Source organism: Belnapia arida (assembly GCF_016773205.1).
GTDB lineage: Bacteria > Pseudomonadota > Alphaproteobacteria > Acetobacterales > Acetobacteraceae > Belnapia > Belnapia arida.
In genome coordinates, this window is sequence record NZ_JAETWB010000010.1 from 55558 (window position 1) to 112947 (window position 57390).

Consider the following 57390-nt stretch of genomic DNA (forward strand, 5'->3'; position numbering starts at 1 on the left):
CCGGATGATGACAGCGCCGCGTCCGGTCCTGGACGATAGTGCGGAGCGGAGGATCCTTGTCGGATGCCGGCGCTGAGGGTTGCGCGCGGCGGGCTGGTGGCGATCGCGCTGGCCGCTCCATCGGCTGCGGCCCTCGCCGCCGGTGCGGATCATCAGGCTTGCGAGGCGGCGATCCGGGCGGCCGAACAGCGGTATGGAATTCCGACAGGCCTGCTGACCGCAATCGGCAAGGTGGAGAGCGGCGTCCTGGATGACGCAGGGCAGCGCCGGCCTTGGCCCTGGTCCGTCAATGCGCAAGGGGCGGGCCGCATCTTCGCCAGTCGGGATGAGGCCGTGGGCTGGGTGTCGGCCCTGCGTGCCAGCGGCGTCACCTCGATCGATGTAGGCTGCCTCCAGGTCAATCTTCGCCACCACCCCGCAGCCTTTGCCACGACGGAACAGGCTTTCGATCCGGCGGCCAATGCCGACTACGCCGCGCGCTTCCTCTCCTCGCTCCGTTCGGGCGGCACCGCCTTGTTGGACGAGGGTTGGCTGCGGGCCGCGGGGCACTACCACTCGAGCACCGGGGCCCTGTCGCTGCCCTACCGGCGCCTTGTCGAGCAAGCCTATGGGATGCCGGTGGCGAATGGCCCCGTCGTTTTGCTGCGCGTCGTCGCAGCCCCCTCGCCTACGCTCGCGGCAAGGCCGGCGCGGGTTGCCGTGAACCGCGACGAGGCGAGGCGCAGGCTCAAGGCCGCATTGCTCGTGGCCGGAGTGGGGCGGCACGCCTCGGGTGCGGATCGCCTCGCCACTCTCCTCGGTCTCGGCAGCCATTCCGTTGGGCCTGTCATGGCCGGCCGGCGCTAACCTGCCGTCAGCCATGGCGGAGGCGGCCAGGGCATGCTGCGCCGGACAGGTTCAGCGGGTAGACGTCGTTCCCGTCAATGAGCGTCCCGGACATCGGCCATCCCCGCATGAGGGGGAGACATGCCGTCGGTCAGTTACCTGGCGCCACGGAAATTAAGGGAATTCCAGGTCGCCGGATCGAATGAAACCGGTGAGGGAATGAAGGCCTGCCCGAGCAACGACGCCACGTTCATTGCAGCGTGTGCATGGGTGGCGCGGCGACCGAAGGCAGCGTCGGACGCAATATGGGTGGTCCAACGCGATCCGCCACATCCGGGGCGAGCGCGCCCATCTTCTCGCGCAAAGCTTCCACAAGATCCCGCATGCCCGCTCCGTCCTCGACGATTCGGGGCGTCAGCAGCACCAGCAACTCGGTCCGCTCCTCCACCTCCTGCCGCGTACCGAATAGCGGGCCCAGCAGCGGCAGGGAGGAGAGAACCGGGATGCCTGTCCTGTCCCGGGTCGAACGGTCGCGCATCAGCCCGCCCAGTGCGATGGTATCGCCGTTCCTGACCTGAATCGAACTCTGCAGCCGGCGCAGCTGGATAGTCGGCGAGTTGATCGTGGAGCTGCTCGTCGTCACCGCGTCGCTCACCTCTTGGAACAGGTCGAGCGACACGCCCCCGCCCGGGCTGACGCGTGCACGCACGGCCAGGATCACGCCGGTATCCCGCAAGTCCACCGAAGAGACGATTGGCGCGCCGCTCGCCTGCGTGCTCTGGGACGTTTGGGTCAGGACGGGGATCTGATTTCCCACCTGAAGCGTCGCAGTCTCATTGTCGAGCACCAGCACGCGGGGGGCGGAAACCACCTTCACCTGGGTGATCGCGCTCAGGGCCTGCAGCGTGAGCCCGATGTTGCGGGCCGACAGCACGTAGGAGAACCCGCCGGCCAGGGGGGCGAGTGGCGTTGCCACGTCGAGCAGGCTGCTGCCCGAGCGAAGCGAATAGTCTAGCCCGTAGCGCAGGGTCTCGTTGAGCGACACCTCGGCAATGACGGCCTCGATGAAGACCTGTCGCGGCCGGATGTCCAGGCGCCGGATCGCTCGCTCAACGATGGCGGAATCCGTCGGCGTCGCGAGGACGATGAGCGAATTCCGGCCGCTATCCGCCTGGATGCGCACCGGCCCCGACAGCCCCAGCTCCGCCGCGACCTGCGCCGCCGTGGGCGGCGCGCCGATCGCAACCGTGGGGTTTGGCCCCGGGGCAGCGTCGGGCGGCAGGCTGGCCGGCATCGCGGACATGCCGCCCGGTACGCGGCTGCCGAGGCTGCTGCCCGTCGGCCCGGACGGTCCGACCGCGAGGGCACCGAAATTCCCGGCCGGATTCGTCGGGCCGGTCGCAACGCCGGGGCCTCCGAAGGTGCGGGACAAGACATCAGCCAGCTCTCCCGCGCGCCGGTACTGCAACGGGTAGACTGTGACGCTGGCCGAGGCTCCCGCACCAGTGTCGAGCTGCGTGATGGTCCGCCGTACCCGCGCCAGCAGCGCCGGCTGGTCGGTCACCACCAGGATGGCATTCAGCCGCTCCACCGCCGTCAGCTGCAGGCCGCCACGGCGCCCGTTGAAGATCACCTCAAGCTCCCGCAGCACGGCCGCCGGTGCGGCATTGGTGAGTGGGTAGAGGCCGAAGGAGCGGTTCTGCATGGTGTCGACGTCGAAAAGCCGCACCAGCTCCTCCATGCTCGCGCTCCGGTCGGCCGGACCGGAGATGAGCACGCCCCGTCCACCGGGATCCGCGGCGACGCTGACACCTGGCGGAAGGTTCCGTTGCAGCACTTCCAACACATCCGCCGTCTGCGCATAGCGCAGCGGAATCACCTGGGTCCCGGTGCGCCCGGGACCGTTGGGGCCATCCAGCAACGCCAGCCGCGCCACGCGCACCCGGCCATCGGGCGTGGCGGCAAGTCCCGCGCCCGCCGCGGCGAGGGCACGGTCCAGCAATGCCGGTATGCCGGGCACGGGAACCGCGCCATCGGTCTGCAAGGTGATGCGGCCGGTCACGTCCTGATCGACCTCGGCCGTTAGACCAAGGATACTCGCGAGCACGTCGCGCGCGACCTGGGCCGCAGGCATGTTGACGTAGTCGAGCTGGACGCGGCGGTCGCCGGTGACGGCTGGCAGGACCCGCGCGGCTGGCCGCGTCACCATGCTGGCCGCAGGCGTGGTGCCGATGCTCTCGAAACCGCCGGTTCGCGCGCGCGCCGGTGACGGTGTGAGGGCTGCGCCGGCACCGGGATCGGCGACGAAGGAGGTTGTGCCGTTCGACGTCAGGGTTCCACGTTCGACAACACCTTCAGATTGGATGCAGCCAGCGGAGCCCAGGGCCAGCAGTCCGGCAAGGATCCTTGTTACGCTACGCAAGGCGCCTCCGAACCATCTCGTTACAGCAGTGTCCTCCAGTAACCGGCCGGAAGGAAGCAGGCCCTACGGTGAAGTGACCGCATCAGCGCATTCCCCGGGCGGACATGGCTCCGCAGTCCGGCCGGGTCAGGCTGGATGGGCGTTACTGCCCGAGCTTGTCGATCACGTCGCTCGTACCCTTGTCGGTCTTTTGCAGCGTGTTGGAGATCATGTCATAGGCCTGGCTGCGCTTGTCCATCAGCCCCTGAAGCCGCACCATGTCCATCTGTGACGTGCTGTTCGCCGTGTCCACGGCCGACTTCATCGATTGCAGGCTTTGGTCGACCTGGGCTTGCGTCTGGTCGCTCCAGGCCTGGCCGCTGGACACGCCATTATCATAGGCCCACTGACCCACGCTCTCCTGCTGCCCGTCGGAGTTGGTGAACTCGACATTGTACGGGTTGACCTTGCTCGTCGTATCGTTCGGGCGTGCGTTGCGAAGTGCGTTCATGGCGGCGTTCGCGTCCTGCAGCCACTTGTTGCGCTTCTCCACATCCTTCATCTGGTCGCTGATCTGCTGATCGAGAATGTCGCCGCGCTCGAACTGCACGGCCATGATCAGATCCTCGATGTTCGAGCTTCCGCCGAACTGGTTCGAGGCGCCCATCGCGGCATTGTAGATGTTGGAATAGGCAGGGGTGGGGTCGCTGGCCTCCTGCTGCGCCGAGGGAGGAATGTTGACCGGACCGTGCATGATCTTGAAGTCGTTGGGCATCGTTCTTCTCCGTTCGTTTGCCAGCCTCAGGCCGACAGGATCTGCCGCTTGCTCTCCGCATCCGCCTGCTGCATCGCTGCAATCTTGTCCTGGATCGACTTCACATTGTCCGTGTAAGCATGGATGAAGTCGGTGTTGTCGTCCGCCTTGGACCGTGCTGAACCAGCGGCCGATTGCTGCGCCGCCTTGTCGGCCGCGTACTGCGCCCCTTCCATCTTGAGCGCCCCTCCGGCGATCTTGCCGCTCTCGGTCAGGATATCGGAGACATAATGCGCCCGCATCTCGCGCGCCTTCGCCAGCGGCTCCTGCTTCGCCTTCCACTGCTCGCGCTGGAGGGCCTTCGTGGCCTCCTTCTCCTTCCAGGCCGCAAGCTTCTCCGCCTTGCCCTGGTCGCCTTCGGGCGCCTCGTCATGCGCTGCGCTCGCGCCTTCCTCGGTGCGGGAGGAAGCGGCTTTGCCAACCCGCTTGCTGTCCATTTCCTTCATCTCGAAGCCACCCTCGTCGGACTCGACGGCAGGACGCGACTCGCCGACTGCCGGCTCCTCCTCCAGCTCGGGAGGCATCTCTTCTGGCTGCAACTCCTCCGGCACGTCCTCGCGGATCGCTGCCGCGTCCATGCCGCCCTTCAGCCCTGCCAGTGCACCCATGATGGAGATCGCCGAGCTGACGCAAGTGGCAGCCAGCTCGAAGCCCGCCTCGGAGCGGATATCGTCGGCCGCCTTCTGGTCGGCCGACGCCGCCATGGCCCGCTGCGTCGCCCTGTCCTGACGCGCCGCGTCGCGCGCCTCTAGGTTCGCCTTCTGCAGCAGCGCGGCGATTTCCTCGATGCTTCCAGCATTGGCCTGCAATCCATCGAGCGCCGACAGGGTCACGCCGAGGTCGTGCCCGGAACCGGGGCGAGGCGCCGGCAGCGCCACCAGCGGCGCCCCAGCAGCGGAAGAGGAGTGCGGCGGTGGCGGCGGCACCTCCCGAGCATCTGGCACCGGCCCGCCTAGGCGGGGAGCAACCGCAACGTCCCGCGTCAGCGCCGTCCAGATCGGCGTTCGCGCGGTGGTCCCGCTGACAGTCCCGGACATGTTCTCCTCCCTGCTCAGGCCGAAGGTACGGCCATATTGTGCAGCAGGGTTTCCGCCGTCTCAGCCTGCCCCTTGATCATGTTCATCACCTTGGTGGTCGTATCCTGCATCTGCAGGACCATTTGCTGCAGCCGGTCCGTCTCGTCGCCCATGGCTTCCTGCAGCTTCGCGATCATCTTCTTGACCTCCGCCGCATCGGCCTCGTCTTGGGCCGCGTTATAGGAATCGACGCCGGCGGCAATGCCGACCCCTGCCTGGGTGATCGTCACCGCAGCGTTCGCCGCCACCGCGATCTTGCCGGCCACCGTTGCGATCTTGACCGCGAGTGTCGTAGCTTCTTCCGTCGTTTCGGCCACCGCACTCGCCAGTCCGCCGCCGCCGGCCACGAGAGTCATGAGGGACGCTGCGATGGTAATGCCCATGGTCAGACCCTGGGCCCACTTCTTCGCAGCCTCCTCGCTCATGCCGTTCTTGACCAGGCTCTGCTGGATGGCATCCTGCAATTTTGCCATGACGCCTGTCTGGTCCAGTGTCGTCATCGTCACTGCCACGGCTACTGTCAGTGCCGCCGCGGCAGCGGCCAGCGCACCGCCGGAGATCACCGCCATGGCTGTCGCGATGATGGCCGTCAACGCCACCGCGATCCAGGCGAACACCTTCATGATGGCCGACTTCGCCTCGGACTCCTGCTGCTTCTCGATGGCGTCGCCCATCTTCTTCGCCATGTCGAGATCGTGACCCTTACGGGCGAGTCCGTCCGCCTGGATGTCCTTCTCCGTGTCCCGCTGCTGCGCGTCCCCCATCTTGACCTTGATCGCCAGGAAAGCGGTCATCATGGACGTCGTGTCCATGCCGAAGGGTTCGGCGAGCACGGGGATGTGGTCGCCTCCCATGCTTGCCGGCGGCGGGGGCGGGGCGCCGGCGCTCGTGGTTGGCGGCGCCTGCCGCTTGTCGGTGCCACCCAGCCGTTCGGTGCGGTCCACCAGCCCCGGCGCCGGACCGCCGACAGGACCGAGGCCGCTCACGCCCTGCCGCTCCCGGTCAGATGGGCGCGCAGCACCTTCGCACGGTCCCCCCAGCGGGCATGCCCGGGCTTGCCATGCGAGAGCGCCTCGGCCGCCTCCAGGGCGGTTCCGGCGCTCGTCGCATCTCCCATGGCGATGAAGCATTCCGCGGCGCGGACGGAGACCTGTGGGTCTTCCGGTTCCAGCATGGCGCAAACACCGTAGGCCTGCACGGCGACGGCGTGGAAGCCAAGCATCTGCGCCGATGCCGCGAGGCCTAGCCAGAAGCGCGGGTCCGTGTGACGGTGCAAGCAGAGGAAGCGGAATACATCCGCGGCATCCTGGTGCTGCCCGGCCGAATAGAAGCCGTAGCCCATGCTGTAGACCGCCTCCAGCTCGTCGCCGGTGATGCCGTTCAACGCGGCGATGTCCGTCTGTCCCTTCAGGATGGCTTCGGCCATCTGCTCAAGACGAGACTGGTCCATCGCCTCCGGCGCGGATGTGTCGCTCATCATGCCTCCGGGTCAGACCATCTGGCGTGCTGGACGCGGGCGCGAATGCCGGGCGGGAGCGGACTGCTGCGGCAGATCGCGCTCGATCTCCTCCTTCAGCTGCTGCTCTGCATACTCCAGCAGACCTTTCGCACTGGGCAGCTTCTCGAGAAGGCGAGTCCGCAGCTCACCAGGCTGCGCGCCAGCTTCACGCAGCGCGGCCTCTCCCTTGCTAAGCATCGACTTCGCTTGCTCCAGCACGGCCGCCGTCTGCTCGATCGTCCTGCTGGCGTCCTGGCTCGTCCGCTCGATCTCATCCATCATCTTGCTCCAATTCGGTGAAACGGATGGGCGCTGCACGCCGTCATCTTCCGGAGGCGGGCACGGCAGCTCGGTCCGTCGCCCCGAACATGTCTTTCAGCGCAGGCAGCATCGGGCCGCAGGCAAGGCAGGACAGTGCGAGGAAGCTTCGCCATCACAAGCGCGCTTGTCACGGAGCCTTAACGCAGCGTACCGTTTGCGAAATCGTCTGCACCGGACATGCTGCGGTCGCACGGAAGACCATGGCCCTCACACTTTCGTGACAGCCGCGTCCAATCCGGCGGCCTGCGTCGTAGTGATGCGGAGGCCGGCAGCGAAAGGCTCGGGAAATTGCTGGAACGACACGGGAATTCCAACTCGCAGTCCCGCCTTCAAGCCAAGTGCTTGTTACGCCTTCCCTGCGCCAGGCAGCTGTGAGGACTTATGGTTGATTTACTCGTTCGGGGCTTTCCGGAAAAGCTGCGCCTGACGGCTGCGGTGCTCGGCTGCACCAGCCAGAAGGACCTTTGCGCCGCCTTCCGCCGCGTCAACCCGAACACGGATTTCGATCTCGAGCGATCCTACAAATGGATGCAGGGCCGCTCCCTGCCACGGTCCGCTCGCGTCTACGAGGACTGGCTGGCGCTGCTCGGCATGGGAGAGGCCTCCGTGTCCTGGCTGATGTCGTCGCCCATCGACCAGTTCGTTGAGGCCCTCGCGCTGTTCCATAAGGTGGAAGCTTCGGCACTGCTACGGCAAGCGGGGGTCAGCAGCACGGCCGGGGCGGCGGAGGTGATGCCCCATACGGGGCCCAACAGCTATCTCTGCGGCGTCTACGCCTGCTACTCGCACGCACAGTCTCCTTATTTCTATGACCATCTTGTCAGGGCGACGCTTGTCATCGAGCCCGCGCCGCGGCGCTCCGAAGGGCTTGTCGCCACCTACTCGCAGCGGCTTCCCATGGGCCGGGTCCATGCGAGCGGAACCGTGGGGCTCTACGGCGCGGCATTGAGCCTCGAGTTGCGGGCACCGGGCCCGAATGTCGCTCCGGTCTTCTGCAGCCTGTTCCGTCCCTCTCCGCCGGGAAGCGTGCTGGTCGGCGTCATGTGCGGTACGGCGGCCATCAATCCGGCCGGACAGCCGCCTTATACAACGCGGATCATTATGGTGCGGATCGACGAAGCGCTGTCGGAGCGAGTCGAAGCATCGAACCGCTACCTCGACCGGGACGAGCGGCCCATCTCCTCCGACCTCGAGGGGCTTGGGATTGTCCTGCCGGATCCCGTGGGCCTCGAGGCGCTCGCCCATCGCGTCCTGAATCCGAGCCGGCAGCGGAGCGGCTTCGATCAGGTCGCGGTGACCGACTATACCGCGCTGGCGATGGCCTGCGACCAGATCTGGCTCAATGGCCTTGGCACCTGGCCGCCCAACCCGCAGGCAAAATAGGCAGGCTCCGACCGGAGCCCGCGCGAGGCGCAGCGCCGTGTGTCTGACCGTGTGTCGCCGGCCTTCGATCGCGTGACGCTAGACCTGTCATGGATCCCTGTGCTTGTTTGGAAGAAGCGTTCGGTGCCCACGGCATCGACTCCCTCCTCACCACGATGGAGCCGCCGGAAGCACCGGCGTTCCGATCGTCGTGGCGAGGGCAGCAAACCGCTGTAGGGAACAGGGGCGCATCCGATGACAATGAAACTGCCCGGGGTGGTCATGGCGCCCTTGTCGGCCGCGCTCGTGCTGACTGTCCTGCACGGCGCCGCAGCCGATGATCGTGTCTCCGCCGCCTGCCGCCAGTCATCATCGGGGCAAAGCGCCGAGCGGCGCGACGCTCCTGCGGCGCCTCCGGCCCTGACGCCGGCGGTTTGGTCGGTGGTGCAAGGGCCGATCGTGCCCGTGCTTGGCTCCGACGGACGTCATCATCTTGCCTATGCCATCCGCTTCCTCAACCTGGCCGGATCGCGCGTCACCATCGAGGCCGTCACGCCCGTCGATCCGGCGCGGGAGAATATACCAGTCGGTTCGGACAAGGTGCAGGACGGAGGCGGCCGGCAAGTCACCGGCATGATCCGTCCCTACCCGGTGGAGCAGGAGGCAGGCGGACAACGCTACTCGTCCCAGCTCGAACCCGGTCAGGGCGGCCTCGTCTTCCTCGATGTCACATTCGAGCGGGCCGAGGACATTCCAACGGCCATCGCGCATCGGGTGACGCAAAGCCAAGCCGGCGGCACTGTGGTGTCCGCCGTGGCCGGACGCGCCGAGATCTGTCGTGACGACGCCGTCGCCCTCGCGCCGCCGCTTCGCGGCGGTGGCTGGATGGTTGCCCTCGGCTGCTGTGAAATGCTGAGCGACCACCGAACTGCCGTGCTTCCCATCAACGGCGCCCTCCGCCCGGCCCAGACATTCGCGATCGACTTCATCCGCCTGGATGAGTCCACTGGCCGGGCCTGGGCCGGAAACCCAGGCGACCCGCGCAGCTGGCTTGGTTACGGGCAGCCCGTGCTTGCGGCGGCGCCCGGTCGGGTGGTCAGCATCCGTGACGGCTTGCCCAACCAACCCATAGGGGCTTTACCGTCCGACCTGCCCATTGCTGATATCCTGGGCAACCACGTCATCACCGATATCGGCGCCGGACGTTACGCATTCTATGCGCATATGGTTCCAGGCAGCGTCCGCGTGCAGTCAGGCGATGTGGTCGAGCAGGGTGCGGAGCTTGGCCTGCTTGGCAATTCCGGAAATACCAGTGCGCCTCATCTGCACTTCCAGGTGATGGACGGCCCCTCGGCCCTGGATGCGAATGGCCTGCCCTTCGTCTTCGAGCAATGGGACCTCAGCCGCCGCGTGGCCGGAACCGTCAACGAGCTCGAGCGCAAGGTCCAGGCCGGCGAACCTGTCGAGACCAGCGCCGCCGGCACGACGGAGCGGCGCCGGGTGCTGCCGCTGAACCTCGACATCGTCGCCTTCCCCTGACCCAGCCTTGGGTACCCGGCATCGGTAGTCCTTTCTGACAGGCCGCGGGCACGCATCATCCGGCAAAGCCGTACGTCAGCCCGACATGCTCCGCTGCCTGCGTCTTCTTCGGCAGCCCGCCAGCCAAGCCATGCGGTTCCTGCCGTCATACAATCCTCCACAGCGATGCCGCCGTGCTGGAATTCCCTAAATTTCCGTGGTGCTGGCCTGTGCTGCCAAGGAATGTCGCCTTACGGATGAGGGGCAAGCCATGCCGGGGCCGATGGGCGTCAGCGAGTTCACTGGCTTGGTGAATTCGAACAGGTTTTCCGACAAGGACCAGGTTCTTACTCGGCAAAGTGCCATGGGAACGGCCTTTGCTACGGTGCGCAATTTTCCCAACCGTGTACGGCAGTTCTTCGGAACAGCGAGCGCACGGGCGGACAACAGGGCCGCGGTCGAAAGCCTGTTCAGCGCCCTGAAGGAAACCTACGGACAGGCGCTCAGCGAGCGGGCGATCCTGTCCAGCCGTCCCGACATACGGCGCAGCCCCGATGGCACACTTGTCATGAACAGCGGAAAGCCGCTCTCGATACGCCGGACGAGGGCCATCCTCGCGGCCGCTGCGCTGGATGTGCAGACGCAGGTTGCAGGAGTCGCATCTCGCTTCATCCCGTCGCCGCCCGGGCAGAACCCGAACCTGCGGAACCGGATGCAATTCGTGTCCGACCGCTTGTTTCCGGGTGTCGCCGAGCATGCCGGTGTCAGCCCGTCGCTGTCTCCTGCCCAGCATCGCGCTTACGCGGCGATGTTGACGGAACGCGTGGCAGCCCAGGTTCGGAATGCCCGGGCTGCGGACAGGGACCCGAGCATCGAGGAAGCACGGCAGGCGGCCGTGGAGATCCTGAGAGAGATCAGCACGATGAGCAGCCGCGAACTCGAGGCGAACTCCATTCAGCGTCCTGGAGGAGCACCGTAGATGGCACAAGGTGGCAGGAAGCAAGCCGAGACATTGCTCGGCGAACTTGCAGCACTCCTCGACACGCCTGAGCTCGCCTTCGACAGCCTGGGCATCGCACGCATGGCCGTCGATGATGTGCTCGTGGAGATAGAGTATGCGGAGGATGGGGAGCGCTTGCTGCTGCTCTCGCCGCTCGGCAAGTTCGAGACGCCGGCCGCCGAGGACTATGGGCGGCTGCTGGACGCGAATTTCTACGGCCTCGGTACCGCGGACGCCACCATCGCGCGCGAGCCGGCGACGGGGCTCGTCGTGCTGCAGCGTCAGCTCGCGCTTGCCGGCCTGGATCTGCCGGCATTCGAAGCCACGGTCGGAAGCTTCGTCAGCACTGCCGAGATGCTCACCGACAGGTTTGCCACCGAAGGCTCTCGGGTTGGCACTCCTTTGCCGTCGGCTCCGCAGTCGGACGGCCGTCATCAGATTCGTGGCTGACGGCGCATCTCAAAGCCTGCTTCCGTACTTTTCGACAACTCGTGAGCTCGGACCAACCGTGGCGAAGCATCCATGATGGCAGGTGCGAAGCGGCCTTCCTGGCGCGTGGTATTGGCCATCGCCTTGTCCTCGCTGGCAATGACCGGTTGCGCGGCCGTGGACGCGATGGAGCGGTTTGATCAGGCACACTATCGACGTCAGTGCACCGGCTTCGGCTTCCGCCCGGGAACCGAAGCGTTTGCGGACTGCATGATGCAGCAGAGCGCACAGGACGAGGAGCAGAGCCAACGCAGCTTGGACCATGCCCAGCGACAGGAACGTTGGAATGAGAGGCGACATCGACGCTAGCCACCAGCCCCGTTCGCCGACGATAGCTGGCCGAGCTCAGGCTCATCTGATTGAGGCATGCGGCGGACCCTGGCACCACCCTCGGCAAGCCCTGGCTGGCCTACGGCTGAAGGCACATCCTGCCATCAGCCGACGTCGGTCCGAAGTCGGGAGGCGCATGAGTTGAAAGCCATGATAGCGCCGATCATGAGTTTGGCGCTGCGCTTGCCGCTCTTGGCCGCTGCCGGCACCAGCAATTTTCTATTCATGCAGCATCCGGCGTTTGCGCAGCCCTTACCCAACACCACAGTAAGCGTGAATTACTCCTATGCCGCCTTGTTGGGGTTCGGCGGTTATTCGGTCGGAGGGCTGAGGGCGTCTGCGTACACGCTACCGCTGTCGCTGCGGTTGTACGAGCGTGGGCGCGACGGCTGGAAAGTGAACTTGTTGCTGCCCCTCCAGCTCGGCTTGTACGATTTTGAAGCAAACCCGGACGGGAGACGATTGAAGGTAAGTCAGTGGTCACTTGCCGCACTGCCGGGAGCGGAGTTGCATATCCCTGTCACCGACAGCCTTGTAGTCAAGCCCTTCGCCCAGGGCGGCGTAGGTCATGCCTTCGGCAACGGAATCAGTAATGCCGATTCCTGGATCTATCTGGCCGGAGTGCGTACGCGGTATGAACGGCAGATAGGCAATTACCGGCTGGCCATCGGCAATGGCATGGTGCTGACAGGCAGCAGGGATATGGGTCCCGGCCAGCGTGAGGATTACTGGTCGCTGCAGGCAGCAGTTGAGATTCGCCGTCCGCTGCAACGCAGGATTGGCGATCTCGTGCCAGATGTCGGTCTCTACGTCGCCGAGTACTATTATCCGAAGGCTCTGCGGTTCGACCGGTACCTTCGGTCTCCGCTCCGCGTCACCAATCAAACGGAAATAGGGTTTTCCATAGGCTCTTCAGAGCCAGCGAGGATTTTCGGCATCGCCAACCCACGTATCGGCGCAAGCGTCATCTTCGGCGACGGTTTGACGGTTTATCACGTCAACTTCGGCTTTCCCTTTTGATCTGCCGTGATGGGACGTAGCGCAGCCCTCCGGGCTCAAGCTTGCGGTTCGGCGCTTTGTGGCGGAGGCTATCTCGGTCACCTTCGGCCGGCCTGTTTGCGGACGTGGTCCTTGACCGGTGACGTCCTTCCAGCTCGAGACATCAGCCCTCACCCGGGCACGGCCGTCAGGCGCCTTGAATTGCGAGCTTGTCAGCCCCGCTGGGAGGCGCCGAAGGTGGCGATGCGAACGAAGCGTTCCTCCCATGGCTCACGGTCGACTGAGCATCGCAGGCTTGAGGCCATCAGGCTCACTCGGAAAGCATTATGTTATGTTATAACATTGCCTCAGTCTTATATGGCTGCTAAGGGACCGCATCATCGAACGGATGGCCGCATGCTTCGCCCGAACTTCCCGGCCGTTACCCTCACCTTGGCCGTGATCCTTGCCCTGCAGTCGGTAGCGCAGACTACGGCGGAAGAGCAAGCCGCGGGCGAGGCAGTCCTGCTTCCCGAGCTGGCGGTCACCGCGGCGGGTGAGCGTGCTGATGGCCCGGTCGATGGCTACCGGGCTACCCGGTCGGTCAGCGCAACCCGGACCGACACGTCGATCCGGGAGATCCCGCAGTCGATCAGTGTGGTGCCACGAGCGGTGCTCGACGACACCGCTGCTGTCCGCGTGGATGCGGCGCTCGACTATGTCGGCGGCGTCGCGCGCGGCAACAATTTCGGTGGCCAGACCCTCTACGAGTACAATGTCCGCGGCTTCGCCACAGGCGAGTACTACCGGAACGGCTTCCCGCTCAACCGCGGCTACCAGGGCTCGCCCGACACGGCGGCGGTCGAGCGGCTGGAGGTTCTGCGCGGCCCGGCTTCGCTGCTCTACGGGCGTGGCGACCCGGGCGGCACGCTGAACATCGTCACCAAGCAGCCCATGGCCGAGACCTCGGCCGTCCTCGGCGGCCTGTTCGGCAGCCACGGGTTTTGGCGGGGAACCGTCGACGCCGCAGGTGCCCTGCGCGCAGACGGCTCCGCCAGCTACCGCCTGAATGGCGCAGTCGAAGGTGGCGGCAGCTTCCGCAACCATGTCGAGAGCAGCCGGCAGTACCTCGCCCCGGCTTTCACCTGGCGGGTCTCCCCCGACACGGCCATCACCCTCGAAAGCGAGTTCCTGCACAACGACCGCACCTTCGACCGCGGAGTGGTGGCTTACGGCAACCGTCCCGGCGTGATCCCGCGCGACCGCTTCCTGGGCGAACCGGGGGTCGGCACCAACCGCAACACCAGCGGCCTCGGCCAGCTCCGCTTCGATCACCGCATCAACAATGACTGGAGCCTGCGCGGCGGCGTCCAGTACTTCGGCGGCAACCTGGAGGGCCGCGCGGTGGAGCCGAGCAGCCTTCTAGCCGATGGCCGTACCCTGCGCCGCGAGTTGCGGGGGCGCGAATTCGCCTGGAACGACCTCGACGTCCAGCTGAACCTCGTCGGCCGGTTCACGACGGGGCCGGTGAGCCACACCCTGCTAGCCGGCCTCGAATACGAGCGCTACCACAACCGCGAGATCCTGAACCGCTCCAATCCCGGCATCTCCCCCTTCGCCATCGACATCCTCAGCCCTGCCTACGGCCAGCGACTTCCTGCGCTGACGCGCCGCTCCAACACCTTGGAGAACAGCAGCAACTATGCAGCCTACCTCCAGGACCAGATATCGCTTACCGGCCGGCTGAAGCTGGTGGCGGGCATCCGTGTCGAGCACTTCGACCAGGATTTCAGCCAGCGCAGCACCGGCATCGCCTCGCCCCAGACGCAGACCGCCGCGACGCCGCGGGTCGGCCTCATCTATGAGCTCACCGGCAATGTCTCGGCCTATGCCAGCTATGCACAGTCCTTCCGGCCCAATCGCGGCGGGGATATTGGCGGCCGTTCCTTCGCGCCGGAGAGGGGCGAGGCGTATGAGGTGGGCGCCAAATTCGACCTGTTCGACGACCGGCTGAGCGCCACCGCCGCCCTGTTCCACATCACGAAGGCGAATGTGCTGACGGCCAACCCGGCCGACACATCCTACAGCATCGCGGCCGGCGAGGTTCGCAGCCGGGGCTTCGACCTGACCCTGGCGGGCAACCCGCTGCCGGGATGGCGCATGATCGGCGGCTACGCTTATATCGACGCCGAGGTGACCCGCGACGCCGCGCTGCGTCCCGGCACCCGGCTGCTGAACGTGCCACGGCACAGCGCAAGCCTGCTCAATGTCTACGAATTCCAGGCGGGCTCGCTGCAGGGGCTCGGGCTTGGCGGCGGCGTCAACCTCGTCGGGAGTCGTGCCGGCGATACGGTCGGCTCCGCCTTCCGCCTGCCCGCCTATGCCACCGTGGACCTGCTGGCCTATTACAGGATCGGCGATCGCGTGCGGCTGAACCTCAACGTGAACAACCTCTTCGACAGGACCTATTACGACCGCTCCTACAGCAGCGTCTGGGTTTCGCCCGGCGCGCCGCTGACCCTGCTTGGCGGTGTGACGATCCGCCTTTAAAGCCTCCTGCATGTTCCGCCGTTCGCTCGGTGCCTTGGGCGCTGCAACCCTCGTCGCGCGCCCCGCCCGAAGCCATGCCCCCGCAACCACGCGTCGGCCGGGCGAGCGCGTGTTGCGGGTGGTTGCCCCCTTCGAGTTCGCCGGGCCCGACCCGGCGCGCTCCGGCCATGTGTTCGCCCGCATGGGTGTCGGGGAGATGCTCCTGGGTGCAGATCCGGAAGGCCGCCCGGTGCCGATGCTGGCGGAATGCTGGAGCACCTCGCCGAACGGCCTGCTGCACCGCTTCGTGCTGCGGCCCGGCGTGCGCTTCCATGACGGCAGCCCTTTGACGGCCGAGGCGGCGGCGGAGAGCCTCCGCCACGCCCATGCTGCCGCCTCGCCTTTCTCCCGCGTGCCGGTCGCTGCCATCGAGGCCACGAGCGACGCGGTGCTGATCCGCCTGAGCCGCCCCTTCGCGCCGCTGCCGGCCGTCCTGGCGAATTATGCCAGCATGATCCTCGCCCCCGCGGCCTATGACGAAGCGGGCAGGGTCCGCGCGGTGATCGGTACCGGACCTTTCCGCGTCGAACGCTTCTCACCTCCGCTGCAACTCGATGTCGAGCGGTTCGAGGGGTGGTGGGGGCCTCGCCCGGCCATCGGGCGTGCCTCCTACCTCGTCGTGTCGCAGGGCGAGGCGCGTGCCACGATGGCGGAGAGCGGGCATGCGGACCTGACCATGGCATTGCAGCCCGTGACCGTGGCGCGGCTCCGCCGCAGCCCGCGGCTTGAGGTCCTCACCGTTCCCGTGCCGCGCACACGCATCCTGAAGCTCAATGCCGCCTCGCCGTACTTCGCGGACCAACGGGTCCGCCAAGCCCTGAGCCTGGCGATCGACCGCCAGGGCATTGCCGCGGCCCTGGTGCGGAATCCTGCGATGGCGGCGGACCAGCTTTTCCCGCCGACATTGCAGGACTGGCACCTTCCCGCTCCGCCACCGCGGCGCGACTTGGAGAGGGCGCGAACCCTGCTGGCCGAAGCGGGCTGGCGCCCGGGCCAGGACGGCATCCTGGTGGATGCTGGGCGCCGCCGCTTCGCCTGCCGCTGCATCACCTACATCAACTGGCCGGAATTGCCGCCGATCGCTACCGCGCTCCAGGCGCAGTTCCGCGAACTCGGCATCGACATGTCGGTGGCCATCGGCAACTCCTCGGACATCCCGCGCGGCCACCGCGACGGCACCTTGGAGATGGCCTTGATGGCGCGCAACTACGCGCTGGTCCCGGACCCGCTCGCTACCCTCCTGCAGGATTTCCAGCCCGGCGGGGGCGATTGGGGCGCCATGGGCTGGTCCGATCCGGCCCTCGACGCCGCGCTGCACGCGCTCTCAGCGCCGGCGGGGGACCCGACCGCCGCACGCCGGCAGGCAGCCGGAATCCTGCGCGAGGCCTTGCCGGTCATCCCGATCGCCTGGTCGGAGCTGGGCGTCGCCGTCAGCCGCGATCTCGCTGGCGTCACGGTGGACCCGTTCGAGACCAGCTACCGGCTGCATGACATCGCCTGGCTGCGCTGACATGGGCCGGCGCTCCCTGGGCCGCTTCCTGCGGCCTGTCCTCATGCGTCTCACCCAGGCGCTGCTCGTCGCCCTGATCGTTGGCGCGCTCGGCTTCGCGCTGATGGCCGCACTGCCGGGCGACCAGGCCTTCCGCCTCGCTGCTGCGCGCTACGGCCCGGATATGGGCGATGCGGCCGCGGCCGCGCTGGTGCGGCAGGAGCTGGGGCTGGACCGGCCCTGGGCTGTGCAGTTCCTGGACTGGGTTGGCCGCCTGATGCGGCTCGATCTCGGCCATTCCCTCGTCACCGGCGAGCCGGTGCTGGAGGAGCTGACCATGCAGCTCGGCTACACGTTGGCGCTGGCCGGCGTCGCGCTGCCGCTCTCGGCCCTGCTTGGGCTTCCCTTGGGGCTCCTGGCCGGGCTGCGGCCGGGAGGCCCGATGGACCGGATCACGCTCGGGCTCTCCGTCCTCCTCCGGGCCATCCCTGCCTACGCCCTCGGCCTGTTTCTGGTGACGGTATTCTCCATCCATCTCGGCTGGCTTCCGCCCGCGGGCTTCGAGGGATGGCGCGAATTCGTCCTGCCGGCCCTGACCCTGGCACTTGGCTTGGCGGCGCTGTCCGCGCGGGTGGCACGGGATTCTGTCGCAGTCGTGGCGGCGTCCCCCTTCATGGCCTTCGCACGGTGGAAGGGTCTTCCGGAGCGGGCCGTGGTGCTGCGGCATGGCCTGCGCAACGCGGCGATTCCCGTCGTGGCCCTGCTCGGCCTCCAGCTCATCGGCCTTGTCGAGGGGCTCATCATCGTGGAGAGCCTCTTCTCCTGGCCAGGCATTGGGCATGCGCTGGTGCACGCCATCTTTGCGCGCGACGTGCCGGTGGTGCAGGGCACGGCGCTGGCATTGGGGCTGATCTTCGTCCTGGTGAATGCCTTCGTGGACCTCGCCTGCGCCTTGGCCGACCCGCGCCGCGCCAGGGCGGCGACATGAGGGCCCTCGCGCCTGGCCGCAGGCTCGGGCTGCTGCTGATCGTGGCGCTGCTGGGCTTCGGCCTGCTGGGGCCCTGGCTCGCCGGCGCCGATCCGGCCCATCAGATCCTGGCGGACTCCCTCGCGCCGCCGGGTACCGACTACTGGCTTGGCGCCGACCATCTGGGCCGGTCCATGCTGGCACGGCTGGCCCATGCCACCCGGCTCTCGCTCCTGCTCGCAGCGGTGACGGTCGCCAGCGCGGCCATCCCCGGCACGTTGCTCGGCATCCTCGCGGCCTGGCGCGGCGGCTGGGTGGAAGGCGGCCTGGTGCTGGCCGCCGATGCGGTGCTGGCGCTGCCGGGCCTGCTGCTGGTCCTGCTGCTCGCCGCCTTCGCGCCGGGCGAGTTCCTGCCGCTCTATCTCGGCCTCGCCCTCGCAGGCTGGGTCGAATATTTCCGGGTTGCGCGCGCCATGGCCAGCGGCCTGCTGGCGCGGCCGCATGTGGAGGCGGCACGCCTGCTCGGCTTCGGGCCGGGCTATGTGCTGTGGCGCCTGCTGCTGCCGGGCCTCCTGCCGACCCTGGGCGTGCTCGCCGCCTTCGGGATGGGGAGCGCCGTGCTTGCGATCTCGACCCTCTCCTTCATCGGGCTGGGCATCCATCCGCCCACGGCCGAGCTTGGCAGCATGACGACCGAGCTCCTGCCCTACGCCTATGAGGCGCCGCTGATGGTGCTGATGCCGGCGGCCCTGGTTTTCATGGCCGTGCTGGGTTGCCATCTGCTGGCGGGACAGGCGCGCGGGTGAATGCCGTGCTGACCTTCGCGGGGCTTGATGTGACGGCGGCGGATGGGACGGCGCTGGTGCGCGGCGTCGATGCGGAAGCGCGGCCCGGACAGCCGCTGACGCTGCTGGGCGAAACCGGCTCGGGCAAGTCGCTGGTTCTCGCGGCCGCCATGGGAAGCTTGGCGCCAGGACTGCGCGCCAGCGGGCGCGTGATGCTGGACGGGACCGAGATGCTGTCCGCCACCCATTCGGTCCGGCGGGCGCTCTGGGGCCGCCGCCTGGCGACGCTGCCGCAGGAGCCTTGGCTCGCCCTGGACCCGACCATGCGCGCCCTGGGCCAGGTGGCAGAGGTCTACCGGCTGGTGCGGGGAATGCCCGCTGCCGCCTCCGAGCTGGAGGCGCGGGCGCGGTTGGCGGAGCTGGGGCTCGACGGTGCCGCCGCGCACTATCCGTTCCAGCTTTCCGGCGGCATGGCGCAGCGCCTCGCCCTCGCTACCCTGCGCGCCTCCGGGGCGCCGGTGCTCCTCGCCGACGAGCCGACCAAGGGGCTCGATGCCGACCGGCGCGACGAGGCGGGAGCGCGGCTGCGGGCCGAGGCGGACCGTGGCCGGACGGTGGTCTGCGTGACGCATGACGTGGCCATCGCCCGGGCCCTGGGCGGCGAGGTGGCGGTGATGCTGGAGGGCCGGGTGATGGAGCGGGGGCCGGCGGAGACGGTGCTGGAGCATCCGTCCCACGGCTACACGCGGCGTCTGCTGGAGGCGGAACCAGCGCGGTGGCCTGCCTTGCCGCCACGGCCCGCACCCCGTGGGGAGGTGGCGGTCACGGCCGAAGGGGTGCGCCGCAGCTTCGGCGGCCGCCCCGTGCTGCGAGGGATTACTTTCTCTGTGCTCCGCGGCGAGATCGTCGCCGTCACCGGCCCGAGCGGCTGCGGCAAGACCACGCTCGGGGACGTGCTGCTCGGGCTGCTGCGGCCGGATGCGGGTCAGGTCCGGCGTCTCCCCGGCGTGGCGCCTTGGCGCTTCGGCAAGCTGTATCAGGATCCTCCCAGCGCCTTCGCGCCGCACCAGACCATGCGGCAGGCGCTGAGCGACCTGGCGCAGCGCCATGGCCTCTCCTGGGCCGCCATCGCAGCACTGCTCGATCGGCTGCGCCTCGGCCCGCTCCTGCTGGACCGCAGGCCGGAGGCGCTGTCGGGCGGCGAGCTGCAACGCTTCGCGCTGGCCCGTGTCCTCGCGCTCGATCCCGTTTTCCTCTTCGCCGACGAGCCGACATCGCGCCTCGACCCCATCACCCAAGGTGAGGTCTCGAATCTCCTCGGTGAGTTGGTTACGGAGCGTGGCCTGGGTGTGCTCCTGGTGACGCATGATGCGGCACTGGCCGCGAAGCTGGCCGACAGGGTTGTGCAGCTGAGGCCCAGCGGCGCCGAGTGTTGAGCGGGCGGCTGATGGTGTTTCTGCTGTGCAGGCGACGACCATACTGCATCGCGCTGAGGAGAACGTAAGCCCGAGAGCCAGCAGGTGTTGCAGCTACCGTGCTGTGCGGGCTGGATCCGCCGCCATGCGGTGGCAGCGGCCAGCAAGACACCCGATGCGATCTGGCTGACGGCAGTGGCCTGCTTCCCACACGGGATGATCGACGCGACAACAAGCAGCACTTGTGAAATAGTACGACCGGTCGTACTATGCCGTATGAAGTCGCAAGCGACCCGCGTCTCACTCCTCCACCACGGCCTTCGCGCGTTGAGCGTCGATGGCTTGTCGGGCGTGACCCTCGGCCGGCTGGCTGAGGCAGCCAGCCTGTCCAAGAGCGGCCTATTCGCCCATTTTCGTTCCAAGGAGCAGCTCGAGCTGGCGTTGCTCGACGAGGCGGCGCGCCTGGCGCACGTGCATGTCGTCGAGCCCGCGATGAGGGCACCGGAAGGCTTGCCTCGGCTTCGCGGGCTGGTGGAGCGGTGGATCGGCTGGCCCTCGCGCGCCGGCCTCCCCGGCGGCTGTCCCGTCGCCTCCGCCCTGTTCGAGCTGGATGACAGTGAGGGAAGGGTACGCGAGCACATCGCCGCATTGGAGAAGGAGTGGCGCGAGCTTCTCCGCTCCCTCACCGCATCCGCCGTCGCGCTGGGGCACCTGAACGTCGAGACAGACATCGAGCAATTCGTCTGGGAGCTATGCGGCATCTATCTCAGCCATCATGCCTCGGCCCGCTTCCTGCGTGACCCTGCTGCCGAGACGCGGGCGCGCCATGCCTTCGATGCCTTGCTTCGCCGCGCCGGCGCAGCGCTGCCGAGCTAGCCGGACCGGAATGCCGCGATGTCGCTCGCGCGCGCCGCGAGCCGGCACGCGGGCCAACCCATGACAATCGGTGATCGGTGCATGAACCATGACGACGGGATCAGGGCAGCGGAGTTGAGGCAGCTTCGACGTCTGCGCCTGGCAGCGCTGGCAGAGGGGATGACGCTGGTCGTCCTCGTGCTCGTCGCCATGCCGGCCAAGCATCTGTTTGGTCTGCCTGCGGCGACGAAGGTCGTGGGGCCGGTGCACGGCCTGGCCTTCGTGGCCTATGCGTGGATGATCCTCGCGACCGTTTCGAACGATTCCTGGCGCCGGGGTGAGATCCTGCGGCTGACGATCGCCGCTTTCGTCCCGTTCGGCACCCTCCTCAGCGCCGGGCTGCTGCAACGGAAGGAAGCGGCGCTGGTGGCGGCTGGCCAGGGTAGGGCGTGATGGAGCAGCCCTGGCTGAAGGCTCTGCACGTCGCGGCGGTGCTTCTCTTTGCCGGCGGGCTTCTCGCACAATCGCTCGCGGTCGCGGCGGCGCTGCGGGACAGCGTCAGCCCCGGCGTCCTAGTCCGGCTGCGCCAGTGGGACCAGCGCGTCACCGTTCCGGCGTTGCTATCCGCATGGGCCTTCGGCATCGCCACGGCGCTTGGTGAGGGCTGGTTCGGAGCAGGCTGGCTATCCGCCAAGCTGCTGCTTGTCGTCGCGCTCACCGGCCTGCACGGCCTGCAGGCCGGCGCGCTCCGTCGTCTGGCGCTTGAGGCGGGACGACCGCCACGCGGCCTTGGCCGGGCTCCAGTGGCGGTGGTTCTGTCACTCGTCGCAATCGCGGTGCTGGCCGTCGCCAAGCCGTTCTGAGAGTGGTGGGCGGACGGCGATGGCCATCGAAGGCCAAGTGCTGCCAGGACCACGGCATCGCCACCGGACACGCGGGCGCCCTTGGCTGCCCTCGACATACGGAACCTCCTGCGTCGCCATGACGGTTCTCGATGTCAGGGGGCCTGATCCCGAGCCTGCCGCAGGAGGCTGGGCTCCGCCGCAGAATTTGCCGCAGAGCTATCTTCGGGACATGCGGAGCTCCTGGGTTTGCAGGAGCCTTTCAACGGACGGCATGCCCGCGCAGTCCTGTCCATTTCTTCCCCAGAAGAAGCCACAGGCCCTGGCTGAAGCGAGCATTCACAAACAATGATGATAGACGCACGAAAATTTGCAGGGAACCTTGATGCTGCCCCCAGTGTCCAGAGGTTCCCCGATGCCGCCGAATGCCAGAATGGTAGAAGCCGATATCGTCGTGGTCGGCGCCGGGAGTGCTGGCTGCGCGCTGGCGGCCCACCTCTCCGCCGATCCAGGCCTGCGCGTCCTCGTGCTGGAGGCCGGGCGACGCAACCGGCTCGGCATCACCCGCCTCCCGGCGGCGCTGCTGCGGACCATCGGCAACCCGCGCTACGATTGGGCCTATCAGTCCGAGCCCGACCCGACCCGCGGCGGCCAGGCGGAGCTCTGGCCGCGTGGCAAGACCCTCGGCGGCAGCTCCGCCATCAACGGCATGATCTATGTCCGCGGCGCCGCTGCCGACTACGACGCATGGGAGGCGATGGGCTGCACCGGCTGGGGCTGGCGCGACGTGCTGCCGGCCTTCCGCCGGCTGGAAACGGCCGATGCGCCGGACGCCACGCATCGTGGGGGAGCGGGCCCGCAGCGCGTCTCGGCCTTGCGCTGGCGGCACCGGCTGGCCGCGGATTTCATCGAGAGCGGCGTCGCCTGCGGCATCCCCCGCTCCGCCGACCTGAACGGCCCGCAGCATGAGGGCATCGGCTGGAACCAGGGCTCGATCCGCGAAGGACGGCGGCATTCCGCCTACGACGCCTTCCTTGCCCCGGTGCTCGGCCGGCCGAACCTCACCGTGCTGGACGATGTGCTGGTGGAACGCCTCCGCTTCGACGGCCGAAGGGGGACCGGCCTTGCGGCGCGGCGCGGCGGGGCGGCGCTCGAGGTGGTCGCGCGGCGCGGCGTGGTGCTGACGGCAGGCGCCATCAACACGCCGCAGCTGCTGATGCTCTCCGGCATCGGCGAGGCCGCGGCGCTGCGGCGCCTCGGCATCGCCCCGGTGCTCGACTGCCCGGAGGTGGGGCGGAACCTGATGGAGCATCCCGGCCTCTACGTGCAGGCCGAGATGGCGGCCCCGACCGCCAACCGCGAGACCACACCGCTCCGCGCCGCCTACCATCTGGCTCGCTGGCTGGTGCGGCATGACGGGCCGGTGAGCGTGCCGACGGCGCAGGCCCTTGCCTTCTTCCGCTCGACGCCGGAGGCGGCGGAGCCGGACCTGCAATTCCACATCTTCCCCTATGGCTCGACCATCGGCCGCGGCGGCAAGCGGGTGATCCCGCGCCGCAACCTCGCCACCATCCTGATGAACGCCAATTTCCCGCGCTCGCGCGGCTGGCTGGAGCTGCGCTCGGCCGATCCGGTGGCGCCCATCGCCATCCATCCCCGCCTGCTGGAGCATGAGGACGACGTGGCGGTGCTGCTGCATGGGCTCGATTGGGTGCGGCGCATGGCGGGCACCGGCCCCTTCGGCGCCGGGCTGCACAGCCTGATCGGCGTACCCGCGGCCGCGGCGGGGCGGGGGGCGGACCTCGCCTATCTGCGGGAGGCGACGCGGCCCTTCTACCACCCGGCCGGCACCTGCCGGATGGGGGCGGATGCGGCGGCGGTGGTTGCGCCGGACCTCGCTGTGCAGGGGATGGAGGGGCTCTGGGTCGCCGATGTCTCGGTCTTCCCCCGCCACATCGCCGGCAACACCAATGCGACGGCGCTGATGATCGGCGAGCGCGGGGCCGAACTCATCGCCGCGGCGCTGCGGCCGGGTGCGGCGCGGCCCGTGGAGACGGTGCTGGAAGCCACCTAACGGGTTTCCAGCCGGTAGATGTCGGCGCGGCGGTTGGCGAGGGCCGGGAGTTCGGCCCGCAGCGCCTCCTGCCGCGCCAGGTCGAGCGTCGCGGCCACGACGCCGACCCCCTTGGGCTGGCAGGCCAGCACCTGCCCCCAGGGATCGATGATCATGCTGTGGCCGAAGCAGGCGCGGCCGGCGATCGATTCACCGACCTGCGCGGCGGCGATGACGAAGCACTGGTTCTCCACTGCACGGGCGCGCAGCAGCAGCTCCCAATGTGCCAGGCCGGTGTGCCGGGTGAAGGCAGCCGGCACCAGCAGCAGCCGGGCGCCCGCCAGCATGTGCAGCCGGTAGAGCTCCGGGAAGCGGATGTCGTAGCAGACCGAGAGCCCGGCCCGGAGGCCTTCGATCTCCGCCGTCACCACTTGGTCGCCGCCGCCGACGGTGGCCGATTCCCGATAGCTGGGCTGCCCGGCGAGGCCGATATCGAAGAGGTGCAGCTTGTCGTAGCGGGCGGCGATCCGCCCCTCGCGGTCGAAGAGCAGGCTGGCATTGGAGCAGCGCCCATCTGCGGCACGGGCATGGAGCGAGCCCGCCAGCACCCAGAGGCCTAGCTTCCGCGCCCGTGCCCCGATCGCCTCAGACAACGGTCCGGGAATGGGCTCGGCGGCGGCGAGCGCCCCCTCATCCGTGCCGAGATAGTCGAAATACTCCGGCAGCACGGCGAGGTCAGCACCTCCGGCCGCAGCCTCGTCCAGCAGGCCGAGCGCGGTGGCGAGGTTGGCCACCGTGTCGCCGCGCGAGTTCATTTGGCATGCCGCGACACGCATTGAGTATTCCTTCCCAACGGCCGCCATGACGACCGATCCCGCCAATAGTTCCGCATACACAAGGCACCAACCCCGTCAGGTACGTTAATGTACGAGGCATCCAACCCAGCGGTTTTTATTAAGGACATTGCTGCAGCGCGAAGAACCCCTCCATTGACGCGGCGTTGCCCCCGCCACTGCCACTTTGCTTCTACTCTTAGGCCAGCAAGGCAGCAACGCCAGCGCATGGGCCAACCCGGGGCACGGCCCGGGGCGCCCCAAGGAAGCACCAATGATTTCGAGACATCCCCGCCTGCTCACGCCCGGGCCGTTGGCCCTCGCCCCGGAGGTGAAAGCCTCGATGCAGAATGACCTCGGCTCTCGCGACATCTCCTTCCGGCAAGTGACCCGCGATACCCGCCAATGGATCCAGGAATTGGCGCATGCAGGCCCCGACTACTCCACCATCCCGATGCAGGGCAGCGGCACCTTCGTCATCGAGGCAGCGCTGACCACCTTCCTCAAGGACAGCGACAAGGTCCTGGTCTGCGCCAACGGCGTCTATGGCGAGACCGCCGCGAAAATCCTGCGCCGCCACCGGCTCGGCCATGTGGTGCTCACCCGCCCCATCACCGAGCCGGTTTCGGTGGAAGAGGTTGCGGCACGGCTGGCCGCCGACCCGCAGATCACCCACCTCTACTTCGTCCATTGCGAGACCACCTCCGGCATCCTGAACCCCCTGCCGGACCTCCTGGCGCTGGCGCGCAGCCGCGGCGTCACCAGCATCGTCGATTCCATGAGCGCCTTCGGGGCGATCGAGATCGATGCCGCCCGGCACCCTTTCGACATCCTCATCTCGTCGGGCAACAAGTGTGTGGAAGCACCGCCGGGCATCGCCTTCGCCATCGTCCGCCGCGCCATGCTGACGCCGGAACTGACGGTGGCCCGAACCTATACCCTCGACCTCTACGACCAGTGGCGCGGCTTCGAGGAGAATGGCGAGTGGCGCTCCACGCCGCCGACCCATGTGGCCCAGGCCTTGCGCGCCGGACTGATGGCGCTGCGGCAGGAGACGGTGGCGGGCCGCCATGCACGCTACGCCGCCATCCGCGACCGGCTGATCGCGGGGCTGCGGCCGCTCGGCTTCTCGCCCATCCTGCGGCCGGAGGTGCAGACGCCGATCTGCGTCGCCTTCCGCAACGACACGGTGGTGCCGGATGCGCTCGCTTTCGCCGACTACTACCAGCATCTGCGCAACGCCCGGCTGCTGATCTATGCTCGCTTCCACGAAGCAAGCCGCAGCTTCCGCATCGGCTGCATCGGCCAGATCGAACCCGGCTGGGTGGATGAGCTGGTGGAGGCGACGCGCGCCTTCGTCTCTGCCCGGCGCCAGCCTGGCGGCGGCGCGGGCCTTGCCCGGCGCGCGGCGGCGGGCCCGGAGCAGCGGCCATGAGAGCGACCTCGCGCCCGGTCGCCATGGCACCGTCGGCGGCCAACGACGCCCCGGCCGAGGACGGCTTCCGCCGCATGCTCGCCGCCGAGGGTACCGACACCCTCCTGGTCTGCATGGTGGACATGCAGGGGCGCCTGGTCGGCAAGCGGCTGACCGCGCGCCAGGCGCGGGCGGAAGCGGGCGAGGATATGCATGCCTGCGACTACCTGCTCGGCGTCGATGCCGAGATGGTGCCGATCCCCGGCCTCCGCTCCAGCGGGTGGGAGCGCGGCTTCGGCGATTTCTCCATCCGCCCCGACCCGGCCACCGCTCGGCTGCTGCCCTGGCAGCCGGGCACGCTGCTGGTGCTCGGCGATACGGTGGACCACGAAGGCCACCTGGTGCCGCATGCGCCGCGCAGCATGCTGCGCCGGCAATTGGAGCGGCTCGCTGCCACGGGCTTCACCGCCAGCATGGCCTCCGAGCTGGAATTCACCGTCTTCCAGGGCGATTGGCAACAGCTTCGCGCCGGAGCCTACCGTGGCCTGACGCCGGATGGCTTCTATTCGGAGGACTACCAGGTCTTCCAGGGCACCGGGCGGGAGCCGCTGATCCGTACCATCCGCAACAACATGGAAGCCGCCGGCATCCCGATCGAATCCTCGAAGGGCGAGGGCGGACCGGGCCAGGCGGAGATCACCCTGCTGCACGCCCCGGCACTGGAGAGCGCCGACCGGCATGTCATCTACAAGACCGGGGTGAAGGAGATCGCCCAGGCCGCCGGCAAGACGGCGAGCTTCATGGCCAAGTGGCACGAGGCGCAACCGGGCAGCAGCGGACATATCCACTTCTCGCTTTGGACCCCGGGTGGCGAGCCGGCAACGGCCGGGCCGGAGGGCCTCTCGGCCGAGTTCGGGCATTTCCTTGCCGGGCAGATCGCCCTGCTGCGGGAGATGACGCTGTTTCTCGCGCCGGTGGTGAACTCCTACAAGCGCTTCCAGCCCGGGTCCTTCGCGCCGACCAAGGCGGTCTGGAGCCGCGACAACCGCACCGCCGCCTTCCGCGTGCTGGGCCATGGGAAGAGCTTGCGCGCCGAATGCCGCGTGCCGGGCGCCGATGTGAACCCCTATCTGGCTTATGCCGCGCTGATCGCGGCGGGGCTGCACGGGCTGGAGCAGCGCCTGCCGCTCGACCCGCCGGCCGAGGGCAATGCCTATCTCGCCGAAGGGATGCCGGAGATCCCGACCACGCTGCGCGAGGCGATGGCGGCGCTCGACGGCTCCGCCGTACTGCGCGCCGCCTTCGGCGACGCGGTGATCGACCATTATGTCCGCGCCGCCGCCTGGGAACAGTCGGAACAGGACCGTCGTGTCACCGACTGGGAAATCGCCCGCTATCTCGAGCGGGCCTGAAGGACCATCGATGGCCAACGATCAGATGGGCACCCCGACGCAGCATGGCCGATCCGGCAGTATCGTCTTTCGTCTGTCGGGGCATAAGCCGGGCTGGCGGCGTGGGCTCTTCGCCCGCCTCCGCCCCGGGCTCGAGGCGGGGCTCTTACCGCCCGGTGCCAGCGACCGCCCCCTGAAGACGATGCGGGTGGTGGCGTGACCGAGGCCGCCTGGATCGCCGCTGCCGAAGCCGCGGCGGATGTGGCCGGGGCCGTCATCCGCCCCTTCTTCCGCGCTGCCCAAGGCCTTGATGCCGCGCTGAAGGAGGATCGCAGCCCGGTCACCATCGCCGACCGCACCGCCGAGCAGGCGATGCGCGCCGTGCTCGGCGAGCGCTGCCCGAATCACGGCATCCTCGGCGAGGAATTCGGCCTGCAACAGCCGGAGGCGAGGCTGCGCTGGGTGCTGGACCCGATCGACGGCACCCGTGCCTTCATCACTGGCCGCCCGGTCTTCGGCACCCTCATCGCGCTGCTGGATGGGGACCGCCCGATCCTCGGCGTTATCGACCAGCCCATCACCGGCGAGCGCTGGATCGGCGTCGAGGGGCAGCCGACGCGCTTCCGCGGCCCCTTCGGCGGCCGTCCGGGGTGCAGGCCCTGCCCGGAGCTCGGCCGGGCGGAACTGTCCTGCACCAGTCCGGAGATGGTTGCTGCGGCGCTGGCACCGGGCTGGCAGCGGCTGGCCTCGCAGGTACGCCGCGTATCTTGGGGCGGCGATTGCTATGCCTACGGGCTGCTGGCGCTTGGGCAGATCGACATCATCGCCGAGGGTGACATGAAGGTCTGGGACTGGGCCGCGCTGGTGCCGGTGATCGAGGGAGCCGGCGGCCGCATCACCGACTGGAGCGGCCAGCCCCTGCGCCCGGGCGGGCCGGGCCAGGCCCTGGCGGTGGGCGATGCGGTCCTGCTGCCGCAGGCGGTCTCGCTTCTGGCGGCATAGCTGCGCTGGAGACCGCCCGGATGTGGCGGACCGTCCGTCAGGCCAGGCCGGATCGGGCTTGCCGGCGGTTTCCGGGCTGGCCTCGCCCTTCGCTGCCTGTCCTGGGTTGCTGCGAGCAAGCAGTTCATCGGCAGTCTTGTCGGGATCCGCGGCGGGCCGGCCCCCGTCCGGATGGAAAGGGACCTCGCCAGTGCCCCAGGGTCCAGGCGCGTCGCGCGGTAAGGCGGCATGGGCATTGCAGGGACCTGCTGCATTCGGCCCCTGGCCGGCCGGTGGCTGCCCGTGCCCGCCCGGCTTCGTCTCGTCGCCGGGCTTTCGATGATCTTCGGTTATCGGCAGGCGTCCTGCTCGGGCATGGGTGGGTGGCCGTGTCCGTGCTGCGCAACCCTACCGTTCAGGCGAATCCGGCCGGGGCGCTCCGGCCTCCGGCAGATGCTGTCGCTCGAACGCGCGCGTTCCTCGGGTAAGAGCCTCACCGTGACATGGATGGAGTCGTCGCTGTCCTGCTGCCCGATCACCTCGCCATGGCCATACAGCCAGGCGAGCTGGCCGCCGTCATTCGTCGGGATGTCGTAACCGGCGGTCACCGTTGCCTCCGACAGCCGCGCGTCGATCGCCGCGCGCAGTGTCGGCAGCCCCTCCTCGGTGGTGGCGGAGATGACGATCTCGCCAGCCCGTGCCGTGACCTGCGCGACGCCGCCCAGCAGATCCGCCTTGTTCAGCACCTCGAGGCTGCGATGGCGCCAATCGGCGTCCAGCGTGCCGTCCTCCACCATGCCGTCCAGCACCGCAACCACATCTGCACGCTGCGCCTGGCTGTCCGGATGGGCGACGTCTCGGACATGCAGGATCAGGTCAGCCTCCGCAACCTCCTCGAGCGTGGCGCGGAAGGCGGCGATCAGCTCGGTCGGCAACGCGCTGATGAAGCCTACGGTATCCGAGAGGATCGCCCGCCGCCCCGAGGGCAGGCCGAGGCTCCGCATCGTCGGGTCGAGCGTCGCAAAGAGCTGGTTTTCGGCGAAGGTGCCGGCACCGGTCAGCGCGTTGAAGAGCGTGGACTTGCCGGCATTGGTATAGCCGACGAGCGCAACCACCGGCGCCGGCGGTCTCTGGCGTGCGGCGCGGTGCAGGCCGCGGGTACGGCGAACCTTTTCGATCTCCTGCCGCAGCCGGGCGATGCGGTCGCCGATCAAGCGGCGGTCCGCCTCGATCTGCGTCTCGCCAGGGCCGCCGAGGAAGCCGAAGCCGCCGCGTTGCCGCCCCAGATGGGACCAGGACCGCACCAGCCGGCTGCGCTGGTATTGCAGATGCGCAAGCTCCACCTGCAGCCGCCCCTCGCGCGTGCGAGCCCTCTCACCGAAGATGTCGAGGATGAGACCGGTTCGGTCGATGACCTTGCAGTGCCATTCACGCTCCAAGTTGCGTTGCTGCACGGGTGTCAGCGTCGCATCAACGACGACAAGCCCAACCTGCACCGCCGCCATGGCCGCGCCGAGCGTGGCGACCTGGCCGGAGCCGAGCAGCGTAGCCGGCTGGGGCGCCCGCAGGTTCACCGTTGCGGTGTGGACAATATCGAGGCCGATCGAGCGAGCCAGTTCGACCGCTTCGGCGAGGCGAGGCGAGGCTCGGCATCGCGCATTTGGCCCTCGGCGTGCCACGGCAGGATGACCGCAGTGCGCGTCGGTGCTTCGGCGGTGGCATGCCCGTTGGGAGGGATATCGGAATCGGTCATGGTCTGGTCCGAAGTGCGGGTGTGATCGCCGCAATGCGCCAGGTTGGAATTGTGTCCTCGCATCGATGTGGAACGGATGCGGCAGTCGGCCTGTCGAGCAGTGGGATGGTTTCCTTTGTCGGGGGAAACGGCCGGTGCGTCCGCGCTTAGCTTTGGTGATCCTGATTGGGAGAGGCGCATCTGATCCGCTACGGCGAAGGCCGCATCACGGTCACCGACCGGCCCGGCCTGGAGACAGCGATGGTCCGCCGCTGCTCTCGCATCGGCGCCGCCAACGACAGGAGCCCGAACCCTCGGCCCAAACGCCAGCGGCGCACCGCCTAGCTGGCAACTCTGCAGGCCTTAGCGCCCGCAGCTGCTCGGACCGGTTACAGCTGCGCACGCAAGCCGGCCAAGAACGAGCAATGACTGACAGGCCCGATCCGAAGGAACAAGCCGTCTTGACCTTGTCTGTGGCAACCACCTGAGACGTGGCGCGCTGTCAAGCCGCACCCATGGTGACCATTTGAGGATAAACGGAATGACGGGTGCCGGCAGCAGCCGGGATGGGCCTTGCGGTAGCACCGATAAGGATCGCCTCATCGCGGAGCTGCGTGAGGCGGTACGGGTGCGCGATGAATTCGTGGCGATCGCCGCTCACGAACTGCGCAATCCGATGACCCCCATCCTGATGCAGGTCAGCAGCTTGCTCGCGGCAGCGAGGGCTCCCGACCGATGCCGTCCCGAGTTGCTTGTGCCCAGGATGGAAATCCTGCAAATCGCGGTGCGCGAGTTCGTGCGACGCTCGACGGCGCTTTTGGACGTCTCGCGCATCGCCGCAGGGAATGTGCGGATCGAGCCCGTTGAAGTCGACCTCACCGGCGTGGTTTCCGGCGTCGTGGACCGGGCGGTCATTGCGGCGAGGATGGCGCGGAGCACCCTGGAGGCGGATCTGCAGCCGGGCGTCTTGGCCAACCTAGACCGGCTCGCCATGGAGCAGGTGGCTGAAAACCTGCTCTCGAATGCCATCAAGTTCGGCGCGGGCAAGCCGGTCAACGTCGTCCTACGCTCGGATGGCCATGTGGCCCGGCTCGCCGTCCAGGACCGCGGGATCGGCATCTCCGAGGAAGACCGGGCCCGCATCTTCGCACGCTTCGAGCGCGCGGTGGCTCGGCGCGACCATGGCGGCTTCGGCATCGGCTTGTGGCTGGCGAACCAACTCGTCACGGCCATGGACGGCACCATCGCCGTCGAGAGCGTCCCTGGCGAAGGCACCATCTTCACGGTCACGATGCCCCTGGGCGTCGCGGCGCAACATGGGGCGCGCAGCGCATGACCGAAGTGCAGGTGATCGAGCGGGTGCCGACCGGGGTGCCCGGGCTGGACACTATCCTCAACGAAGGCTTCCCCCGTGGCGGCATCCACATCCTCCAGGGGGTACCGGGGGCGGGCAAGACGACGCTCGCCAACCAGATCTGCTACCATCACGCGGCTGCGGGCGGCCGGGCGCTCTACGTCACGCTGCTGTCCGAGACGCATTCCCGCATGCTGCTGCACCTCAGCACAATGCGTTTCTTCGATGCAGCCCGCCTCCCGGACCAGGTCGCCTATATCAGCGGCTTCGGCGTGCTCCAGGACGAGGGCCTGCCAGGGCTGGTGACACTGTTGCGGCGGGAGATCGCGATGCGCAAGGCGGGTGTCCTGGTGCTGGACGGGCTGGTGGCGGCGGAGGACCAGGCGGCCTCGGACACCAAGTTCAAGACCTTCATCCAGGAACTGCAGACGCAGGCGGGGCTGCACGGCTGCACGGTGTTCCTGCTTACCACCGCCAAGGGCCAGGCCGTTCCGCCCGAGTACACCATGGTGGACGGCGTCGTCGAACTGGCGGATGACCGCTTCGGCTCACGCACCGAACGCGGGCTCGTCGTCCGCAAGCTTCGTGGCAGCAACTACCTGTCCGGACGCCACCCCTTCCGCATCACCGAGGGCGGCTTGGTGGTCTACCCGCGCGTCGAGGCGGCGTTCCGTGTCCCGAAGCGGCCCGACCAGGCGTGGTCGGGCAAGCTGGCCACCGGTGTCGCGGGGCTGGACACGGTGCTTGGTGGGGGCTTCACGGAAGGCACGGTCACGGGTGTGCTGGGCCCCTCGGGCATCGGCAAGACGGTGCTCGGCCTGCACTACCTGTGCGAATCCAGCGCGGCCGAGCCGGGCCTGCTCTTCGGCTTCTACGAGACGGAGTCCCGGCTGCGCCAGCAGGCCGCCAGCCTGGACCTCGACCTCGGGGGTGCCATCGACCGGGGCGAGATCGAGGTGCTCTGGCAGCCGCAGGGCGAGAACGTTCAGGACGCGCTGGCGCACCGCCTGCTGGACGCGCTGGAACGGCGAGGCGTGCGCCGGCTGTTCCTCGACGGGCTCGGCGGCTTCATCGAGGCTTCGGTCGAGCCCGGGCGCATGGCCCGCTTCTTCGCCGTGCTGGTAAATGAGATGCGGTCGCGCGGCGTGACCACGCTGTACACCATGGAGACGCGCGATGTCGTCGGGCCCGGCATCGTGGTGCCCGTCAGCGGCGTCTCCTCCATCGTCGAGAACCTGATCGTACTGCGCTACGTGGAACAGCAAGCTCGGTCGCGGCGATTGCTGTCGGTGGTCAAGATCCGGGGCAGCTCCTTCGATCCGGCGTTGCGGGAGTTCGTTATCGAGAGCGGCCACGGGTTCTCGCTCGCGGGCGGGTTCGAGGGCGCAGGGGAGTTGCTGAGCGGGTTCGCGCGGGACCGTTTCGCCGAAGGCCGGCACCTCGCGTCGCCGGAGGGACAATGACGACCATCCTGGTCGTGGACGACGAGGCACTGATCGCCTTGGCGCTCCAGGCGGAGCTCGAGGACGCCGGCTACGCGGTAGTGACCGCGGCCAATGGCCGGCAAGGGTTGGAGAGGCTGGCCGAGGCACCGCGCCCTGACCTCGTCCTGACCGACATGATGATGCCAGTCATGGGTGGAGCAGAGATGCTCGCGGCCATGGCCGCGGAGCCGAACCTGCGGGAGATCCCTGTCGTCGTCCTGAGCTCCCTGCCCGAAGCGGCAATCCGGGCGCGTGCGGACGGCGCCGCCGCCATCCTGCGCAAGCCCTACACTGCGGACGCGATCCTGCGCACGATCGAGCGGCTGATCGGGAGGGCAGGATAGGGCATGTCCAGCCGCCGGCCACCTGGCTTGGCGCGCCAGGCATCAGCCGTGCCGGCAGCCTTGGCAAAGATTGGCATATGCCTTGCCCATTCCTAAGTTTGAGTGCATGCCCCCACCCGCGACCATGAACGTATCGACCACTTCGAAGCTCGCCACCGTCGTCCAAGGACAAGCCGGCACGGGCCGCTACCGCAGCGCCAGCGAGGTGGTTCGCGCTGCCCTGCGGCTCCTCCTAGAGGCGGAACGCGAACGGGATCCGCCACCCGCTCCGCAAGCCAAGGCATCGCGCCCGGGACGGACCGGTGGACGCTGAGAGCTGGCCTGGCTTCCCCGCCGTGCAGGGCGAGACGGCCGATCACCTCCGCGCCCATGACTGGGCGGCGACGCCGCTCGGACCAATCGGGCGCTGGCCGCAGAGCCTGCGCACGGCGGTCGACCTGATGCTCGCCGCGCGGCAGCCGGTCTACATCGCCTGGGGCCCCGAGCTCACCTCGCTCTTCAACGACGCCTACATCCCCATTCTCGGCAACAAGTATCCGGCGGCTCTCGGCAGGCCCTACGCGGAACTGTTCGCGGAGATCTGGCACGAGTACCGGCCGCTGGTTGCGGCGACGATGGCCGGCGAGGCACAGCACTTCGTCGACAGGCCCGTTGCCCTGGCCGGCCGGCCGGGCCGGCCCATGAGCTGGTTCACCTTCTCCTGGACGCCCTTGCGCGACGAGGCCGGCAGGATCGCGGGCATCTACTGCTCGGCTATCGAGACCACCGAGAAGGTCCTTGCCGAGCGGGCGCTCCGGGCACGCACCGAGCGGGATCTGCGCCGCAGCCAGACCGAGCGCGAGCGCCAGCGCCGCCTCTACGAGGCCATCCTGACGAATACCCCCGACCTCGCCTACGTCTTCGACCTCGACCACCGCTTCAGCTACGCCAATGAGGGCCTGCTGCGGATGTGGGGCCGGAGCTGGGATGAGGCGATCGGCAAGACCTGTCTCGAGCTGGGCTACCCGGATTGGCATGCGGCGATGCACGACCGCGAGATCGAGCAGGTGATCGCGACCAGGCAGCCGATCCGCGGCGAGGTGCCGTTCGAGGGGACCTTCGGACGCCGGATCTACGACTACATCTTCGTGCCGGTCATCGACGCCGATGGCCGGATCGAGGCGGTTGCCGGGACGACGCGCGATGTCACGGAGAGCCGGCAGGCGGAGGAGGCATTGCGCGAAAGCGAGGCACGCTTCCGGGTGGTGGCCGACGCCGTCCCACAGATCATCTGGATCACCGACGCAGAGGGGCGGGCGGAGTTCTTCAATCGCCAATGGTCTGATTATACCGGCGGTTGCTACCAGTCGACGACGGCGGCGGAGGTCGCGGCCAACTTCGTCCATCCCGATGACGTGGCGGTGACGATGGCGCGGTTCGAAGAGGCGCGCCGGACCGGCGGCAGCTTCCTCGTCGAGCATCGCATCCGCTCGAAGGACGGGGGGTACCGCTGGTTCCTGGTCCGCGGCGAGCCGCATCGTGATGCCTGCAGCGGCGAGATCGTCCGCTGGTTCGGCGCTTCGATCGACATCCATGACCGCAGGGAGGCCGAGGCGGCACTTCGCGAGAGCGAGGCGCGCTGGCGCGGGCTGTTCGGGCGAATGCAGGAGGGCGTCGAGGTGGACGAGCTGGTCTACGACGCCGATGGGCGGGCCATGGACGTCCGCTACCTTGAGGTCAACCCCGCCTGGGAGCGGCAGACCGGCCTGTCGCGGGAGACCGTGGTCGGCCGCCGCATGAGCGAGATCCTCCCAGCGGAGGAAGTAGCCTTCTGGACGGAAGCATTCGCACAGGTCGCCGAGACGGGCCAGGCGGCGGACATCGAGCGCTACGTCGCCCCGCTTGGACGCTGGTACGAGGTGATCGCCTACCCATTCGAGCCGGGCCGGACCGCCGCGCTGGTGCTCGACGTGACAACGCGCAAGGCGGAGGAGGAGCGGCGGGCCTTGCTCATGCGCGAGGTGGACCACCGGGCCAAGAACGCGCTGGCCGTGGTGGGGGCCGCGCTGAGGCTGACGCAGGCGCCCGACGTGCCGACCTTCCAGCGGATTGCATTGGGCCGCATCTCGGCGCTGGCGAGGGCGCAGACATTGCTGGCGCAGGATCGCTGGCGTGGGGCCGACCTGCGCACGCTGGTCGAGGGAGAGCTGGCGCCCTTCGTGGGCGAGGTCGGCCCCCGTGTGGAGGTGAATGGCGCGCCGGTGGTCCTGCCGCCCGGGGCGGCACAGCCGGTAGCGATGGCGCTGCACGAGCTGGCGACGAACGCGGTGAAGTACGGGGCACTCTCGATGGCTACGGGCCGTGTCTCGGTCTCCTGGCGCTTCGACGAGAAGGCGTCCGGCAGGTTGCGGCTGCGCTGGGCCGAAGCCGGTGGACCTCCCGTCAGCGGGCCGCCGCTGCGCCGCGGCTTCGGGTCGCGCGTGATCGAGGACACGATCCGCCGCCAACTTGGCGGCAAGGCGTCGCTCTCCTGGGACGCGGGCGGCGTGGTCTGCGAGATCGCCGTGCCGCTCTGGAGCGCCGGCGACGGCGGGCCGGAGGCGTGGGGCCACGACGGTGCCAAGCGGGAGACCGCCGAAGGCCATGCCGGTGACAGCCTTGCCCGGGCCGAACAGCATGTCCGGGAAGCCGAGCAGGGTGTTGCTCGCCAGCGCCTCATCATCGAGGGAATAAGCGAGGACCGACATCCCCGCGCCCTGGCGGAGGCGCGGCGGGTTCTCGCGGCACTTCAGGAGACGCTGAAACTGACACGGCACCAACTCCGCCGGGAGCGGCAGATGCGTGGATTGGATCCAAGGCATGGGGCACGCGGGCATTAGGCGAGGCTTTGCTTCATCCTCGCAGACACCCGGAGCATTCGCAGCAGTGGCCGGATGCCTACCGAGACCGCGTCATGCATCTTACGGCTGGGAATGTCGTTCCTGTTCCGGCCGTGCCTGCCCAGCGGCGCGGAAACGCACCGATAACGGCCCTGTAAGTCTAGTACCCGCGACATCTTGATCCCGAGGGACTTCCCCATGCCCGACACCTTCTCGGCCCCCCATGCCGGGCATGCGGCCGATCCCCTTGCCCTGCTCCGCACCCATCTGCCGGACATTGCCGCTGCCGCGGCGCTGGAGGACCATGATGGCGCTTTCCCAGCCGGTGCGATCGTGTCGCTGCACGAGACTGGGTTGCTTGCAGCGCCGCTGCGCCTGGCGCTTGGTGGGCTGGGCTGGGGTTCCGAGCCAGCAGGCGCAGCGCCGCTTGCCGTCGCGCTCCGCCTCATAGGCCGTGCCAGCTTGCCACTTGGCCGCCTCTACGAAGGACATGTGAATGCATTGCGCCTCGTGCAGCGTCACGGGACGCCCAGCCAAGCCCGTGCCGCAGCGCAGGAGGCGAGAGCGGGGCTGCTCTTTGCGGTCTGGAATACCGAGGTTCCCGGCGAGCCATTGTCGATCGACCGGGACGGCAGGGTGATGGGCCGCAAGATCCTGTGTTCCGGTGCCGGGCAGGTCGCCCGGGCGTTGGTGACGGCCCGTGACGCGGCCACGCCGGAGGCACCGCCGCGCATGCTGCTGGTCCCTCTTGCACAAGGCGAGCGTACCGACCTCTCAGGCTGGACAGCGCAGGGCATGCGCGCCTCGGCAACCGGCGCGGTGGATTTGACCGGCATCGAGGTCGGCTCCGGCATGCAGGTCGGCAGGCCCGGCGACTATGGCCTGCAGCCGGACTTCTCCGCTGGTGCATGGCGTTTCGCGGCCGTGCATTGCGGCGGGCTTGAAGCCGTGTTGGGGGCCATGCGCGACCACCTGCGCCGCACCGGACGCGGCGCCGATCCGCATCAGGCAGCACGGCTCGGCCAAGCGGCGATCGCTTCGGGATCGGCCCGGCTCTGGATCGAGGCAGCGGCCCTGCGGGCGGAGGCACCGGATGCCGGCATGGAGGCGGTCGCCTTCGTCAACCTGGCCCGGCTCGCGGTGGAACGAGCAGCGCTGGACGTGATGGAGCTCGCGCAGCGCTCGGTCGGACTGAATGCCTTCCTGCGGCCAAATCCCCTGGAGCGGATTTGCCGTGATCTCGCCACCTATCTGCGGCAGCCGGCGCCCGACCGCGCCCTGACCGAGGCGGCCGCCCATCTCCTGGCGGCAGAGGCTGAGCCTGGCGAGGTTTGGGATATCCCGGTGGCACGAGCATGAGCGTGGCCTCGCCCAGGCGGGCCGGGGAATGGCTGCGGGCCGCTGAGCGGAACCTGCCCCTGGCCGCGGACCTGAATCCGCTGCTGGGACCCGCCGGTGGCGTACTGGTCCTGGCGCCCCATCCCGATGACGAAAGCCTGGGCTGTGGCGGCCTGCTGGCCGCCTGCGCCGCCGAAGGACGGGCTGCGCGTGTGGTCGTGGTGAGCGATGGCGCGGGCTCGCATCCCCGGTCACGGGCCTATCCTCCGGCCCGCCTCTCCGCGCTGCGGCAGGAGGAGGCGCGGGCAGCGGTCGCGGTGCTCGGTCTCGACCCGTTGCGCGACATCGCCTTCCTCGGCCTGCCGGATACGGCGGTACCATCAGCCGGGCCAGCCTTCGAGGCGGCGGTCGCGGCCCTGCTTCGCCTGGCGGATCCGGCACCAAGCGCCGTCCTCGTCACCTGGCGGCACGATCCACACTGCGACCACGCCGCCAGCTTCACCATGGCGGCAGCTCTGGTTCGTGCGCTCCCGGCCGGCACGCGGTTCTACGCCTATCCGGTATGGGGTCTCGCCTTTGCTCATCCCCTCCCCGGCTTTCCGCTGCCGCCGGAGCCTCTGATCTCCGAACCGCCACGCGGGATCAGGCTCGACATTACGCGCCACCTGCCGGCCAAGCGGCGCGCCGTTGCGGCACACGCCTCGCAGGTCTCGCCGCTGATCACGGACGATCCGCAAGGCTTCCGCTTGCCGCCGGAGGCGCTGGCCCTTGCCTTCCGCTCCGCCGAACTCTTCCTTGAGGTGGATCCCGCATGAGCCGTGCCGCCCGATCCCTGACACCTGCCTATTTCGAGGCGCTCTATGCACGCGACCCCGACCCGTGGCGCTTCGCCGACAGCGCCTATGAGCGGGCGAAGTACGACGCGACCTTGGCTGCCCTGCCACGGCCGCGCTATGGCCGGGTTTTTGAAGTGGGGTGCTCCATCGGCGTGCTGACGCTTGATCTTGCGGCGCGCTGCGACGCGCTGCTGGCCGTGGATGCCGCCGAGACGGCGCTGTCCGCTGCCCGGGCACGCTGCACGGAATGGCCGCGGGTTACCTTCCAGCGCATGCGGGTGCCGCAGGACTGGCCGGAGCAGGCGGCACCCTTCGACCTCATCCTGCTGTCCGAGGTGGTCTACTACCTCGATGAGGCGGATGTCGCGCGGCTCGCTGCCCGCGTCGGTGCCTCCCTCGCCCCAGGAGGTGAGGTACTTCTGGTGCATTGGACCGGGGAAACCGATTATCCGCTCTCGGGCGATGCGGCGGTCGGGCATTTCATCCGGGCGGCGCCCTTCGCACGGCCGGCACGGCAAGAACGGACCGAATGCTACCGCCTGGACCTGCTTCGCGCCTGCCTGGGAGACGGCTCGGGCTGAGTACGGCCCGGGCGCCCCGCAGCGCGTAGAGGATGGCTTCCGCCCTGCGGGTCTCAGCCTCAAGCTCGCCACCTCGCACCAGATGTCGGCGCCGCAAGAGCCCGGCTCTGGCCTGGAGTTGTTCCCAGGCCTGCCAGAACCGCGGCAGGCCTACGATGTCCGACAGGCTTGTGGGCGTCAGGCCCAAAGCCAGCGCCAATCGCACAGGATCGCCGGGTCTGGGCCGGCCGGCCCGCAGGCGGCGCAACGCGCGGCGGCAGCGCAGCCGCAACAAAGCAGGGAGCGCCGGCTCCAGCCGCGCATCGAGCGGCGCGGAATCGGCTTCGGCCAGGCGCCGCCGCAGCGTATCCGCCATGCCGCCCGCAGCACGGCCCTGCAAGCGGCAGGAAACGATGACCCGCGCCGCGGGACAGTGCCGCACCCGCATCTCGGCATGGATCAGCGCTTCGAACAGGGCGCGATCCTCGCCCACTGGCACCACCGGCAGGCCACCCACGCGGCGATAGGCGTCGAGGGTCAACGCAATGGAGGCACCGGAATGCGCGGCGTGGCGCGGCCAGGGGTCGTCCGGGTCGGGGTCGACCAACGCGGCCATCTCATCCAGCAGGGTGGCATAACGGGCCTCACGCGCCTCACGCACCCGGAGCATTGCAGGCAGGGATGCGGCCTCTGCCGGGTCAGGTTCGATGGCACCGGCCACGGCATCGGCTCCGGCCGCCAGCGCGGCGAGGTTGGCGGCCAGCCAGTTCGGGGCTGCCCGCCCATCGGCATCGGTGCTGAGAAGTGCGGCGCCGCTCGCAGGCGTCCTCCCGAGCAACTCGGCCGCCTTGTCCATGGCCGTGCGCCGGGCGCCTCCGGCATGAGCGAGGGCGGGCGGCAACGTGACCTCCTCGACCACAAGCCGGAAGGGCAGCACCGCCGCAAGCGAGCGGGCGACCTGCGCGGTCTCGTCGCTGGAGTTGTTGACGAGCACCAGGACGGCCATCGCCTCAAGCCCGAGCGGACAGCCACCAATGCCGCGCTGCGCCGCCAGTGCCTTGAGACAGGCAGGCAGGCGCTCCGCCTCGTTCCTGGCGGGGATGGCGATGGCAGCATGGGGGACGGGACTGCGGCAACGGCCGGGGGCCATTGCCGCCCCGTAAAGGGCGGATCGGAGAGGCAGCATCGGTACGCCGCTAAAACGCCTCGTGGCCTTCGCCGTTCACGTTGCCGCTGCCGTTGCGCATCAACTCTCTGTCGGCAACAGGTGGCCCACGATGCCGGGCCATGACCGGGACCTGCGGCATGTCGGCATGCCCGGCCTCAGCGCCCGAGCGCCCGGCGCAGCGCCGGCTTATCCATCTTCGAGCGGCCCGGCAGGTTCCGGTGCCGAGCCTCCTCCATCAGCGCCGCCTTGCTTGGCTCCTCGGCGCCGCCGTGGCGATGGCGCGCCGTCTTCTGCGCCACATCGGCAGGCTGTGCCGAGTGCTGATGCCCCGCCTCCATGTCGCGGTGCTTCTTCTCCGAGGTGCGACGATACTCCGCCGGCGAAAGATCCTCATGCGCCTCCTTCGGCAGATACCGCTCGCCGGTATCGCGGCTGCGCTTGCCGGAGCCGGTTTGCCAGTCCTCCCCGGTCCACCGATGCAGGTTGTTGTCAGCGCGCTGGGGGCCCTCATAGCCGCCGCCGCGCCGCTTGTATTCCTGCACCGCCATCTGTGCCTTGCGGGCAGACCACTGGCCAGACTCACCGCCCTTGTCGCTTTCGGTGACGTCATGCTTGACCCGGTCCCACAGCCCAGGGTCAGTCCGCTTCGCCGTGCTGCCCATGGGACCTCCGCTGCCTCTCATTCCGGGCAAGTGGGTCGAGGTGGAGCGCTGTCCAGACAGCGGGTGTCGTCGGGAGGTCATCTTAAGCTCATCCGCCACGGACATGTGATAACCGCCCGTGCCGGCCCGTCCACGCCTGCCGTAGCCACCTGGCCACGCATCGGCCCCCAGCCTGCAGAAGCGGCCAGGCGACCCCACTGGCGGCGCCAGTGGGGCCTCCTCCTTAGCAGTCTGTCGTGCCGCCCCTAGCCAATCGGGCTGAAATCACCGTCTGCCACCGGGAGCTCAAGGAGAGCTTCGCAGTGCTCCGGGAGTTCGGAGATGCCCAGCAGAACCGCACCGCGATCGCCACCGTTGCCCGTCAGGACGCCATTCCAGCAGGCGAGCTGGGCTGCGTCGGGGGCGGCATCCAGCGTGTTCTCCAACACGCTCGACAAGAACTCGGTGTTGTCCAGATTGCTCCAAAGGTCGGCAAGGCTATCGGCAAGGCCGTCCAGGCCTTCGCCATCAAGTTGCGCCACCAGGTTTCGTACTGTGCCCACTGCAGGAATGCTGCCGAAGGCGCTGTCGAACAGGCTGGTGACGGCGAAGCGGTCCGCACCGCCATCCTGCTGGTCGAGCGGCAAGGACAGGCCCATCGCTTCGGCAACATGCTGGCCGACAGCCGAGTTCTCCTGCACGCCCGTGAACAATCCGGCGCCCGGCCCAATGGCGAAGACCGGCACGTCCAGCGCCGTGTGACCGGTCGTCGTGAACTCGACGCCACCTTTGGTGCTCAGCAATTCCGCCAGGGCAAGAGGGATATCTTCGTTGCCTTGCAGTTCGGTGATCTCGTCATCGCTCAGCGTCAGGCCGGTATACTGTGCGACGGTGTCGCGGATGGAGGTGGCGTTGGCGACATCGAACTGCTCCGCCATGCCCTCGGCGGTTTCCGTAAAGTCGCGGAATACGGCGGGGGACGCATCAGCGGTCGGCTGTACCGTCATGCCGCCCGTGTCATGGTCGGCGACCATCACCACCAGCGTGTCCGGGTTCGCTTTCTGGAACTCCAGCACCTTTTGCATGCTCGCCTCGAAAGAGGACAAGGCATGCATGGTTGTTGCGGCGTCGTTGCCGTGCCCGAAGGTATCGGTATTCTCCTCCTCCAGGAAAAGCACGAAGCCGTCCTTGTCCTTGGAGAGGGTATCGAGCGCCACCTCGGTCATCTGGGCCAGGCTCGGCTCCTCGGCAGGACGCTCGCCGATGGCGTCGAGGTAGTCTTTGTTGTTGAACAGGCCAAGGACGCGTTCGCCATCGAAATCGGCCAACTCCTTGGCGTTCGAGACGTAGGCCATGCCCTGCTGTTCGGCGAGGCCGAACAGGTCGGTTCCGTCGGGCTGGGTGCCGCCCTCGCTCTCGGTGGTGAACTGGTTGCGGCCCGCACCCAGCACGACGTCCAACTGGTTGTCGCCGATATATTGCTGGGCGATGTCGGCCTGATTGCCGCGCAGCGGATTGCTCGCGCCGAAGGCGGCTGGGGACGCGTCGGTGATGGCGGCGGTGGAGACGATGCCCGTCGCCTTCCCGGCAGCGGAGGCGAGATCGGTCACCGACTTGAGTTCGTTGCCGAAGAAGTCGACGCCAACGGAGCCGTTACGGGTCTTGACCCCGGTGGCGTAGGCATTGGCTCCAGCGGCCGAGTCCGTAATCGGATTGTTGAAGGAGTCGGTCTGCACCATCCCCTTCAGCAAGGGCTCCCAGACCGGAGCGTCGGGGCCTTCCTTGAAGTAGCGATAGTTTGCCAGATAGGCGGTAGAGGCTCCGTCGGGGAGCATGAAAATGACGTTCTTTGCCGTGTCAGGCGTCGGAAGCTCAGCAGCCATAATAGGTTCTCCCCGAAGGAGACAGCTTTTGCTGTCTGCCGGCAGGTTAACCGGGCGCCATTTTATAGTAAGGGATAGTATATGATGCTTTGTTGAAGCTTTATATTTCGTTTCAAGGTGGCGGAATGTTTGTAAATTAAGTGATGTATTTTACTTTGTCGATGCGATATCCGCCTGCGGTTCAAACGCAATAAATTTTGTCCGGGGGTTGCCTTGAATGAATGCCGCAGGTTGCGTTTCACTGGGACGTTCTCCCGGTCGCGTCCGGGCTGGTGGCGTGGAAACAGGTCGCAGCTGAGAGGACAGCTTTCACAACAATCCTGATATGGGTCTCGTCCTACAGCATGACGAAGCGATGCCTCTGTGGCAGGCTGTGCCACAATGCCGGACAAGTGCAAGTGGCCGGCAGACAGTTGGGTATCGCTCACGGCGCTGATGGCCCCAGCGCCGTGTAGCGCGAGCGCCGGGCCGCTCACTTGTCGGAACCTTGTCCATAAGCATCGTAGGTTACCGGCTCCACGCCGCGCAGGCGCAGCCGGTCTGCAGGCAATGGAGCGATGCCGCGGCCGGTACACGACCCTCCACATGGAATTGGACGCCGGCATCTCGACTGCAGGCGTTACAAGCGCCGCCGGGCCTCGATTACGAGAGGGTATTCACCGGCGCTCAGCCCAGGCCAGACCCTCAGCCGCGGAAAACGAGACGGTCGACACCAGCCTTTGCTTGGCATAGGCCGCCTCGCCGGCACCCCCTGCGCGATCCTCCGTATGCACGGCTTCCATGACATAGCGCCCGGCCCAGGGCGTAGCGATCGTAACGCGGCCCTCCGCGTCGGTGTGCAGCCGGCGCTCCCAGCGCGGCGGGGCCACCACGGTCACCTCGGCACGAGGCAGGGGGTTGCCACGCAGCAACAGGGTGAAGCTGTTGGCGCCCGGCGCGACGGGTACCAGCTCCAACTCCATGACGCCGCGCGTCTCGGCTCGCCCTTCGCGCGCCAGCATGATGGGCCGGGTGCGCTGCTCCGGCGTACGGCCGTATGGGGTCAGGCCATCTTCCACCAGTCGCACGTCACCGCTCCCGGAGGGCAGGCTGGCCTGGACGTGGTCGGCCTCGCGGCGAAGGGGCAGCGGCTTCGACGGGTCGTCCATGAAGATGCGAGGGCTGGCAATACGGTCGAGCAGCCCGCCGCTACGCTCCCGCGTATCCTCGACCGGCTCGCCGAAATAGGCCCGTACCGTATCCCCCTCACGCTCGAGCCAGACCTGATGCGCCGCGACGGGAAGCGGTGCGGCCAGCAGCGTGGCCACCAGCATCACGATGCGTGTCTTGTTCATGTCATTTTTCCTTCGGGTCAGGACGCAAGCAGCAGGCCAAGCGTCGGCAGGACCAGGGCGAGCCCGGCTGCGAGGCGCGGCACATAGGCCAGCAGGAGGGTCAGCAGCAGGGCGGCGGCGGTCAGCATCCCGCACCACAGCACGCTGCCGCCTCCCCAGCCGGCGAGAGCGAGGCAGGGCAGCGGGGAGGTCAGCAGCAGCAGCCAGCCGGCGAGGCGCAGCACCAGCCGCAGCCCGGGCGGGATTTGCCGCCGGCCGAGCACCTGCTCGTGGTGTCGCTCCATGGCCAGACAGAGCGCGGTGAAGCCGGCATAGGGCAAGGCAAGGCCAAGCATCATCACTCGGCCGCTTCCGCCGTGGCGAGCGGCGCGGCGGCACGGCACCTCGTGCCCGGCCGCGTTCGCCCGTGCTGCGCCACCAACAGGGCGACCGCGCCGAGCGCGGCGCCGAGCGCCAGCAGCCCAAGGTCGAAGCCAGCGCGGATCCAGTCGCCCTCGGCCAGGGTCACGCCGAGATGGCGGCGGGTGATGGCGAAGTTGAGCAGCGGCAGCAGCGCGAAAAGGAGGGCGCCAAGGCCGAGCTGCTCCACCCAGGCCCGCCGGCCGCTCCGCAGCAGCGGGTGCAGCAGGCAGAGGCCCCAGGCGGCGAAGAAGAGGTGGATCTCCCACTCCGCCCGGCCCTCCATCTGCGCCGGGAGCAGCCGGTTGGCCCAGAAGAAGGTGGCCATGGCGACCGGCAGCCCGGCGATGGCCGCGATGTTGAGGTGTTCGACCAGCCGCGTGCCGAAGCCGACCCGGCCGCGCTTCTCCGCCTGCTGCCGGGTCCGCACCGCCCAGAGGACGCAGCCCGTGGCCACCATCACGCTGCCGGCGAGGCCCGAAAGCAGGAACAGCCCGCGCAGCAGCGGCCCGGCGAAGCGGCCGACATGCAGCCCGTACATCACGCCGCGCGTCTCCGCCGCCGGCAGCGCCGCCTCGCCGGTGGCCGAGATCAGGACGCCGGTCGTGCCATCGAAGAGCAGGGATTGGGGATTGAAAGAGATCCGCTCGGAGTCCTGGCGCACCAGCTGAATGGTCGCCCGCGCATCACCCGGGTTCTGCACGGCGATGCGGCCGACGCTGCCGCCCTCCCAGCGCCGCGCGGCCTCCTCCACCAGCGGCCCGATCTCGACCAGCGGCGCCGGCCGGCCGGCCGGCCGCGTCACCGGAGCATTGCCAAAGATGTCGGCATTCATCGCCGCACGGTCGCCCTTGTAGGCGAGCTGCGCGCCCCAGGGCATCGTCAGGAACATCAGCGTGACGAGGCCCGTGTAGGTGATCATCAGGTGATAGGGCAAAGCGAGGACGGCGGCGACGGCATGGCCGTCCAGCCAGGACCGCTGCCCCTTGCCGGGGCGGAAGGTGAAGAAGTCGGCGAAGATGCGGCGATGGGTGACGATGCCGCTGATGATCGCCACCAGCATGAACATCGCGCAGACGCTGACGATCCAGCGCGCCACGATCGGCGACATGTAGTGCAGGTCGAAATGGAAGCGGTAGAAGAACTCGCCGCCGCGCGTCGCCCGCGCGGTCAGCACCTCGCCGGTCACGGGGTGCAGGGCGGCATCGCGGAAGCCGCGCCGGTTCGGCGCCTGCGGGTCGCGCCAGAACACCCGCGCCACCGGGTCCCGCGCCGTCGGCATGCCGATGGTCCAGCTCTGCGAGCCGGGCGCGATGCGTGCCATCGCCTCCATCAGCCGGGGCGCAATGTCGGGGCCGGGCCGCGTCACCTCGAGTTCTGGCCGCATCCAGAGCGAGATCTCCGGCCGGAGATAGGCGGCCGTCCCGGTCAGGAAGACCGCGAAGAGCACCCAGCCGACGAGGAGGCCGGACCAGGTGTGCAGCCAGGCCATGCTCTGGCGGAAGCCGGGCTTCATGCGGCCCCCCCGGATTGCAGAAGCCAGAGCAGCCCGCCGAGCAGCGCCGCCGGCAGGGCCAGCCCGGCCCAGGCCCGCCAGGCGCTGCGGACGGCGAAGACATAGACGACGGCGCCGGCATGGATGGCGAAGGCCAGCATGGCGCCGGTCATCACCGCCTCCGCCCGCGGCAGGGCGAGGCCGAGGGCACAACAGGCGGCGACGAGCGAGGCGAGCAGGTAGCCGCCGAGGATCGCGGCGATGCTGCGCGACAGGACGCCGGTCCAAGGCGGCAGGCGCATCAGAAGCGGTGCCTCACCGTGGCGATGACGCTGCGGCGGAAGCCGTACCAGCACCAGGCATAGGTGTTGCAGGTCGAGACGTAGTCGGTGTCGAAGAGGTTGGTGACGTTCACCTGCAGGCTGGTGTTGCCGAGGCTCGGGGCGATCTTGCCGAGGTCGTAGCGCCCGACCAGGTCGACCAGCGTGTAGTCCGGCACCTTCAGCGTGTTCGCCGTGTCGCCCCAGCTGGAGCCGACATAGCGGACGCCCGCGCCGATGCCGGCGCCTTCCAGGCGGTGGCCGGGCTGGAAGGTGTAGTTGGCCCAGACCGAGGCGAGAAGGTCCGGCACGCCGACCGGCGTCGTGCCCTTCTCTGCCCGTGTCGTCGTGCGGTTGCCGGCGATGCCTCGGTTCTCGACGACCGTGGCGTTGCTCTGCGTCACCTCGGCATCGAGGTAGGTGAAGGCGCCGGTGACGTCGAGGCCGTTCGCCAGGCTGGCCTTGGCCTCGAGCTCCACGCCGCGCGAGCGGACCTCGCCGGTCTGGATCGAGTATCGGCTGTCGTTCGGGTCCGTCGTCAGCACGTTCTGCCGCGTCAGGTCGAAGGCGGCGACGGAGAACAGCGCGTTGGTGCCGGGCGGCTGGTAACGCAGGCCGACCTCATATTGCCGGCCCGTGGTGGGATCGAAGGGCCGGGCGCCGCGGGCCGGCGCGAAGCTGCCGGATTGCGGCTCGAAGCTTTCGGCATAGGAGAAGTAGGGCGCGAAGCCGCTGTCGAAGAGGTAGACGATGCCGGCGCGGCCGGTGAAGGCGCCGACATCCTGGGTGCTGCGCGTCGCGGAACGGCTGGCGAAGGTCTCCGTCACCGTGTCGCTGTCGTAGCTGTCATAGCGGCCGCCGAGCTGGATGGCGACGCGGCCGATGCGGATCTGGTCCTGCGCATAGACGCCGAGGCTGTTCTGGTCCTGCACCGCCCGCGTCTGGTAGCTGAGCGGGCGGATGGCGACGCCGTCATAGACCGGGCTGAACACGTCATAGGAGGGCGCGACCGGCTCGAAGCCGCTGAAGGTCCGGCTGCGCACGTTGTAATAGTCGAGGCCCGTCAACAGCGTATGCGCCACAGGACCGGTCGCGAAGCGCGATTCCAGGTGCGTGTCGAGGGTGATGGTGTCGAAGGAGACGTTCGAACCTGTCGTCGACCGCTGGACGGTGCGGAAATCCGGCAGCAGGCTGTTGGTGAAGCCGCCATAGAGCTGCCGGTAGTAGCCGTCCGAATGCGCGTAGCGGAAATTCTGCCGCAGCGTGAAGGTGTCGTTGAAGCGGTGCTCTGCGAGGTAGCCGATCTGGTACTGGGTGCGGTTCAGCCGGTCGAAATTAGGGTTGCCGTCCCATCGCCCGGTCGGGATGCGGCCATTCGGGTTCGGCAGGACCGACCCATAGGCCGGCACCGAGCCGTAGGAGCCGCCCTGCGGATCGCGCTGGTAGAGGCCGAGCAAGGTGATCGTGGTGTCGTTGGTCGGCTTTAGGGTGAGAGAAGGCGCGATGAAGTAGCGCTCCTCCTCCACCCGGTCGATCTGCGTGTCGGACCGGGTGTAGGAGCCGGTGACGCGGCCGAGCACGGTGCGGTTCTCGTTCAGCGCGCCGCTCAGGTCGAGCCCGCCGCGGAAGGTGCCGTAGCTGCCACCTTGCAGCAGCAATTCGCGGTAGGGGGTGTCGGTCGGGCGCTTGCTGACGAAATTCACCAGCCCGCCCGGGCTCGACTGGCCGTAGAGCACCGAGGGCGGGCCGCGCAGCACGTCCACCCGCTCCATCCGATAGATGTCGACGCTGGGGTTGGCGTCGCGCCCGCCGAAGAGGCGCATGCCGTCGAGGAATTGCGGCACGGTGAAGCCGCGGATGAAATACTGGTCGAGCCGCAGCGCCACGGCGCCGCGTGTGTCGGTGGCGACGCCTGGGGTGTAGCGGAGCACGCCATTGGCGTTTTGTGCCGCCTGCGCCTCGATTTGGTCCCGCGTGATGGTCGAGATGGACTGGGGCGTCTCCAGCACCGGTGTATCGGTCTTGGTTGCCGTGCTGCTGACGGGCGCGAGATAGCCCTGAACCGGCCCATGCCCCCGGTTCCGGTCGGCGGCGATATTAAGTTCCGGGAGTGCGACAGCCTCGCCGGAGGGAACAGGCGCCGCGGTCTGCGCCCAGGCCGGTTGCGACACCGCCAGCGCGAAAACAAGGGCTTTCCCAACCCCCAGCCTACCGGTGGCAGGCGCTGTTGCATCCGGCATCGAAAATCCTGTCCCAAACTTCAGGCTGGGCGGATTAGCAAACTGTCATGCTTTATGCAAATGAGAGTCAATCTCATCACGCGGCGTCGTATGAAATCGCTTTTGACTAGCCGGCCCGGCGGTGACAGTGTCGGTCGGAATCGGTGACATGCCGAGGAAGAAGTTCCTGCTTGATGCCAGCAGGGCACACCAGCGTTTAGGGTTACGCGCCCTGCGGCGATTGCCCTGCGGCGCGCTGTGGAGACCAGCCGCCATGCTCTCGCCGGGTTGTGGCAGGACGCAGGCGGCACGGTTCCCCGCCCATCTCGGCACCGGCCGGTGATCCCTTGCAGCATCCTCCAGACCGGCGCATGTCTAGGAATCAAGGCCTTCTGTGGAAGCGCCGGGTGAGTTCGTGGCTGAGGCTTCGGTGCCGGCACACCTGATACGCCAGGGGGGTGCGGCGGCGTTGGCGATCAGCTTGCGCCAGCCAGGGCCCGGCTCACCGGCACCTCGATCTCACAGACCAGCCCTGCGGGGTCCCACGACCTCCGTATCGCCCCGCCCAGTTGATCCAGCACTGTCGCCTCCACGAAACGCGACCCGAACCCTTGGCGCTCCGGCGGCCCCGGAACCGGTGGGCCACCGCGCTCCATCCAGCAGAGCCGCATCTGGCCGGCGGCTTCGTCGATCCTCCAGGCAAGCTTGACCTGGCCACCCGGCAAGGACAGCGCTCCGTGCTTGGTGGCGTTGGTGGCCAACTCATGCAACACCACCGAGAATGGCTGAGTGGCTGCGGGTGACAGGAGGACTGGGGGGCCCTTCAGGGATGCGATCGGGGCATTACCCGGTTCGCCATCCCGAGCAGAAAGAAACGCCTTGAGCTCCGCCTCGGCCAGGCTGTGCAGGTCCGCGCCCACCCACTGCGCGTCGGCCAGCAAGGTATGGGCCCGCGCCAAGGCCGAGACCCGACCCTCGACGGCGCGGGCATAGGCCGCCGCGTCGTGCTTGGGGGTGAGCCGCAGCGCCGCTTGGACCACGGCGAGCACGTTCTTGGCGCGGTGGTCGACCTCCCGTGCCAGCAGCGTCCTCGCCTCCTCGGCCTGCCGCCGCCCCGTGACGTCCTGCACGACGCTGACAACGCGCAGCGGCCGTCCTTCGGCGTCACGGACGGAAACACCGGCACTCACCCGCAGCCAGACCACCGTCCCGTCGCTGCGCACCAGCCGAAGTTCTCCCTCGGCCGTCTCGCCGTGCTCCAATGAAATGGTTGACGGGATGCGGTTCCTGTCCTCGACATGAATGACGTCCTCCGGGCTGAGTCCTTCGACCAACTCGGTCTCCGACCGTCCGGAGATCTCGCAGAAGCGTCGGTTAACCCGCAGGTAACGGCGGGTTTGGGCATCGATCTCGGCAACACCCGCCGCAGCGGTCTCGAAGATGGCGCGGAATTCGGCTTCGCGGGCCGCCAGGGACTCCTCGGCCCGCTCGCTCGCCGCCCGCAGCGTCTCGAACTCGGCAACGCCGGCCCCGGTCGTCATCAGGGACGGCTGCATCCTGCCGGAACCAGCCTCCGCGACGCTTTCGGCGCGCTGGACGAGAGCCTCGACCGGACGCAGCACCTGACGCGCCAGCCTGGCGGCGATGGCCAGCCCGAGCGCCAACGCAACGACGCCGCCACCCACCAAGACAGCCAGCGGCACCAGCCAGCTTGCCCGGTAGCTGGCGTAGGGTTCGGCCACCGCCACGGTCCAGCCAGGCGCTGCATGGAGCCGTCGGGCGGCATACAAGGCGTCCTCGCCGTAGACGGATTGACTGCGGAACAGACCTCTCTCGCGCTCGACCTCGGGAACGCTCCGGCTGGGCGGTACGACACCGAGGAAACGTTCATGGTCGCGCGAACGCGCTACGATGCGGCCCTGGCCGTCGGCGACCGAGACGAAGGCGCCGCCGGAGGAGCGCATGGTCCGGAGTTGCTGAGAAAGCCGGCCAGGATCCATCGCCAGCACCACCACACGGCTGACCTGACCTTGCCGCGAGGCAGGCGCGGCTACGGCGACGAGTGGCCTGCCCGTCCCCCGGCCGACAAAGAAGTCAGACACGACAGGCTGCCGCGTTTCGACCGCGCGGCGGATGACGTCCCAGGCCCCCTCCCCCGGCCGCGACGGCGGGGGCAGCGGTGCTCCTGCAGGCAGGGCCGTGTTCAGGAGCTGGCGGTGACCCGGGGCGGCGTCGTTGACGACGACCCAGCCGCCGACCGAACCGCTCACCTTGCCGGCCCAATCACCGAAGGCGCTCAGATCGTCCAGCTCCAGGAGCGGAGAGGAGGCCAGGGCGGACACGGCTGCAAGCTGAACCCGGAGCTCGCTATCGAGGTACAGGGCCAGGGCCTGCGCGGTATCCTGCAGCCGGGCTTCGAACGCATGGCGATAGCTGCTTGCAAGGTTCCAGGCTGCCGCCCCAGCCACGCCCAAGGCTGGCACCAGTACCGCAAGCACCAATCCAAGAAGGTAGGCACGCAGGCCCGGAAGCCTTCGTCGCCCGCTCGGCCTGGGACGACACCGATGCAATGCGGCCGCTGTTCCAGCCAGTGAATCGCTCATGGAGTCCCCGCATTGGGGACTGCGTGCCCCTGGCCAATCAGCATCAGGATGTAGCCGATAAGGCTTCCCTATGCTCCTGCCAAATCGGACGGCAGGGATCAATCCTGCCGCCTTTGGCAGCAGCCGTCCTGGCAAGGCGAGTCATCCGGCCTGCTTTGCGAGCATCATGCATCGCAAAGCGACGGCCGAGGCAACACCCGTACCTGCAACAACTCCTCAGTCGCCCTACCAGGTTTTCGGCCCTCACCACCGCCGCCACCATGACGGTAGCGGCTTCCTTGAGAATGCAGCGGGACGGAAGGTGTTGGCCATCCACTGGAGCTGTTCGGCACCCAGTGGGATCGGGCATTTCAGCGATAGGGGATGGCGTACATCAGCCCGCCGCCGCTCCACAGCCCGTTCAGGCCGCGCTGCAGCTTGAGCGGGCTTTGGGCGCCAACATTGCGCTCGAAGATCTCGCCGTAATTGCCGACCGCTCGGATTGCGTTCAGCATCCAGCGATTATCGAGCCCCAGGCGTGAGCCGAACTCGCCGCTGGTACCGAGTAGCCGCTGCGCCACCGGGTTCGGCCCCTTGGCCTGCTCATCGGCATTGGCCGCGGTCACGCCCTGTTCCTCGGCCTCGACCAAGCCGTAATGTACCCAGGCCACGATGTTGGACCACTGGTCGTCGCCGTTGCGGGTGAAGGGCCCGAGCGGCTCCTTCGAGATGGTTTCCGACACCACCATGTAGTCGGCCGGGTTGGGCGCGACACTGACGGCGGCGGCGAGCGCCGAGGCATCTTGCGTCATCGCATCGCAGCGGCCGGCGAAGAAAGCCGTGTACATCGTGTCCGGTCGCTCGAAGACCACCGGCTGGAAGCGGATGTTGCGTGCCCGCGCCGTGTCGCCGAGCGTCACCTCATGCGTCGTACCCTGGGCGACGCAGACCGTCGCGCCATTGAGATCGGCGACCTTGGCGACGCCGGCGTCGCGCCGTACGGCAAAGCCTTGGCCATCGTAGAAATTCACCGGCCCGATATGCAGGCCGATCGAGGCGTCGCGCAGGAAGGTTTGGGTAGAGTTGCGCAGCAGCACGTCGACCTCGCCCGACTGCAGGGCGGTGAAGCGGTTCTGGGCCGTCAGCGGCACGAAGCGCACCTTGGCCGCGTCGCCGAGCACGGCGGCGGCGATGGCACGGCAGTAATCGACATCCAGGCCGCGGTAACTGCCCTGGCTGTCCGGCGCCGAGAAGCCGGCAAAACCGGTCGAAACGCCGCAGGAGAGGATGCCACGCTGCTTCACCGTGTCGAGCGTCGCAGCCTCGGCGGCCGGGGCGAGGCCATGCGCGCCAGCCAGGAAGGCGGTGGCCAGGAGCAAATGCTTCATCACTGAGTGGTTCTCCAGGTTTGTGGCTTCCACGCGGCAAGCCTTTGATGGCGGCATTCCACGCCTCGCCGGGCCGCTCTACGCTCGGGTCGGTCCGTTCCGGCGTGATGATGCAGGGCGGCGCCAGTAGCACGGGGTCGTCGCGCTGCCCATCCACCGTGCCCCGGCCGGGCAGCAGGTGAGGCTGCGGATGCCGCCGATAGCGAGGTGTTTGCCAACGCGCTCGCCGATGGCGACAGCCCTGGCCGGCAGCCCATCCTCACGGCTCAGTCGCAGCTCGAGCGCAGCGGCACAGGCCGCGGCATGGCCGATACAGACATGCCTGTGCCGGAAAGCTGGAGCCACACTCGATCGCATCGACGATGCCGCCGGACGTCAGCATCAGGCCGATCGGCTGGTAGCCGCCAAGCCCTTGGCGGTGGCCACCTCGGTTTCCTGACAGCCAGCCAGCGCTCTGCCTACGCCGCACCAAAGTCACGCGGGGAGCGGCCGGAGTGCTCGAAGCGGCATCGCGGCCCTGCCGCGATGCCTTGGTAAACTCATCCAGCCATCGGCGGTTCGAAGGCGCGGATGGGCGGCAGGTTGCCGTTGAAACGCTCCATCTCCACCACCGTCAGCTGCCCCGTGCAGCCCTGGGCGAGGGCCGAAGTCCCGGCATCCCGCGTCAGCACGTTCGGGTTGCCGTGCACGCAGAGCGGCCGGTCATCTTCCGGATTTTCGGGATCGTACCAGGCGCCGGTGGCCAGCTGTACGACGCCGGGGCGGATATCCGTGGTCAGGCGCACCGCGGCCAGGCAGGCGCCGCGGCCGTTGAACAGGCGGATGATGTCGCCATCCGCGATTCCGCGCGCCGCCGCGTCCACCGGATGCAAGGAGGCAACCTCCCGGCCGCGGTGCTTGGCCGCAACGCTATGCGCGCCGAAATCGAGCTGGCTGTGCAGCCGCGTTGCGGGCTGGTTGGCGACAAGATGAAGCGGCGTAGCGGCGCCGGGCACCTCCTCGGGCGGAAGCCAGGCGGGGTGGCCGGGACAGCTCGCCTCGCCATAGGCGGCGATCGTCTCGGAAAAGATCTCGATCCGGCCGCTGGGTGTTGGCACCGGATTGGCCTCCGGGTCCTCGCGGAAGGCGCGCCAGGGGCCACCATCGTCCGGCGCCTGCGGCAGGCGCAGGCCTCCGGCGGCCCAGAAGGCGTCGAAGTCCGGCGCCGGCAGGCCTGCTTCCCGCAGCGCCTGCTGCGTGCGCGCATAAAGGTGGCACAGCCAATCGCGGCTGCTGCGGCCTTCGGTGAAGGCGTCCTCCGCACCGAGACGCCGGCTGAGGGCGGCGAAGATGTCGTAGTCGTCCCGAGCCTCGCCATAGGGGTCCGCAATCCGATGCATGGCCACCATTAGGGGATCATGCGAGCTGTAGCCGATATCCTCCCGCTCCAGGGTCATCGTCGCGGGCAGGACGATATCCGCGTGGCGCGCCGTGGCAGTCCAAGCCAGTTCATGCACCACCAGCGTGTCGAGGCGCGCGAAGGCTTCCCGAAGCCGGTTGAGGTCCTGATGGTGGTGGAAGGGGTTACCCCCCGCCCAGTAGACCAGCCGGACATCGGGATAGGTCCGCGTCTGGCCCTTGTAGCGATAGGCCGCGCCGGGGTTCAGCAGCATGTCGGCGATGCGCGCCACCGGGATGAAGTCCCCGTGCCGGTTGCGCCCCTGGGGCAGCGTTGGGCCGGGCACCGCGTTGGCGCGGCGGCCGTAATAGCCGATGGCGCCCAGCGCATAGCCGTAGCCACCGCCCGGCAGGCCGATCTGCCCCAAGGCGGCGGCCAGCACGGCGCCCATCCAGACGGGCTGCTCGCCATGCTCCGCCCGCTGCAACGCATGGGCCACCGTCACCAGCACGCGCCGGCCGTGCAGCCGGCGCGCCAGGCTGCGGATCGCATCCGCCGACACGCCGGTGATGGGTGCTGCCCAATCGGCGTCCTTCGGCTGGCCATCGGCCTCACCGAGGAGATAGCGCTCGAAGACCGGCCAGCCGACGGTGTAACGGTCAAGGAACGCCTGATCGTGCAGTCCCTCTGCAACCAGGGTGTGCACGAGCGCAAGCATCAGGGCAGTGTCGGTGCCGGGAATATTGGCGACCCACTCGGCGCCGGCTTCCTCAGGCAGGTCGCTGCGCAGCGGCCCGACGAGGATGAAGTCGCAGCCGCGCCCACGGGCCGCCTGCATAGCGCCGCGTTCGACATGCTCGCTGATTCCGCCGCCGGCGACCATGGCATTCTTCAGAGCCATGCCGCCGAAGGCCAGCACCACGTCGCTATGCGCAGCGACTTGGTCCCAGGTCACGTTGTGCTTCGTGAGTTCCTCGTAGGTTCCCAGGATGTACGGGACGATCACCGAAGCGGCGCCGGAGCTGTAGCTGTTGACCGAAGCGACGTATCCGCCGAACGCACAGTTCAGGAAGCGATGGATCTGGCTTTGCGCATGATGGAAGCGCCCGGCGCTCGACCAGCCGTAGGAGCCGCCGAAGACCCCGGCCGGCCCATGGCTGTCCCGGATGCGCTGAAGCTCCCCGCCCAGCAGGTCCAGCACCGCATCCCAGGCCATCGGGACGAACTCGTCCCGGCCGCGGCGGCGATCCGGGCCTGGGCCACGCTCGAGCCAGCCGCGGCGTACCATGGGTTGCGCGATGCGCGCAGGGTGCCGGAGCGCGGAGGGGAAGTTCTGGATGATGTCGTTCGGGTCCGGATCGCCCGGATGTGGGCGGACCAGAAGTTCGCCATCGCGCATCGCCGCCGTGAAGACGCCCCAATGCGAGCTGTGAGGACGAAATTCGGTCGTCGCTGCAACCTCGGCGCTCATGCTGATTCCCTCCGGACGATTCGGGGTGGGTGCGCCGGCCGGTCGCCGCAGCGCGCCTCCGGTCCGGTTATACGTGTTCCACCCGACCATGACACCGCCATCGTGAACCCAACGCCATACGACGGGAGGAGGCCACCATGGCTCCGGCGCCGGCCGTCGGGCACGGCAGGCCAAGGCCGGTCGGCCCGATGCGACATATCCTCCGCGAAGCCGAGCCGGCACCCGGTCGATCCACAGGCTCGACGAGTGCGCCAAGCCAGGCATTCCTTTGCCGCCATGGCCCGCATACCGGACGTCTCGGTATCCGGGTGGTGTTGCTGCTGGAGCCGCATTGCTTGACTTCCGGGAAACCGGCTGGAGCGGCAGTAGGGCCTGGAGAGCGAAATTCCCTGAGCGCTTTGGGTCGTTCAAGCCCATGTATGAAGCGACATTCCCTTCCTCGCAGATGGCGCATCGCTTCCCGTGGCGTCACCGTCTATGGCGCAGCGCGTCCACCAGCAGGGCAAAGGCCGGCGAAGGCTGTCGGCGGCTGGGATAATAAAGATGATAGCCCGGAAAGGGTGGGCTCCAATCCCCGAGCACCTGGCTGAGCCGTCCCGCGGCGAGGTGCGGTCGCGCCAGATCTTCTGCCACATAGGCCAGCCCGAAGCCGGCCAACGCAGCCTCGACCACGGGAAAGATGCTGTTGAAGACCAGCGGGCCTTCCACCCGCACCCGTAGCTCGCGTCCATCCTTCTCGAATTCCCAGGCGTAAAGCCCCCCATGGGTCGGCAAGCGGAGATTGATGCAGCGGTGCCCGAGCAACTCTTGCGGCGTCGTCGGCGCAGGCCGCTGCGCAAGGTAGTCCGGCGCGCCCACCACGACGAAGCGGACCTCGGGTCCAATGGGGACGGAGATCATGTCCTTCGCTACCTGTTCGCCGAACCGCACGCCGGCGTCGTAGCGCCCGGCGACGATGTCGGTCAGCGTGTAGTCGGCCGTGATCTCCACATGAATGTCGGGATAGCCTGGCAGCAGCCGCTTCAGCACTGGCCAGATAATCGTCTCCGCAGCGTGCTCCCCCGTGGTAATCCTGATCGTCCCGGCCGGCTTCTCGCGGAGGTCGCCGAGGGTCGTCAGCCCCGCCTCGATCTGGTCCAGCGCCGGCGCCACGGTCAGGAGCAGGCGTTCGCCGGCTTCGGTGGGAGCAACGCTGCGGGTGGTCCGGGTCAGCAGCCGCACCCCGAGCCGGGCCTCGAGCCCACGCAGCGTCTGGCCAATGCCGATTGCGAGACCCCGAGCTGGGCGGCGGCTCGGGTGAAGCTGCGCGCCTGTGCCACGGCCAGGAAGGCCGCGAGGCCCTTGAGGTCAGTCCGCGCCATTCAGTAGTCCCGCTTATAGGGCTTTGCCGGTTTTAGCGCCTAATCCTGAATGGCGCAGCCCCCACCTTCCCAGTCAGTCGCATGGGCCACCAAGACGGCCCGGGCGTCCGAGATTTGAAGGAGAGAGGGATGGAGATCACCCGCGCCGGCTCGCAGCCATCCGGCAAAGGTCCAACGGACTGGTTCACCGGCACGGTCCGCATCGACCCGCTGTTCAGTCCGTCCGATCCTGCCCGGGTCGCCGGCGCGCTGGTCACCTTCGAGCCGGGCGCGCGCACAGCTTGGCACACCCACCCGCTCGGCCAGACGCTGATCGTTACCGCAGGCTGCGGCTGGGTGCAGCGCGAAGGCGGGCCAGTCGAGGCAATCCGTCCTGGCGACGTCGTGTGGTTTCCGCCTGGCGAACGGCACTGGCACGGTGCCACCGCAACCACGGCGATGAGCCATATCGCAATCCAGGAAAAGCTCAACGGCTCGCCCGTGGATTGGATGGAGCATGTCACCGACGAGCAGTACCTCGCCGGCCCGGTTGAATAACACGATCGGTTTCACACCGCCTTGGTCAATCGGCATGGGCAACGCGCCTGCGCCTGGAAACCACCTTATGCTCAAGTCGATGACCGGCGTTGCCGTCGTGGCTGCCATTGCCTCGGCGGCACCTGCCATGGCGGGTGAGCGCGTTTGCACATCGTCCGACCGTGACGATGTCGTCCCCGATGCGCGACCAATTGCGCCAGGAAAAGACCGGGCGGCTGCCCGAGCCCTTGCTGGCTGCCGACCGGCAACAGGACTTCGCGGCCGGGGGGCGCCGGGTCTCAGGGGTGCGGACGACTTCGTCGTCTGCTACCGGAGCGGACGCGTACCACCACCCGGCATCATCGTGCTCGGCCACGTCAGCGGTGATGTCTCGCTCCTCGATCGACCGGGTCCGATCACCGTCCGCGTGGAACGCGTCCAGTGAGCATCAGGCGGTCAAGGCGCGAGATCGAGTGACGCTTCCGGCGGGCATGCGACGGACA

The 57390-nt window shown here is 68.3% G+C and carries 47 protein-coding genes and 2 pseudogenes; 28 read left to right on the top strand and 21 right to left on the bottom strand.

What is annotated here, in order from left to right:
- The first annotated feature begins 63 nt into the window (after positions 1-63).
- Positions 64-846, top strand: a complete 783-nt coding sequence (locus tag JMJ56_RS18640) for a transglycosylase SLT domain-containing protein (protein WP_202833281.1) — start codon at positions 64-66, stop codon at positions 844-846.
- A gap of 229 nt (positions 847-1075) precedes the next feature.
- Here the strand turns inward: JMJ56_RS18640 and JMJ56_RS18645 are convergent, their stop codons facing one another.
- From JMJ56_RS18645 to JMJ56_RS18670, 6 genes are all read right to left on the bottom strand, one after another.
- Positions 1076-3247, bottom strand: a complete 2172-nt coding sequence (locus JMJ56_RS18645; RefSeq protein ID WP_202833282.1) for a secretin N-terminal domain-containing protein — start codon at positions 3245-3247, stop codon at positions 1076-1078.
- 142 nt (positions 3248-3389) lie between these two features.
- Positions 3390-4001, bottom strand: a complete 612-nt coding sequence (locus tag JMJ56_RS18650) for a hypothetical protein (protein WP_202833283.1) — start codon at positions 3999-4001, stop codon at positions 3390-3392.
- 26 nt (positions 4002-4027) lie between these two features.
- Positions 4028-5077 carry a hypothetical protein gene (locus JMJ56_RS18655; protein ID WP_202833284.1) on the bottom strand — a complete coding sequence of 350 codons (1050 nt, stop codon included), beginning with the start codon at positions 5075-5077 and terminating at the stop codon, positions 4028-4030.
- A gap of 14 nt (positions 5078-5091) precedes the next feature.
- Entirely contained in the window at positions 5092-6102 is a 1011-nt protein-coding gene (sctE, locus tag JMJ56_RS35320) for a type III secretion system translocon subunit SctE (protein WP_202833285.1), read from the bottom strand.
- Positions 6099-6593, bottom strand: coding sequence for a SycD/LcrH family type III secretion system chaperone (locus JMJ56_RS18665; RefSeq protein ID WP_202833286.1), 495 nt, complete (start codon positions 6591-6593; stop codon positions 6099-6101). The genes sctE and JMJ56_RS18665 overlap by 4 nt, the downstream gene beginning before the upstream one ends.
- A gap of 12 nt (positions 6594-6605) precedes the next feature.
- On the bottom strand, positions 6606-6893 hold the full coding sequence (locus tag JMJ56_RS18670) for a hypothetical protein (protein ID WP_236037941.1): 288 nt from the start codon (positions 6891-6893) through the stop codon (positions 6606-6608).
- A gap of 423 nt (positions 6894-7316) precedes the next feature.
- On the opposite strand from JMJ56_RS18670, the gene JMJ56_RS18675 reads away from it, so the two are divergent.
- From JMJ56_RS18675 to JMJ56_RS18740, 14 genes are all read left to right on the top strand, one after another.
- Positions 7317-8318, top strand: a complete 1002-nt coding sequence (locus JMJ56_RS18675) for a hypothetical protein (RefSeq protein WP_202833288.1) — start codon at positions 7317-7319, stop codon at positions 8316-8318.
- A 234-nt stretch (positions 8319-8552) separates the two neighbouring features.
- Positions 8553-9836: a M23 family metallopeptidase gene (locus tag JMJ56_RS18680; RefSeq protein WP_202833289.1), complete on the top strand. Its 1284-nt coding sequence runs from the start codon at positions 8553-8555 to the stop codon at positions 9834-9836.
- Positions 9837-10086: 250 nt separating this feature from the next.
- Positions 10087-10794: a hypothetical protein gene (locus tag JMJ56_RS18685; protein ID WP_202833290.1), complete on the top strand. Its 708-nt coding sequence runs from the start codon at positions 10087-10089 to the stop codon at positions 10792-10794.
- Entirely contained in the window at positions 10795-11265 is a 471-nt protein-coding gene (locus JMJ56_RS18690; RefSeq protein ID WP_202833291.1) for a type III secretion system chaperone, read from the top strand.
- Positions 11266-11799: 534 nt separating this feature from the next.
- Complete coding sequence (locus JMJ56_RS18695; RefSeq protein WP_202833292.1) at positions 11800-12654, top strand: hypothetical protein; 855 nt, start codon at positions 11800-11802, stop codon at positions 12652-12654.
- 375 nt (positions 12655-13029) lie between these two features.
- A complete protein-coding gene (locus JMJ56_RS18700; RefSeq protein WP_202833293.1) occupies positions 13030-15162 on the top strand; it encodes a TonB-dependent siderophore receptor in 2133 nt (710 codons plus the stop codon).
- Positions 15163-15172: 10 nt separating this feature from the next.
- On the top strand, positions 15173-16711 hold the full coding sequence (locus tag JMJ56_RS18705) for an ABC transporter substrate-binding protein (RefSeq protein ID WP_202833294.1): 1539 nt from the start codon (positions 15173-15175) through the stop codon (positions 16709-16711).
- A 1-nt stretch (position 16712) separates the two neighbouring features.
- Positions 16713-17678 carry an ABC transporter permease gene (locus JMJ56_RS18710; RefSeq protein WP_202833295.1) on the top strand — a complete coding sequence of 322 codons (966 nt, stop codon included), beginning with the start codon at positions 16713-16715 and terminating at the stop codon, positions 17676-17678.
- Positions 17675-18463 carry an ABC transporter permease gene (locus JMJ56_RS18715; RefSeq protein ID WP_202833296.1) on the top strand — a complete coding sequence of 263 codons (789 nt, stop codon included), beginning with the start codon at positions 17675-17677 and terminating at the stop codon, positions 18461-18463. Before JMJ56_RS18710 ends, JMJ56_RS18715 begins: the two co-directional genes overlap by 4 nt.
- The gene (locus JMJ56_RS18720) at positions 18460-19878 is read left to right on the top strand and encodes an ABC transporter ATP-binding protein (RefSeq protein ID WP_328702419.1); all 1419 of its coding nucleotides are present in this window, start codon (positions 18460-18462) and stop codon (positions 19876-19878) included. Before JMJ56_RS18715 ends, JMJ56_RS18720 begins: the two co-directional genes overlap by 4 nt.
- A 255-nt stretch (positions 19879-20133) precedes the next feature.
- A complete protein-coding gene (locus tag JMJ56_RS18725; protein ID WP_268885038.1) occupies positions 20134-20733 on the top strand; it encodes a TetR/AcrR family transcriptional regulator in 600 nt (199 codons plus the stop codon).
- Positions 20734-20814: 81 nt separating this feature from the next.
- Complete coding sequence (locus JMJ56_RS18730; protein WP_236037942.1) at positions 20815-21165, top strand: DUF3817 domain-containing protein; 351 nt, start codon at positions 20815-20817, stop codon at positions 21163-21165.
- Entirely contained in the window at positions 21165-21575 is a 411-nt protein-coding gene (locus tag JMJ56_RS18735; protein WP_202833298.1) for a CopD family protein, read from the top strand. Before JMJ56_RS18730 ends, JMJ56_RS18735 begins: the two co-directional genes overlap by 1 nt.
- A 412-nt stretch (positions 21576-21987) precedes the next feature.
- Positions 21988-23628: a GMC family oxidoreductase gene (locus JMJ56_RS18740; protein ID WP_202833299.1), complete on the top strand. Its 1641-nt coding sequence runs from the start codon at positions 21988-21990 to the stop codon at positions 23626-23628.
- Here JMJ56_RS18740 and JMJ56_RS18745 read toward each other — a convergent pair.
- On the bottom strand, positions 23625-24470 hold the full coding sequence (locus tag JMJ56_RS18745) for a carbon-nitrogen hydrolase family protein (protein ID WP_328702420.1): 846 nt from the start codon (positions 24468-24470) through the stop codon (positions 23625-23627). The two genes, JMJ56_RS18740 and JMJ56_RS18745, sit on opposite strands and share 4 nt — an antisense overlap.
- 244 nt (positions 24471-24714) lie before the next feature.
- On the opposite strand from JMJ56_RS18745, the gene JMJ56_RS18750 reads away from it, so the two are divergent.
- The 4 genes from JMJ56_RS18750 to JMJ56_RS18765 are packed head-to-tail and all read left to right on the top strand — an operon-like array spanning position 24715 to position 28247.
- Positions 24715-25875, top strand: coding sequence for a 2-aminoethylphosphonate--pyruvate transaminase (locus JMJ56_RS18750; RefSeq protein ID WP_202833301.1), 1161 nt, complete (start codon positions 24715-24717; stop codon positions 25873-25875).
- Positions 25872-27266: a glutamine synthetase family protein gene (locus tag JMJ56_RS18755; protein WP_202833302.1), complete on the top strand. Its 1395-nt coding sequence runs from the start codon at positions 25872-25874 to the stop codon at positions 27264-27266. The genes JMJ56_RS18750 and JMJ56_RS18755 overlap by 4 nt, the downstream gene beginning before the upstream one ends.
- A gap of 10 nt (positions 27267-27276) precedes the next feature.
- Positions 27277-27465 (top strand): hypothetical protein, encoded by a 189-nt coding sequence (locus tag JMJ56_RS18760; RefSeq protein WP_202833303.1) that lies wholly within the window; start codon positions 27277-27279, stop codon positions 27463-27465.
- Positions 27462-28247 (top strand): inositol monophosphatase family protein, encoded by a 786-nt coding sequence (locus JMJ56_RS18765; protein WP_202833304.1) that lies wholly within the window; start codon positions 27462-27464, stop codon positions 28245-28247. Before JMJ56_RS18760 ends, JMJ56_RS18765 begins: the two co-directional genes overlap by 4 nt.
- A gap of 446 nt (positions 28248-28693) precedes the next feature.
- On the opposite strand, the pseudogene hflX reads toward JMJ56_RS18765, so the two are convergent.
- Positions 28694-29979: pseudogene (gene hflX, locus JMJ56_RS18770) on the bottom strand (GTPase HflX); the annotation flags it as partial.
- A gap of 520 nt (positions 29980-30499) precedes the next feature.
- Between hflX and JMJ56_RS18775 the strand changes: the two are divergent.
- The 8 genes from JMJ56_RS18775 to JMJ56_RS18810 all read left to right on the top strand — a co-directional run bounded on the left by JMJ56_RS18775 (position 30500) and on the right by JMJ56_RS18810 (position 38753).
- Complete coding sequence (locus JMJ56_RS18775; RefSeq protein ID WP_202833305.1) at positions 30500-31294, top strand: sensor histidine kinase; 795 nt, start codon at positions 30500-30502, stop codon at positions 31292-31294.
- Positions 31291-32775, top strand: a complete 1485-nt coding sequence (locus JMJ56_RS18780; RefSeq protein ID WP_202833306.1) for an ATPase domain-containing protein — start codon at positions 31291-31293, stop codon at positions 32773-32775. The genes JMJ56_RS18775 and JMJ56_RS18780 overlap by 4 nt, the downstream gene beginning before the upstream one ends.
- Complete coding sequence (locus JMJ56_RS18785) at positions 32772-33140, top strand: response regulator (RefSeq protein ID WP_202833307.1); 369 nt, start codon at positions 32772-32774, stop codon at positions 33138-33140. The genes JMJ56_RS18780 and JMJ56_RS18785 overlap by 4 nt, the downstream gene beginning before the upstream one ends.
- 124 nt (positions 33141-33264) lie before the next feature.
- Positions 33265-33453: a ribbon-helix-helix domain-containing protein gene (locus tag JMJ56_RS35525; RefSeq protein WP_202833308.1), complete on the top strand. Its 189-nt coding sequence runs from the start codon at positions 33265-33267 to the stop codon at positions 33451-33453.
- Entirely contained in the window at positions 33443-35998 is a 2556-nt protein-coding gene (locus tag JMJ56_RS18795) for a PAS domain-containing sensor histidine kinase (RefSeq protein WP_202833309.1), read from the top strand. The genes JMJ56_RS35525 and JMJ56_RS18795 overlap by 11 nt, the downstream gene beginning before the upstream one ends.
- Before the next feature lie 198 nt (positions 35999-36196).
- Positions 36197-37357, top strand: a complete 1161-nt coding sequence (locus JMJ56_RS18800) for an acyl-CoA dehydrogenase family protein (RefSeq protein ID WP_202833310.1) — start codon at positions 36197-36199, stop codon at positions 37355-37357.
- A complete protein-coding gene (locus JMJ56_RS18805) occupies positions 37354-38151 on the top strand; it encodes a PIG-L deacetylase family protein (RefSeq protein WP_202833311.1) in 798 nt (265 codons plus the stop codon). The genes JMJ56_RS18800 and JMJ56_RS18805 overlap by 4 nt, the downstream gene beginning before the upstream one ends.
- A complete protein-coding gene (locus JMJ56_RS18810) occupies positions 38148-38753 on the top strand; it encodes a class I SAM-dependent DNA methyltransferase (protein WP_202833312.1) in 606 nt (201 codons plus the stop codon). The genes JMJ56_RS18805 and JMJ56_RS18810 overlap by 4 nt, the downstream gene beginning before the upstream one ends.
- On the opposite strand, the gene JMJ56_RS18815 is transcribed toward JMJ56_RS18810, so the two are convergent.
- The 13 genes and pseudogenes from JMJ56_RS18815 to JMJ56_RS36215 all read right to left on the bottom strand — a co-directional run.
- A complete protein-coding gene (locus JMJ56_RS18815; protein WP_202833313.1) occupies positions 38653-39918 on the bottom strand; it encodes a glycosyltransferase in 1266 nt (421 codons plus the stop codon). The genes JMJ56_RS18810 and JMJ56_RS18815 overlap by 101 nt on opposite strands.
- A gap of 137 nt (positions 39919-40055) precedes the next feature.
- Positions 40056-40562, bottom strand: a complete 507-nt coding sequence (locus JMJ56_RS18820; RefSeq protein ID WP_202833314.1) for a DUF5872 domain-containing protein — start codon at positions 40560-40562, stop codon at positions 40056-40058.
- A 245-nt stretch (positions 40563-40807) separates the two neighbouring features.
- Entirely contained in the window at positions 40808-42424 is a 1617-nt protein-coding gene (locus JMJ56_RS18825; protein WP_202833315.1) for an alkaline phosphatase, read from the bottom strand.
- A 656-nt stretch (positions 42425-43080) separates the two neighbouring features.
- Positions 43081-43758, bottom strand: a complete 678-nt coding sequence (locus JMJ56_RS18830) for a DUF4198 domain-containing protein (RefSeq protein ID WP_202833316.1) — start codon at positions 43756-43758, stop codon at positions 43081-43083.
- Between the two features lie 17 nt (positions 43759-43775).
- The gene (locus JMJ56_RS18835; RefSeq protein ID WP_236037943.1) at positions 43776-44096 is read right to left on the bottom strand and encodes a DUF3325 domain-containing protein; all 321 of its coding nucleotides are present in this window, start codon (positions 44094-44096) and stop codon (positions 43776-43778) included.
- Positions 44096-45673: a PepSY-associated TM helix domain-containing protein gene (locus JMJ56_RS18840; RefSeq protein WP_202833318.1), complete on the bottom strand. Its 1578-nt coding sequence runs from the start codon at positions 45671-45673 to the stop codon at positions 44096-44098. Before JMJ56_RS18840 ends, JMJ56_RS18835 begins: the two co-directional genes overlap by 1 nt.
- Complete coding sequence (locus tag JMJ56_RS18845; RefSeq protein ID WP_202833319.1) at positions 45670-45954, bottom strand: DUF3649 domain-containing protein; 285 nt, start codon at positions 45952-45954, stop codon at positions 45670-45672. The genes JMJ56_RS18840 and JMJ56_RS18845 overlap by 4 nt, the downstream gene beginning before the upstream one ends.
- Positions 45954-48212 carry a TonB-dependent siderophore receptor gene (locus JMJ56_RS18850; RefSeq protein ID WP_202833320.1) on the bottom strand — a complete coding sequence of 753 codons (2259 nt, stop codon included), beginning with the start codon at positions 48210-48212 and terminating at the stop codon, positions 45954-45956. Before JMJ56_RS18850 ends, JMJ56_RS18845 begins: the two co-directional genes overlap by 1 nt.
- Positions 48213-48667: 455 nt before the next feature.
- Positions 48668-50794, bottom strand: coding sequence for a PAS domain S-box protein (locus JMJ56_RS18855; RefSeq protein ID WP_202833321.1), 2127 nt, complete (start codon positions 50792-50794; stop codon positions 48668-48670).
- A 350-nt stretch (positions 50795-51144) separates the two neighbouring features.
- Complete coding sequence (locus JMJ56_RS18860) at positions 51145-52161, bottom strand: amino acid ABC transporter substrate-binding protein (RefSeq protein WP_202833322.1); 1017 nt, start codon at positions 52159-52161, stop codon at positions 51145-51147.
- Between the two features lie 539 nt (positions 52162-52700).
- Positions 52701-55010, bottom strand: a complete 2310-nt coding sequence (locus JMJ56_RS18865; protein WP_202833323.1) for a molybdopterin guanine dinucleotide-containing S/N-oxide reductase — start codon at positions 55008-55010, stop codon at positions 52701-52703.
- A 468-nt stretch (positions 55011-55478) separates the two neighbouring features.
- The gene (locus tag JMJ56_RS18870; RefSeq protein ID WP_328702421.1) at positions 55479-56231 is read right to left on the bottom strand and encodes a LysR substrate-binding domain-containing protein; all 753 of its coding nucleotides are present in this window, start codon (positions 56229-56231) and stop codon (positions 55479-55481) included.
- Positions 56232-56237: 6 nt separating this feature from the next.
- Positions 56238-56371 (bottom strand): annotated as a pseudogene (locus tag JMJ56_RS36215) (helix-turn-helix domain-containing protein); the annotation flags it as partial.
- A gap of 129 nt (positions 56372-56500) precedes the next feature.
- Here JMJ56_RS36215 and JMJ56_RS18875 point away from each other — a divergent pair.
- Entirely contained in the window at positions 56501-56908 is a 408-nt protein-coding gene (locus tag JMJ56_RS18875; RefSeq protein ID WP_202833324.1) for a (R)-mandelonitrile lyase, read from the top strand.
- Positions 56909-57390: the final 482 nt, after the last annotated feature.

Coding starts and splice junctions, on each gene's coding strand:
- JMJ56_RS18640 (WP_202833281.1), top strand. CDS start 64: ATGCCGGCGCTGAGGGTTGCGCGCGGCGGGCTGGTGGCGATCGCGCTG.
- JMJ56_RS18650 (WP_202833283.1), bottom strand. CDS start 4,001: ATGCCCAACGACTTCAAGATCATGCACGGTCCGGTCAACATTCCTCCC.
- JMJ56_RS18655 (WP_202833284.1), bottom strand. CDS start 5,077: ATGTCCGGGACTGTCAGCGGGACCACCGCGCGAACGCCGATCTGGACG.
- JMJ56_RS18665 (WP_202833286.1), bottom strand. CDS start 6,593: ATGAGCGACACATCCGCGCCGGAGGCGATGGACCAGTCTCGTCTTGAG.
- JMJ56_RS18670 (WP_236037941.1), bottom strand. CDS start 6,893: ATGGATGAGATCGAGCGGACGAGCCAGGACGCCAGCAGGACGATCGAG.
- JMJ56_RS18675 (WP_202833288.1), top strand. CDS start 7,317: ATGGTTGATTTACTCGTTCGGGGCTTTCCGGAAAAGCTGCGCCTGACG.
- JMJ56_RS18680 (WP_202833289.1), top strand. CDS start 8,553: ATGACAATGAAACTGCCCGGGGTGGTCATGGCGCCCTTGTCGGCCGCG.
- JMJ56_RS18685 (WP_202833290.1), top strand. CDS start 10,087: ATGCCGGGGCCGATGGGCGTCAGCGAGTTCACTGGCTTGGTGAATTCG.
- JMJ56_RS18690 (WP_202833291.1), top strand. CDS start 10,795: ATGGCACAAGGTGGCAGGAAGCAAGCCGAGACATTGCTCGGCGAACTT.
- JMJ56_RS18695 (WP_202833292.1), top strand. CDS start 11,800: ATGAGTTTGGCGCTGCGCTTGCCGCTCTTGGCCGCTGCCGGCACCAGC.
- JMJ56_RS18700 (WP_202833293.1), top strand. CDS start 13,030: ATGCTTCGCCCGAACTTCCCGGCCGTTACCCTCACCTTGGCCGTGATC.
- JMJ56_RS18705 (WP_202833294.1), top strand. CDS start 15,173: ATGTTCCGCCGTTCGCTCGGTGCCTTGGGCGCTGCAACCCTCGTCGCG.
- JMJ56_RS18710 (WP_202833295.1), top strand. CDS start 16,713: ATGGGCCGGCGCTCCCTGGGCCGCTTCCTGCGGCCTGTCCTCATGCGT.
- JMJ56_RS18715 (WP_202833296.1), top strand. CDS start 17,675: ATGAGGGCCCTCGCGCCTGGCCGCAGGCTCGGGCTGCTGCTGATCGTG.
- JMJ56_RS18725 (WP_268885038.1), top strand. CDS start 20,134: ATGAAGTCGCAAGCGACCCGCGTCTCACTCCTCCACCACGGCCTTCGC.
- JMJ56_RS18730 (WP_236037942.1), top strand. CDS start 20,815: ATGAACCATGACGACGGGATCAGGGCAGCGGAGTTGAGGCAGCTTCGA.
- JMJ56_RS18735 (WP_202833298.1), top strand. CDS start 21,165: ATGGAGCAGCCCTGGCTGAAGGCTCTGCACGTCGCGGCGGTGCTTCTC.
- JMJ56_RS18740 (WP_202833299.1), top strand. CDS start 21,988: ATGGTAGAAGCCGATATCGTCGTGGTCGGCGCCGGGAGTGCTGGCTGC.
- JMJ56_RS18745 (WP_328702420.1), bottom strand. CDS start 24,470: ATGGCGGCCGTTGGGAAGGAATACTCAATGCGTGTCGCGGCATGCCAA.
- JMJ56_RS18750 (WP_202833301.1), top strand. CDS start 24,715: ATGATTTCGAGACATCCCCGCCTGCTCACGCCCGGGCCGTTGGCCCTC.
- JMJ56_RS18755 (WP_202833302.1), top strand. CDS start 25,872: ATGAGAGCGACCTCGCGCCCGGTCGCCATGGCACCGTCGGCGGCCAAC.
- JMJ56_RS18760 (WP_202833303.1), top strand. CDS start 27,277: ATGGCCAACGATCAGATGGGCACCCCGACGCAGCATGGCCGATCCGGC.
- JMJ56_RS18775 (WP_202833305.1), top strand. CDS start 30,500: ATGACGGGTGCCGGCAGCAGCCGGGATGGGCCTTGCGGTAGCACCGAT.
- JMJ56_RS18780 (WP_202833306.1), top strand. CDS start 31,291: ATGACCGAAGTGCAGGTGATCGAGCGGGTGCCGACCGGGGTGCCCGGG.
- JMJ56_RS18785 (WP_202833307.1), top strand. CDS start 32,772: ATGACGACCATCCTGGTCGTGGACGACGAGGCACTGATCGCCTTGGCG.
- JMJ56_RS35525 (WP_202833308.1), top strand. CDS start 33,265: ATGAACGTATCGACCACTTCGAAGCTCGCCACCGTCGTCCAAGGACAA.
- JMJ56_RS18800 (WP_202833310.1), top strand. CDS start 36,197: ATGCCCGACACCTTCTCGGCCCCCCATGCCGGGCATGCGGCCGATCCC.
- JMJ56_RS18805 (WP_202833311.1), top strand. CDS start 37,354: ATGAGCGTGGCCTCGCCCAGGCGGGCCGGGGAATGGCTGCGGGCCGCT.
- JMJ56_RS18810 (WP_202833312.1), top strand. CDS start 38,148: ATGAGCCGTGCCGCCCGATCCCTGACACCTGCCTATTTCGAGGCGCTC.
- JMJ56_RS18815 (WP_202833313.1), bottom strand. CDS start 39,918: ATGCTGCCTCTCCGATCCGCCCTTTACGGGGCGGCAATGGCCCCCGGC.
- JMJ56_RS18820 (WP_202833314.1), bottom strand. CDS start 40,562: ATGGGCAGCACGGCGAAGCGGACTGACCCTGGGCTGTGGGACCGGGTC.
- JMJ56_RS18825 (WP_202833315.1), bottom strand. CDS start 42,424: ATGGCTGCTGAGCTTCCGACGCCTGACACGGCAAAGAACGTCATTTTC.
- JMJ56_RS18830 (WP_202833316.1), bottom strand. CDS start 43,758: ATGAACAAGACACGCATCGTGATGCTGGTGGCCACGCTGCTGGCCGCA.
- JMJ56_RS18835 (WP_236037943.1), bottom strand. CDS start 44,096: ATGATGCTTGGCCTTGCCTTGCCCTATGCCGGCTTCACCGCGCTCTGT.
- JMJ56_RS18840 (WP_202833318.1), bottom strand. CDS start 45,673: ATGAAGCCCGGCTTCCGCCAGAGCATGGCCTGGCTGCACACCTGGTCC.
- JMJ56_RS18845 (WP_202833319.1), bottom strand. CDS start 45,954: ATGCGCCTGCCGCCTTGGACCGGCGTCCTGTCGCGCAGCATCGCCGCG.
- JMJ56_RS18850 (WP_202833320.1), bottom strand. CDS start 48,212: ATGCCGGATGCAACAGCGCCTGCCACCGGTAGGCTGGGGGTTGGGAAA.
- JMJ56_RS18855 (WP_202833321.1), bottom strand. CDS start 50,794: ATGAGCGATTCACTGGCTGGAACAGCGGCCGCATTGCATCGGTGTCGT.
- JMJ56_RS18860 (WP_202833322.1), bottom strand. CDS start 52,161: ATGAAGCATTTGCTCCTGGCCACCGCCTTCCTGGCTGGCGCGCATGGC.
- JMJ56_RS18865 (WP_202833323.1), bottom strand. CDS start 55,010: ATGAGCGCCGAGGTTGCAGCGACGACCGAATTTCGTCCTCACAGCTCG.
- JMJ56_RS18875 (WP_202833324.1), top strand. CDS start 56,501: ATGGAGATCACCCGCGCCGGCTCGCAGCCATCCGGCAAAGGTCCAACG.